Genomic DNA, 57,671 nt, shown 5'->3' with positions numbered 1-57,671 from the left:
TCCCCGGCCGCTCGCATGGCTCGAGGTGACGTGGGACGCGGAGGACGACCCGGCCGCCGTCGACCCGGGCGTGGACCACCGACCGGGCGAGCCGACCGCGGGAGGCGGGGCACCGGCGTCGGGCACCGCTCCGGGCCAGGAGGCTCCCCGCTCCGCGCACCTGGCCATCCTCAGCGAGTTCGTCGAGGGCGCGCGCGACGGGTTCGACCTCGCGTGCTCCTACGCCGGGCAGGGCGCGTCGTTCGCCGACCTGGCGGCCGACCTGGGGCGCGTGCTCGCCGACCTCCACGCCGCGCTCCGGCGGGCGTTCGGCGTCGGGTCGCCGGTCGACGCGCGCTGGCTCGTCGCCGACCTGCGGCGGCGCGCGGACGAGGCCGTCGCGTCGTCGCGCGCGCTGGGGCGGCGCGCGGACGACGTCGCCGCCTTCTGGGACCGCACGTCCGCGCGCCTCGCGAACGTGACGCGCGTCCCCGACGCGCTCCCCCGGCTGCAGACCGTCCACGGCGACCTGCACCTCGGCCAGGTGCTGCACGCGCGCCGCTTCGGCTGGAAGGTGCTCGACTTCGAGGGCGAGCCCCTGCGCCCGGTCGCCGAGCGCACGCGCCCCGACCTCGCGCTGCGCGACGTCGCCGGGATCGTGCGCTCGTTCGACTACGCCGCCGCCGTCGGACGCGCGCCCGACGCCGCGTGGGCCGTCCAGGCGCGCACCGCGTTCCTCGATGCCTACGACCGGGCCGACACCGCCGGCGTCGACCGCGCGACGTCCGAGGCGCTCGTCCGGGCGCTCACGCTCGACAAGGCGCTGTACGAGGTCGTCTACGAGTCGCGCAACCGCCCCGACTGGGAGCCCATCCCCCTCGCCGCGGTGGACCGCCTGCTCGCGGGGAACGCCTGACCCGTCCACGAGGACGGCACCGCCCCGTGAGGTCGACGGCGGGTACGGCAAGGTGGAGGCGCGGCCGAGACCGCGCCTCCACCTCACCAAGCCGGTCTCCTAGCCTGCCGAGCAGTCGACGACCGGTGCCAGCACCGGAGCGTCGCCTCGGCCCGAGAAACCGTAGGTGATGGTCCCGCCGGCCGGCACGCGCGCGTTCCACGACTCGGCGGTGACCGTCGCGATCCCGTCGTCCACGGAGAGCGCACCGTGCCAGGTCTGCACGAGCTCGCTGCCCGCGGGCACGCGCCACGAGGTGGACCACGTCGAGACGGGCTCGCCGTCGAACTCCACCCGCACCTGACCCTGGTAGCCACCCGGCCACAGGTACTGGATCTCCAGCTCGGCCGAGCATCCGTCCGCGCGGCTCGCGAAGACCGATGCCTCGTGCGACGTCTCGGCGATGCCGTCCGGGCCGGAGATCAGGCGCTCGCCCCAGGGGGACGGAGCGGCCGGGTCGAAGCCCTGGACGAGGTCCAGGTCCTCCACGCCACCGCTGTTGCCGCTCCAGGACCACCCGAACCAGCCGAGGCCGAGGCGCCGCGACTCGGCGAGGATGGTGTCCTCGTCGACGTCGTTACCGTAGTGCGCCGGGCCGAACTCGCCGACGATCAGCGGCAGTCCGGCGTCGACGAAGTGCTCCAGGTAGTCCGTGACCACCGCGCCGTCGCCGTACACCTCGTACATGTGGACGGAGAACACGACGTTCGCGTCGGGGTCGGCGTCGAACACCTGCCGCGCCTGGGAGTACATCGTCCGCGACCAGTCCTGGCCCCAGTTCGGGGCGTCGACGACGATCGTGTGCTCGTACCCGATGTCCCGCAGGCGCTGGACCGCGGCCGACGTCCGCGCCGCCCACTCGTCGGCGACCGGACCGTTGCCGATCGGCTCGTTGCCGATGTTGACGAGGACCCTGTCCTCCGTTCCGGCGAGCGTCGGGTACAGGTCCTCCCAGTAGTCGACAGCGCGGTCGAGCGACACCGCGGCGGGCGCGTACTCGTCCCCGTAGCCCGTCGTGTCGTGCACCTCCAGGGCGCACACCAGACGGTTCACGTCGCACTCGCGGACGACGCGCGCGACGTCCGCCGGGTCGTTGCGGGTCCATTGGTCGCCGCTGGACAGGACGACGCGCACCGCGTTGGCGCCCGTGCCCTTGATGTCCTCGAACGCCTGGAACTCGTGGGTGTACCAGGTGTGCGCGTGGTTGATCCCGCGGAGGACGAGGTCGCTCCCGTCCGCCTCGACGAGCCGACCGTCGACGACGTGCAGACCGTCCGCGGTCGCCTCGTCGGCACCCGCCGGGGCGGCAAGCGCAAGCGCTCCCGACCCGGCGAGGGCGAGCGCAGCGACGTACGCCGGGACCGACGTCGCCCGGGTACGGAGCTGTCGTGTGCTGTTCCTACTCATCGAACTCCTTCGTTCTGCGCTCGCGCACGAGCGCGCTCTCCATCCGCTTTCAGATGGACTCCCAGATGAACCGCTTCATGCGCGTGACGCGGTGCGGCGGACCGGTTCAGCGGTCGGCGGACGAGCCGCGCACGACGCACGAGGCGCTGTTCTCCCAGCCCCACCCGTCCCCGTCCGGGTCCGACGACGCGCTCGCGCAGTACGGGTACCCGTTCGCTGCCGTGCTCCCGCTCCCGGAGCCACCGCCGGAACCCGTGTCCGCGGAGGAGCCGCGCACCACGCACGACGCGCTGCTCTCCCAGCCCCACCCGTCCCCGTCCGGGTCCGACGACGCGCTCGCGCAGTACGGGTACCCGTTGGGTGCCGTACCGGTTCCGCCGTCTCCACCACCGCCGTCGCCCCCGTACACCGACGCCACGGGCGCGTTGCGGGCCTTGAGACCGTCGGCGCCGTGGACGAACCGCTGCCCCCACGGCGTGAGCGAGCTCGCGGAGAACCCGTTCACCATGTCCAGGTACTCGACGCCGCTCCCGTTGCCGGACCACGACCAGCCGAGCATCCCGATCCCCTGGGACCGCGTGTAGCTCATGATCGTGGCCTCGTCCGGGTTCCCGTCCGAGTGGTTGTCACCGAACTCGCCGACCATGATCGGCAGCCCTCGGCTCGTGAAGGAGTCGAGGTACGCGCGCACCTCCGCCCCCGTGTCGAAGACGCCGTACATGTGGACGGAGAAGACCACGTTCCCGTCTGCGGCCGCGACCGTCGGGGCGTTGTCGCGCATAGTGAACGACCAGTCCTGCCCCCAGTTCGGGGCGTCCACGACGAGCGTGTGGTCGAGGCCCGCCGCGCGCAGGGTCCGGATCGCCGCGATCGTTTCCGTCGTCCAGCTCTGGAAGCCGGAGTTGCCGAAGGGCTCGTTCCCGATGTTGATCATCACGTACCGCTCCTGGCCGCGCAGGACCGACGCGACGCTGGTCCAGTACTGCGCCGCGCTCGCGAGCGACCGGGCGCTGCCGTCCTCGCCGTAGCCCGTCGTGTCGTGGTTCTCGAGGATGCACACGAGCTGGTTCTGCTTGCAGCGCTCGACGACGGCGCTCACGTCGGCCGCCGAGCTCGTCCCGTACCGGCCGCCCGACAGCACGACGCGGGCGGTGTTCGCGCCGGCGGCGCGGATGTCAGCAAAGGACTGCGTCTGCGACGGGTACCAGGCGTGCGCGTGGTTGACGCCGACCGGCACGAAGCGGTTGCCGTTCGCGTCGTAGATCTTCCCGTCCTGGACGGAGAACCCGTCGCTCGCGGCGCTCGCCCCCTGCGCAAGCGCCGGCACGGCGAGCAGGGCGAGCAACGCGCCCAGGGCGATGGCGAACAGTCGTCTCATCGATCTTCCTCCCGAACCGGGCGTCGTCGCCCGGTCTGCTCGGTGGACGTCGTCGTCGGGTTCGTCCGCGAACCCTCATCCGGCCCGTCATGGCCCGATGACACCGTTGCGCTTAAGCGCTTCATGTCGAAGGTAGTGCATCCCCGGAGAGAATTCCAGGGTGTCTCGCGGCCGCATCGGCGCCCTCCACGACGCACTGCCACGGCCCGCGGGCCGCGCGAGAGCAGGGCGGGGCGTCGGAAGGACGCCCCGCCCCGCTCTCCCGCCGGAGTCGGGGAGCTCAGTCGCGCGAGCGCGTCCGCAGCTCCTCGTAGGCGCGCCGGACGACCTCGGCGCCCGGCTTGCCGTACATGCAGTAGTCGTCGTTCGCCGCGGCCTCGGACTCCGCGTACAGCGGCGACGGCCAGTCCCAGAGGAAGTACCCGGAGACCCAGGGCCGACGGGCGCAGGCGGCGAACATCTCGGCGAGCCAGTCCGCCTGCGCCGCACCCGACGGCGACCCCGCGAGGTTCCAGTCGTTCGGGCGCGCCGGGGAGCCCTCGCGGCTCGGGCAGCCCGCCTCCAGGAAGACGAACGGCTTGTCCTCGCGCGCGACGACGGCCTCGATCCGGTCGAGGTGGTGCTCCCACGTCCCGGCCGGGTAGTAGCCCGAGCTCCCGATCACGTCGACCGCGTCCCACCAGGTGACGCGGTCCTCCTGGTACTTGTCGCAGTTGTAGGTCACCAGGCCGCCGTAGACCTCGCGCACGGCAGCGACGAGCGCCCGCCACTGTGCGTCGCGCCCGTCGGCCCGCACCATCTCGCACCCGACGCAGAACATCTCCGCGCCCTCCTCCGCGGCGATGCGCGCGTGGTGCACGACGAACTCCGTGTACGACGCGAACCACTCGTCCCACGACGGCTCGCCCGGCACGTCCTCGTCGAAGAAGCCGATGAACGCTCGCCATGTCCCGTCCGCGGAGTCGACCACCGGCTTGAGGCACACCTTCCAGCCTCGCGCCTTCGCCGCGCGTATCGCGGCGCGCACCTCGTCGTCGGTCACCGTCGGCTCGTCGCCGTAACGGACCACGGTCGACTGCGGCGTGTCCTGCTTCGCGGAGAACGTCACGGCCACCCAGTCCACGCCGAGGCCCTGGAGCGCGTCCATGGAACGTTCGGCGCCCGGACCGGTCCAGGTCCCGCGTACGCCCGTCCACCCCCAGGTCATGCCCGTCACGGGCGCCCCGGCGAACGGCGCGGGCCGCACAGGGCCCTCGACCGCGCGCAGCTCGGCCCGCGTCGGCGGGTTCGCCCCTGCACGGGACACCGTGACCGACGCGGCGACCGCCGCGGACCGTGCCGCGGTCCGCACCGCCGCGTCCGACAGTCGGCGCAGAACGTCCGCACCTCCCGGGCCGCGCACCCCGCGCGCCGCGAGCGCGTCGAGCAGCGCCCCCGTGAACGTGTCGCCCGCGCCGACGGTGTCGACGACGTCGACCGCACGGCCCGGGACCTCGACGAGACGGCCGTCATGGCGGACGAGCGTCGCGCCGTCGCCCCCACGCGTCACGACGACGAGGGCCGCGCCCCACGCCGACCAGCGGCGCGCGACGTCAAGCGGGTCGGTCCCCGGGGCGAACCACGCGAGGTCCTCGTCGCTCACCTTGACGACGTCGGCGAGCGCGACGAGCTCCTCGACGCGGGCCCGGGCCGCCGCGGCGTCGTCGACGAGAGCGGGGCGCACGTTGGGGTCGTACGAGACGACGGCGGAGGAACGCGCCCGGCGGACGACGTCCCGGACCACGTCGGCGCCCGGAGACAGCACCGCCGCGACGGACCCGACGTGAACGACCTCCGCGTCGCCGAGCTCCACCTGCCCGAGCTCCCACGCGAGGTCGAAGGCGTACGTCGCCTGTCCCCGGGCGTCCAGAGACACCGTCGCCGCCGACGTCCGTCCCGTCGACGGCACGTGCGCGTCCACCTCCACGTCGCTCGCGGCGAGCCAGTCACGGACCAGGGCGCCGCGCTCGTCGGGGGCGAGCGCCGTGGCGAGCACCACCTCACGACCGAGCCGGCCGAGCGTGAGCGCGACGTTCGCGGGGCTTCCGCCGGGCAGGTCTCGGGTGGCTCCCGGACCGTCGGAGACGATGTCGACGAGAGCCTCGCCGACCACGAGGAAGCGCGTCACGAGGCCACCTGCCCGTCGCGGACGGCGCGCGCGATCGACGGGCCGAGCGGGAGCCGCGGCAGGAGCGTCGCCTGGACCGCATGGTAGAGGTCGGGCTTGCCCGGCCATGTGGCCCCCGCAGGGCGGTTCGACGGGTCGAGCTCGTGGTGCCACGATCCCCCGTCGTGGTCCACCACGAAGGTCACCGCGTAGTCCCACCAGGTCGCGTACAGGTCGGCGTAGCGGGCGTCACCCGTCCGTCGGTGCAAGGCGTCCGCGGCGGCGATCGCCTCGGCGACGACCCAGTGCATGCGCTCGCGCACGACGGGCGCACCGGACCAGTCGGTCGTGTAGACGAACCCGTCCGCGCCGTCCACGGCCCAGCCGTCGGCCACGGCGCGGTCGAACAGCACGGTCGCCGTCGGGCGTAGGTCGGACGGCGCGAGCGTGCCCAGCGCGACCTCGAGGTGCAGGAGCAGCCGGGACCACTCGAGGCCGTGCCCGACGGTCGCCCCGTAGGGCTTGAACGGGTCGGCGGGCCGGTCGGCGTTGAGCTCCAGGTCCGGCGTCCACGTGACGTCGAAGTGCTCGGGCAGCCGCCCGTCGTGATCCCCGGCGAGCCGCACCACGAGCCGGGACACGCGCGCGGCGCGGTCGCGCCACGCGACGTCCCCGGTGGCGTCGGCGACGGCGAGCATCGCCTCGACCGCGTGCATGTTCGCGTTGAGGCCCCGGTACGGGTCGAGGACGGTGAACGACGCGTCCCACGTGTCGACCACGAGCCCGGTCGCGTCGTCCCAGAAGCGCTCGAGGAACACGGAGCACGCGTCGGTGAGCAGGGCCCGCGCACCCGGCAGGCCGGCCAGGGTCGCGCTCGACGCGGCGAGCAGGACGAACGCGTGGTCGTAGGCGGACTTGCCTGCGCCGAGGTCGGGCGCGCCCAGCGCGTCGAGGGCGTGGAACCACCCGCCGTGCTCGGCGTCGTGCAGCGGTCCCAGCAGGCCGTCGAGCGCCCCGCGCGCGATCGGCTCGCACCCGGGCACGCCCAGCATCGCACCGAGCGCGTAGACGTGGACGGTCCGGCACGTGATCCACGTCTGGACGCCTGCCTCCGGGTCGGGGGCCCCGGACCCGTCGAGGTAGGCCGCCCCTCCTCCCGGGGCGACGACGCGACGTCCGAACCCGAGCAGCGACCGCGTGTGCGCGTCGAGCCACGCCAGGTGCGTCTCGCGCTCGGTCCAGGCGAGCTCGTCGCGCACACCGCCACGCGGTCGGCGGTCGATCGTCGGCGCCGTCATGCCGACACCGCCGGCCGGCGCGACACCAGCTGGTTGACGCTGCGCAGCACCCGCGGGTCGGCGAGCGCGGACCTGTCCAGCGTGGTCGGAGCCGTCACGTGGAAGGTCACGCTCTCGCCCGCCAGCAGGTCGACGAGCGCGTCGTCGACCACGGCGTCCGGGTGGACCTTGTCAGCGAGCAGCGACAGTCCCCGCACGACGGTGTCGGTCGTGACGCGTACCCGCGCCCCATCCTCCGTCGAGGTCACCTCGACGTGGAGCGCGGGGCTGCGCAGCGCGCTGTCGCGAGGCTCGGCGTAGAACCACGTCGCGCTCTCGTGCCCGAGGGAGGCCACCAGGAGCTCGCCCGCCGCGTCCTGCGCCCGGGCGACGTCCGCCGGCACGGGGATCGTCGTCGTGGTGCGCGGCGCGAGGTCGACCGGGACCTTGACCGCCTCGATCTCGACGCCGTCGTACCGGGTCCGCCGCAGGACGAGGTCGCCCCGCCAGCCCTCCGCGCTGTCGTTCACGAGGGCGACCACGAGCTCGCCCGCCTCGCCCCGCGGCTGCACGGTGAGCAGCCGGTCGGCGAAGGCGTGCCGCAGCGCGACCAGGAGCGGCTTCTCGCGGCCGTCACCGTCGACCGCGGCCCACGAGGTCACCGGCCAGCAGTCGTTGAGCTGCCACACGACCGCCCCCATGCACCGCGGGGACCACGAGCGGTAGTGCTCGATCGCGGTCCGGACCGCGATCGCCTGGTTCCAGGACATCGCCCAGTGCCAGTCCTCCATCGCGTCGGGCAGCGGGACGTGCGCGACGAGCCCGTCGGTGAGCTTGTCGTTGCCCTGCATCGCCTTCTGGTGGACGAGCATCCCGGGTGACTCAGGGGTGAGCGGGTCGTCGCTGATCGCCCGGGTGAGGGTCGACCACGCCGGCGGACCCTGCCACCCGAACTCCGCCATGAAGCGTGGCACCGTGTCCCGGTAGTGCGGCCAGTCCTGCCGGTTCCACAGCTCCCACTCGTGCATCGAGCCGTGTCGCGGGTCGTTCGGGTGCACCTCCAGGCTGCCGGACCACGGGCTCGACGGCGTGTACGCGCAGTCGGGATCGAGCTCCGCGACGACGCGCGGGAGCAGCTCCGTGTAGTACCCCAGCCCCCACGTGCGCCCGTCGAGGCGCTGTCGCCAGCTCCAGTCGTGGAAGCCCCAGATGTTCTCGTTGCTGCCGTTCCAGAGCACGAGCGACGCGTGGTGCCCGAGACGGGCGACGTTGTCACGCACCTCCGCCTCGACCTCCGACCGCAGCGGGTCCTCCTCCGCGTAGGCCGCGCAGGCGAAGAGGAAGTCCTGCCACGTGAGGACGCCACGCTCGTCGCACAGATCGTAGAAGTCGTCCGACTCGTAGATCCCGCCGCCCCACACGCGCAACAGGTTCAGGTTCGCCGAGACTGCCTGGTCGATGCGCGCCGCGTACCGCTCGCGTGTCACGCGGTGCGGGAAGGCGTCGTCCGGGATCCAGTTCGCGCCACGCACCCAGACGGGGACGCCGTTGACCACGAAGCGGAACGAGGTCCCGTCGTCGTCGGGCTCGATCTCGAGCGCGGCCGTCCGGAAGCCGACACGGCGCGCCGAGGTGTCGAGCACGTCCGCACCCGCACGCAGCTCGACGTCGACGGCGTACAGCGGCTGGTCCCCGTGGGTCCGGGGCCACCACAGATCGACCTCGGGCACGACGACGTCGACCTCCGCCCGGTCGCCGTCCGTCGGGACCTGGGCCCGGACGCCCGCGACGGTCGCCGCCAGCGTCAGCCCCGTGCCTCCCGAGCCGGAGCGCTCGACCTCGGCCACGACGCGCACCCGGCCAGGGGCGGCCTCGGCACCGTTCGTCGAGGCGGGCTCGGCGACGGAGGCGTGCACGCGCACCTGCGCGAGCCGCGCGACGGACCACGACTCGAGTCGGACGGGACGCCAGATTCCGGACGTCGCGGTGTCGGGACCCCAGTCCCACCCGAAGCTGCACGCCATCTTGCGCATCGCGTTGAAGGGGTGCTGGTTGACCTGGGGACGGTAGCCGAGGAGAAGGCTCTGCCGGTCCGCGTACGGGACGGGCGCGGCGAACCGCACCACGAGCTCGTTCTCGCCCTCGACGAGCAGCGGACCGACGTCGAACCGGTAGGTGCGGTGCATGTTCGCCGTCGAGCCCACCACCGTCCCGTTGAGCCGGACCTCCGCGACGGTGTCGAGGCCGTCGAAGACGAGGTCGTGCCGCTCGTGCCCGTCCGGCGCCCACGCGAAGCGGGTGGTGTACACCCAGTCGGTCCGGCCGATCCACGCGAGCAGCCGCTCGTGGTCGTCGAGGTACGGGTCGACGATCAGGCCCGCGGCGAGCAGATCGGTGTGCACGCTCCCCGGGACCGTCGCCGGGACGTCGGACACGACCGTCCCCGCGGGGACGGGCCCCGCGACGGCGCTCACCGTCCAGCCGTCGTGCAGCTCGCGACGGGTCGTCGTGGGGACGGGAGTGGCGGTACGTGTCACTTGGTGGCTCCTGCGGTCAGGCCGTTGTAGATGTGTCGCTGGAGGAGAAGGAAGGCGATCAGGGTCGGGACGATCACGAGGATCGTGCCGGCCGCGATGACCTCCCACTCCGACCCCGTCGGCCCCTTGAACCGGAACAGGGTCGTCGAGATCACGCCGAGCTTGCTCGACGGCATGTAGAGGAAGGGGATGTAGAACTCGTTGTAGATCGCGATGCCCTTGATGATGACGACGGTCGCGATCGCCGGCTTGAGCAGCGGGAAGATGATCCGGGCGTAGATGGTGACGCGGTTGGCGCCGTCGAGCATCGCGGCCTCGTCGAGCGAGCGCGGGATCGAACGCATGAACTGCAGGAAGATGTAGATCGCGATGATGTCCGTGCCCATGAAGAGCACGATCGCGGCCCAGCGGGTGTTGAAGAGCCCCAACCCGTTGATGATCTGGAACGTCGCGACCTGCGTGGTGACCGCCGGGACGAGCGTCGCCAGCAGGAACCCTGCCATGACGACCTTCTTGCCACGGAAGTCGAACCGGTCGACGGCGTACGCGGTCATGGTGCCGATGAGGATCGTCCCGGCGAGTGCGACGACAAGGATGATCATGGTGTTCACGAAGCCCGCGAGCATGTCGCTGTCGGTGAAGGCCCTCGTGAAGTTCGAGAAGTTGAACCAGTTCTGGGGAAGGTCGAGCGGACCTGTCGTCACGTACTCCTCGCGGGACTTGAAGGCCGCGAAGAAGATCGTGAGGATCGGGACGACGGCTGCCGCGCACGCGACGACGAGACTGATGTACTTCGCCGTCGTGGCCAGCGGCCCCGCGACGGGCGCGACGCCCCTCGAGAACCGAGCGGCTGCCCCGCGCATCTTGTCCGCTGCGGTGATCCGGGTCGGCGCAGGTGCGGTGGGGGCGCTCATACCAGGTCTCCCTTCTCGTCCGGGAAGAACTTTCGTTGGATCGCGCTGATCACGAGGACGATGATCAGCAGCACGACGGCCATCGCGGAGGCGAGACCGACCTTGGAGTACCGGAACGCCGTGTCGACGGTCTGGATGACGAACGTCTCGGAACCGTTCGCTCCCTTCGTCATGATGAAGGGGATCTCGAAGACCGAGAGCGCACCCGAGACGGCGAGGATCAGGGACAGACCGACGATCTGCTTGATACCCGGAAAGATGATGTAGCGGAACTTCTGCCACGACGTCGCGCCGTCGAGGTCCGCGGCCTCGTACACGTCGCCCGGGATCGCCTGGATGGCGCCGAGGAACAGCACGAAGTTCAGGCCCATGTAGCGCCATACGGACGTGCCCGCGAGCGAGTAGTTGACGATCGACGGGTCTCCGAGCCAGTGCGGCGTCTCCTGCACGCCCACGATCCCCAGCAGAGCGTCCAACGTCCCGTCCGGGCGGAAGAAGTAGAGGAAGACGAGGCCGATCGCCACGCCGTTCAGGAGGTAGGGGAAGAAGATGACGCCCTTGAAGAAGTTACGGAACCGCGTGCTGAAGCTGAGGATCGTCGCGAAGTAGAGCGCCAGCGCGAGCTGGACGAGAGCGCCGACCAGGTAGTAGAGGCTGACGAAGAAGACCCGGAACAGCTCGGGTCGCGTGAAGATGTCGACGTAGTTCGTGAACCCGACGCCTTCCTTCACCGCATCGAGGCCGTCCCACGACGTGAAGCTGTACCAGATCATGTTCGCCACCGGCAGGTAGGTGAACACGAGCAGCAGCCCGAGCGGGACGACGAGGAACAGCCACGGGGTGAGCGACCCGGACCTCGGCGGTCGGGACGTAGCACTCCGCTTGCGCGGCTCGGTCGGAGTCGCCACGGTCGGACTGGTCACAGCCATGTCATGCTCATTTCGGTCGGACGGGCGTGAGGCCCCCGGCGGGGCGGCCGGGGGCCTCACGCGAACCAGGGCTCCTGCGTCAGCCGACGACGTTCGCGCGCGCGGCCGCCCAGCGGGAGTTGAGGTCGGCGAAGAAGGACTCCTTGTCGCCGTCGGCGGCGCCGCGGGCGACGTCGACCAGCTGCTTGCGGTACTTGTCGCCCCAGAGGTCGATCTCCGCCCCGTTGCTGATGTCGTTGTCCCACGTCTCCTCACCGGCAGGGGCCGGGGAGAGCTCGATCTGGTTGACGCCCAGGGCGTCGAACGTGGCCAGGCTGTCCGGTGCCGCCGCACCGACGACCGGCGAGATGCCGCCCTGCTCGGCGGCGAACGTCGACTCGTTCAGGAACCAGTCGACCCAGGCGCGTGCAGCCTCCTTGTTCTCGGAGTGCTTCGAGATCGCGAGCTTGTAGTCGCCCGAGACGGTCGAGGAGAACGTGCCTTCGGTCTGCCACGGCATCGGCCAGAAGTCGATGTCGTCCGCGGACCCCCCGGCGGCCTCGGCCGCGTCCTTCATCTGCGGCACGGCCCACGAGCCGAGCACCATGGCGCCGATCTTGCCGGTGCCGAGGAGGGTCTTGGACTCCTCCCAGTTGGTCGTCGTAGGGTCCTCCTCCGTGACGCCTGCGGCGACGACGTCGTACAGCAGGCCGTCGATCGCGTACTGCTCGTTGCCGTCGGACCACGGAGCGTCCTGCGACGTACGGATGCTCACGGCGTCGGTCCCCGCGATCGTCCCCTGGTTGTTCTGCCACTGGGTGAGGGGCCAGCCGTCGGTGTAGTTCGTGTAGTACGGGACGGCGTCGGTCTTCTCGCCGATCTGCTCGAGCGCGTCGACGAACGCCTCGGGCGTCGTCGGCGGCTCCGTGATCCCGGCCGCCTCCCAGACCTTCGTGTTCACGACGTACCCCATCGCGGTGCCGAACGTCGCGATCCCGTAGACGTCGCCGTCGTAGGCCTGCTCGTTGATGAAGCGATACTCCTGCCCGAGCTCCTCCACCGTGCCGAGGGGCTCGAAGAACTGCGGGAGCTGGTCCTTGCTCACCGAGTTCGGGACGAGCAGCACGTCGCCGTAGTCCTGCGTGTTGAGACGGATCGAGACGTCGCCCTCGTAGTCGGTGATCGCCTCGAACTCGACCGTCACGCCCGGGTTCTTCGCCTGGAACAGGTCCGCGTAGTCCTGCAGCGCGGTGTCGACGATGTCCGTGCGGTTCGTCAGGACGGTGATGGTGCCCGACAGCTCGCCATCCTCGCTGCCGCCCTCGTTCGAGCTCGAGCACGCACCGAGCGTCAGCGTCAGCGCTGTCACAGTCAGCACGGCCGCGATCTGCTTCCTTGCCATGGGGTTCCACTCCTTGGTCGTCGTTGACGTCGCCCGCTACGGGCTCCTCTTGCCCGGGCGATCACTGGCGACACGACTAGTGAAGCGCTTAAGTTTCCGTAAGTCCAACCCGGTGTGTAACGAACCGATATCAAGACACAGCCTCGCGCGACGAGACTCTGAAGCGCATCAGGACGCTGGACGTCCGGTCGTCCCCCGCGGGCGCAGCGTCGGAGTCGAGTCGAGGAAGCTCCCCCCGACCTCACCTGCGATCCGGTCGAACAGACGGCGAGCGACGTGTGCGCCGTAGCGCGTGACGTCGTGGCTCAGCGCCGAGAGACGCGGGAACGTCGCCTCGCACAGCGGCGAGTCGTCCCACGCGATCATCGACACCTCCTGCGGCACGCGGACACCGATCTCGCTCGCGACCCCCAGTCCCGCGACCGCCATGACGTCGTTGTCGTAGATGATCCCCGTCGGCCGGTCCACGCTCGTGAGGAGCGTCCGCGTCACCGCCGCCCCTTGGACGGCCGAATAGTCCGTCCGCACGACCACTCCCTCCGCGCCCAGCGCCGCGATCTCGTCGCGGAATGCCGCGTCGCGGATCCCCGTGTGCCCGAAACCCTCCAGGCCCGCGACTCGGGCTATCCGGCGGTGCCCGACGGCGTGCAGGTAGCGCACCGACTCACGCATCGCCGCAGCGTCGTCCGTCCACACGCTCGGCAGACCACCCGCGAGCGCCGGGTCCCCCACCACCACGGCTGGGAGCGCCTCGGGCTCGGAGAACATCGCGATCCGGGGGTCGTCGATGCTCGGGTCGACGAGGATCACCCCGTCGACCCGACGTGCCGCGCGCCACGCGCGGTAGGCCCGCAGCTCGGTCTCCTGGTCCGGGACCACCTGGAGGAGCAGCGCGTACGACCGCTTCGACAGTTCGGACTCGATGCCCGCGAGGAACTGCATGTAGAACGACTCGACCCCGAGCATCCCGGGGTCGCGCGCCAGGACCAGTCCGACAGTCTCGGTCCGTGCCCCGGAGAGAGAACGCGCGGCCGAGCTCGGCGCCCAGCCCAGGTCGGCCGCGATCCCCAGGATCCGGGCTCGGGTCGCCTCCGACACGCCGGGCCGGTTGTTCAGCGCGTACGACACCGCGCCCGTCGAGACCCCGGCCTCCCGCGCGATGTCCGCGATGGTGATCCTTGCCACGGCCCTCCTTCCTCCAGGTCGCGAGCCTACTGCGACCACCCGGCGAGCCCGTCGCGTCCCGGTGCCGCAGACGTGGAAAGGTTGGCCCATGACCGGGTCCGCCGCATCCCCCGCCCCGCAGCCCGTCGTCGTGCCCGCGGAGGAGCTCGCCGCCGCGGCCGCGGGCCGCACGTTCGACCCGCACGCCGTGCTCGGCCCGCACCTCGCGCCCGACGCCGACGACGCGCGCGCCGTCGTCCGGGTCCTGCGTCCGCTCGCCGACGAGGTCGTCGTCGTCACGACCGACGGCGAGCACGCGGCGGCGCACGAGCAGGACGGCGTGTGGGCCGCCGTCGTCCCGGTGCACCAGGACGCCGACGGCACCCGGCACGCCCCCGACTACCGCGTCCGGGCGCGCTACGGCCACGAGGCCACGACCGCCGACGACCCCTACCGGTTCCTGCCCACGCTCGGCGAGGTGGACCTGCACCTCCTCCGGGAGGGGCGGCACGAGGAGCTGTGGCGCGTGCTGGGGGCCAACCTGCGCACGTACCCCAGCGCGCTCGGCGACACGACCGGCACCGCGTTCGCCGTGTGGGCGCCCAACGCGCGCGCGGTCCGCGTCATCGGCGACTTCAACGGCTGGGGCGCGACGCACCCGATGCGCTCGCTCGGCTCGAGCGGCGTCTGGGAGCTGTTCGTCCCGGGCGTCGGCGCGGGCGCGCGGTACAAGTACGAGATCCTCGGTCCCGACGGCTCGTGGCGGCAGAAGGCCGACCCCCTCGCCAAGGGCGCGGAGGTGCCGCCCGCGACGGCGAGCATCGTGGTCGACTCGCAGTTCGCGTGGACCGACGACGCGTGGCTCGCCGAGCGCGCCGCCCGCGACCCGCACACGCAACCCCTCAGCATCTACGAGGTCCACCTCGGGTCGTGGCGCCAGGGGCTATCGTACCGGGACCTCGCCGAGCAGCTCACCGCGTACGTCGTGGAGCAGGGCTTCACGCACGTCGAGCTCCTGCCCGTCGCCGAGCACCCGTTCGGCGGGTCGTGGGGCTACCAGGTCACGGGCTACTACGCGCCCACCTCACGGTTCGGCCACCCCGACGACTTCCGGTACCTCGTCGACCGCCTGCACGCGGCCGGCGTCGGGGTCGTCGTCGACTGGGTCCCCGCGCACTTCCCGCGCGACGAGTGGGCGCTGGCCCGGTTCGACGGCACGCCCTGCTACGAGCACGCCGACCCGCTGCGCGGCGAGCAGCCCGACTGGGGCACGTTCGTCTTCGACTTCGGGCGCAACGAGGTCCGCAACTTCCTCGTCGCCAACGCGACGTACTGGCTCGAGGAGTTCCACGTCGACGCGCTCCGTGTCGACGCCGTCGCGTCGATGCTCTACCTCGACTACTCGCGCGGCCCCGGCCAGTGGCACCCCAACGTGCACGGCGGGCGCGAGAACCTCGAGGCCATCGCGTTCCTCCAGGAGGCCAACGCGACCGCCTACCGGCGCACGCCCGGCGTCATGATGATCGCCGAGGAGTCCACCGCCTGGCCTGGCGTCACCCGCCCGACGTCGTCCGGCGGCCTCGGGTTCGGGCTCAAGTGGAACATGGGCTGGATGAACGACTCCCTGCGCTACGTCGCCGAGGAGCCCATCAACCGGCGCTACCACCACCACGAGATCACGTTCTCGATGGTCTACGCCTACTCCGAGCAGTTCGTGCTGCCGATCAGCCACGACGAGGTCGTGCACGGCAAGGGCTCGCTCTACGGGAAGATGCCCGGCGACGACTGGCAGAAGCGCGCCGGCGTGCGCGCGTTCCTCGCCTACCAGTGGTCGCACCCCGGCAAGCAGCTCCTCTTCATGGGCAGCGAGATCGGCCAGCACTCCGAGTGGAACGAGGGCCGCTCCCTCGACTGGGACGGCCTCGCGGCCGACCCGGGCCGACAGGGCGTGCAGCGCGCCGTGCGCGACCTCAACGCGCTGTACCGCGCGACCCCGGCCCTGTGGGAGCTCGACCACGACCCCGCCGGCTTCGAGTGGCTCGACGCCGACGACGCCGACCACAACGTCCTCGCCTACGTCCGCCGCGGCCGCGACGGCAGCGAGGTCGCCGTCGTCGTGAACTTCGCCGGCACGCCGCACGAGGGCTACCGCGTCGCGCTGCCGTCGGGCGGCGCGTGGCGCGAGGTGCTCAACACCGACGCCGAGGTCTACGGCGGGTCCGGCGTCGGCAACCTCGGCGAGGTGGAGGCGGAGGCCGTCCCGTGGAAGGGTCGCGCGCACTCCGCGACCCTGCGCCTGCCCCCGCTCGGCGCGCTGTACCTCGTCCCGGCGCCGAGGTAGAGATCTGGTCTGCTGACGTAGAGGTCTGGTCACCCTGGGTGGTGGGTGGGGTGGTGGCGCCGGGTCTACCATCCGCCGCTCGTTCCTCGCGGCTCCCGCCAGGCCCGCCACGACCCGGTGCCACCACCCCACCCACCCGGCTTCGTCTCACCTGGAGCACGGTCTCGCCAGCACGACGGCGGCCGATCACCGTAGGGTGACCGGCCGCCGTCGAGAAGGGTGCGTACGCCGCGCTCGTGTCTCAGTAGAGGCTGATCGCGAGGCGCTGGCGTGCCTTGCCGACGCGGGGGTCGGTGGGGCCGACGACCTCGAAGTAGTCGAGGAGGCGGACGCGGAGCTTCTCCTTGGCGTCGGCGTCCGCGCCGGGGAGGAGGTCGAGCAGGCGACCGAGCGCGTCGTCGACGTGACCGCCGAGGAGGTCGAGGTCGGCGATGGCGAGCTGGGCGTCGACGTCCTGCGGGGCGGCGGCCGCGGCGGCGCGGACCGTCGCGAGGTCGGCGTCGCGCGTGCGCTGGAGGAGGCGGACCTGTGCGAGGCCGGCGACGGCGAGCGCGTCGCGCGGGTCCTGCTTGATCGCCTTCTCGTAGGCCGCGACGGCGGCGTCGAGGTCGTCGCGCTCGATCGCGTCGTACGCCTCCTGGTGCAGCGGCGGGAGCTCGGGCTCCGGCTCGGGGGCCGGCTCGGCGGGCACCGGCTCGCCGTCGCCGCCCTGGGACGGCGCCCGGCCGGTGACGCCGTTCGCCTCGGCGGCCTGGAGCACCTGCTCGATCACCGAGCGCACCTGCTCGGCGGGCGCGGCGCCCTGGAACAGCGGCACCGGCTGGCCCTGGAGGACGGCGACGACGGTCGGGACGCCCTGCACCTGGAACGCCGCCGTGATCTGCGGGTACGCCTGGGCGTCGACGCGGGCCAGCAGGAAGCGGCCCGCGTACTCGTCGGCGAGCGCGCCGAGGTCGGTGCCGAGCTGGGCGTTCGCCTGGTCGGTCGGGATCCAGAGCAGGACGACGACCGGGTACTGCGTCGAGTCCTGGACGAGCTGGCCGAACGTCTCGTCCGTGACGTCGACGACGTAGCCACCGGCCGCGGGCGCGCCGCCCTCCTCCCCCGGCGGCGGGGACTGCGGCCGGGTCAGCGCGGACAGGTCGACCGCTCCGCGCACGTCGAACGCGGGCTGGGTAGGTTCGCTCATGGTCGCAATCCTACGGAGCGTCAGGACGCCGCAACCGATGTCGCGATGTGCTCGTTGCCCACGACGCGGATCTTCTCCTCTGACCCGGCCGGCGGCACGTAGAGCGCGACGACGTCCTGGTAACCGACCTTGAGCACGTTCGTCGGGGTCGTCGTCCCGTACAGGGCCTTGATCGTCTCCGTGTCGGGCGGGACCTGCGCGCCCTCCTCGGCCGTCATCGACTCCTGCGACGTCATGGCGCCCACGACGAGCGCGCCGCCGTCCGCGGTGCGGACCGCGCGGACCTGCTCGTCCGGGTTCGGCGTGAAGGTCAGCGCGTACGCACCGGCGGCCGGCTCGAGCGCCGTGGTCCAGGCCTGGGCGCGCTCGGCGAGCAGCGTGCGGAACGAGTCGTCCTCGAACGCCCCGGCGAAGCCGGAGCCGGTCCCGAGGTTGAGCACGTCGGCGTACTGCGCGACGGCGTCCGTGGGCGTGACGAGGAGGCTCGAGTCGTCGGGTGCGACGGCCTCGCTCCCGATGCTCGGGTCGGCGAAGCTCGGCATGGTCACGCCGGGCAGGAGCCGGACCCAGGCCCACAGCTGGTAGGCATCCCGTGCGCCGGCCTGCTCGAGGACGGACAGGCGCGGAGTCTGCAGGCTCTCGGGCTGGACGCTCACGGCGTAGGACGTGCGGGGCCAGGTCTGCGTCGTCGGGATGACGACCTGCTGGGCCTCGGTCGGCAGCTCCGTCACGAGGTCCGCGTTGCCGCGCGCGGCGGCGACGGCGAGCTGGCTCGTGCGGATCGCGAGCGCCGGTCCGGTGACGCGCGCGTCGAGCTGCGCCGGGTCGTTCGCCTCGCTCGCCGCGGCGAGCGCCGAGGCGACCGCGTCCAGCACCACGGTCTCCTGCGCCTCGGAGAGGACGGGAGGCGGCGGGTCCTGGGTGGGGTCAGGCTGCGGCGTCGGCAGGGGCGCGGTGCAGGCGGCGAGGAGGAGCGCGCCGACCAGACCGCCGGCCACCCCGGCGAGGTGACGGCGGGCGCGGTGGGCGCGGGCCGTGTCGCGGGCGGTGCTGGTCATCGGGTGCTGTCCTTCGTCTCGTCCGTGTCGCGCTGCGGGTCGGCGGCCTCGCCCGCCCCGGTGCCGGGGGTGAATCCCCACGCCCGGCGCCAGGCGTCGGCACGTGTCGCCGCGCTGTCCTGCGTGGTCGGGTGCCCGTCCGCCGCGTCGACGGTCGGCTGCGCCGCGGTCTTGGGCCGCCGTTCGCCGCGCGCGACGATCGGGATCTGGCCGGTGAGCCAGGCACGACGCGGCTTCTGCGCGCGCGCCTGCTGCTGGGCGAGGCGGTCCGCCTCCTCCCGCTCGCGCAGCTCGCGCCGCGTGAGCATGCGCACCTGCGCGGTGTCGGTGGGCGCCTCGCCGTCCGACGTGCCGCCGTCGCCCTCGCCCGACGGCGCGGTCGGCGCTGCCGCCGGTGCGACGGCCGGGGTGGCCGACGTCGCGGTGCCGCGTCCCGACGGCCCCCGGCGCCGGGGGCGCAGGCTCGCCGCGCCGATGCCGAGCCCCAGGAGGATGACGACCGCACCGCCGACCACGCCGGGCCACAGGAACGGCGTCTCGACCTGGCGCGGCCAGGACAGCTCGAGCGTCGGGGCGACGGCACCCTCCCCCACGCCGGCCACGAGAAGCTGCCAGCGGCCGGGCTGGTCGGACCAGCGCAGGGTCGCCGAGCCGGCGCCCGTCGACTCCTCGAACCACATGTCCGACCCGGCGGGGTCGACGCCGACGGCCGGCGTCTCGCCGTCGGCAGGGGTCTCTCCGTCGGCAGGGGTCTCGCCCTCCGCGGGGGCCTCGCCGTCGGCGGGCGTCTCCTCCGCCGACTCCTCCCCCTCGGCCGGAGACTCGCCGTCGGCCGGGGTCTCGCCCTCGGCGGGCGTCTCCTCCGCGGCGGACGGCTCGACGGCGCGCGTCGCGAGCGCGTCCCAGTCGCTGAGCCCGGTGACCACGCCGTGCGCGTCCTCCCCGACCCAGCCCGTCACGTCGACCTCGCGGCCGATCGCGAGGGTCACCTGCTGCTCGCCCGGCGCCGTGGCACGGATCGTCACGTCCTCGGCGACGAGGTCCAGGACCCCGGGCTCGGTGACGAGCATCGTGCCGTCCCCCGTGTACGCCGTGGTCGCCACGACCGTGTCGCTGTCCCGCCACACCGTGGCGGACGCGACGCCGAGGCCGACGGCGACGAGCCCTCCCACGAGCAGGAGGGCAGCGATGATTCGTTGGAGCACCGAGGTTCCCTTCGTCGATCGACGTTCCAGAATAGGTGCGAAACCCCTCGTCGATCGACCTCGGGGAATCGTGCGCGGATCCTCACGATCCGTTCACGAGCCCCTCTCCCCTCGGTCCCACGCTCGTCAGCCGGGATTCAGGAAGAGTGCGCGCGACGCCGTCGGACGACCTGCGGCCTCCCCCGTGCCCTCCGTCCCGCAGCACTGCGACCATCGTCTCACCTGTTCCAATCCGGGTATTCAGGACAGCCCGATCCCCGTATCCTGGTCGGAGCACGGCGGGGCCGTGGCACGACCGCCGCGCCCTCCCTCCTCGCGAGGGGACGCCGCCCGGCGGCGGACGCCGCGACGAACCAGCACCGGAGGTCATCGACGTGTCCGACGAGCGCACGCTCTTCCCCATCACGATGCGCGGGTACGACCGCGTCCAGGTCGAGGCACAGCTCGCGAAGCTGGAGAAGGCCGTGGAGGACGCGCGCTCGCGCGTCGAGGCCGCGGACGCCCGCGCCATGCAGCTCACGAGCGAGCTCTCCGACGCGCAGCGTCAGCTCCGCGAGGCGGAGCGCCCCTCGTACGCCGGCCTCGGCTCCCGCATCGAGCAGCTCATGCGCTCGGCGGAGGAGCAGTCCGCCGACATCCTCTCCCAGGCCAACGCCCAGGCCGCCGACATCATGGCGCGCGCGAAGCTCTCGGCCGGCCAGGTGCGGTCCCGCGCCGAGAACGAGGTCGCCGAGCTCCTCAACAGCGCGCGCCTCGAGTCGGAGGAGATCCGGGCCACGAGCGCGTCGGAGGTCGAGGGCACGTTCCTCAGCGCCCAGCGCCGCGCCGAGGAGCTCGTCGGCTCCGCCGAGCGCGAGGCGGCCCGCATCCAGAGCGCGATCGCCACCGAGGAGAGCGAGCGCCGCGCGTCGCTCGAGCGCGAGCTCGGCACGCTGCGTGCGACGGCGGAGCGCGAGACGACGGAGCTGCGCGTGACGACCGAGCGCGAGGCCGCCGAGCTCCGTGCCCGCGTCGCGGCGGAGACCGCCGCCCAGCGCGAGGCCGCCGAGCGCGAGGCCGCCGAGCTCCTGGAGAACGCGCGCCGCGAGGCGCAGCGCCAGGTCGACGAGGCGCAGCGGAAGGCCACCGAGGCGGCCAACGCGGTCACGTCGGAGATGGAGGAGCTGCGCGACAAGGCCCGCACCGCGCTCGCCGACGCGGAGCTCGAGGTCGTGCGCCGCCGCGAGGAGGCGGAGCGCGAGAACGCCGAGCGGCACGCCGCTGCCAAGGCCGAGACGGAGAAGCTCGTCTCGACCGCGGAGGAGCACGCGACCGAGGCGGAGAAGCGCGTCGCACTCGCGCTGGAGCAGGCCGAGAAGGTCCGCCGGGAGTCCGACGCCTACGTCAAGGACCTCATGTCGACGGCCCGTCGCAACGCCGACCAGATCGTGGCCGAGGCGCGGTCGTTCGCGGACCAGACCGTGAGCGACGCCAAGGCGGAGGCGGAGCAGCAGCGCAACGTCGCCCAGCGCCAGCTCGAGGACCTCACGCGCCAGCACGACTCGATCAACACCTACCTCGACGAGCTGCGCGGGCTCCTCGGCGGCGAGCCCGAGGCCGCGAAGGCTCCCGCGAAGAAGTCGGCGGTCCCCGCGGGCACGCCCGCGCAGCAGGCGCGCGCGGCGACGCTCATGACGGCGGAGTTCCCGGTCGTCGCCGACGAGTCGGACCAGCAGGGCGGGCCCGCCGCCTCGACGAAGCGCCGCCCCGCCGGCCAGGTGGACGCCGAGGCCGAGACCGACGCCCCCGCCTCGGCCTGACCGGTGTCCTCCGCGGACCCCACGGGCCGCTCCGGGTCCGCTGCCGACGACTGGCGTCGGCAGCGGACCGAGGCCGCGGCGCACCAGCAGCGCGAGCTCGACCGCCAGCGCGCGCGGGAGAGCGCCGCGGCCCGGGCGCTCCTCGCCGAGTTCGTGGTGCGTGCCCGTGAGCGCGGCCTCGCGCCCGAGCCGCTGCGTGCCCGCTCGTTCGACGGCGCGACCACCTACCGGACCCCGCTCAAGGGCTGGTACCTGCGCCGCAACCGCAGCGTCGCCGTCGGCGAGGACGGCGAGTTCTACGTGCTCGGTGTGCCCGGCAGCGTGCTGGGGCGCCTGCGCGGCGTGACCGTGGAGCCGTCGGACCCGCCGCTCGTGCTCGGCAAGGGCGGACGGGACGGCGAGTCGATCGACCTCGCGGACGCGCTCGCGCTCGTGCTCGACGGCCGCTGATCGGCCAGGGCGGCCCGCCGACCCGTCGTGCCGCGGTCGACCGGGCTCACGCCGAGGCGCGGGCCAGCAGGTCGGCGAGTGCGTCCGCGACGGCCGCCGGGTCCTCGACCGCGCTCATGTGCCCGGCGCCCGGGACCTGGACCAGCTGCGCCGTGGGCGCGGCGTCCGCCATGTGCTCGGCCTCCGCCGTCGGCGTGAGCGCGTCCTCCTCCCCCACGACCACGGCCACCGGTCCGGCGAACTCCGCGAGGACCTGGGTGCGGTCCGGCCGGGCCGCCATGGCCCGCTGCGACCACGCGACGCCGTCGGGCCGCTGCCCGCGGATCCACTCCTCGAGCCGTGCCGTGAGGTGCTTGCGCGCGGCCTTGCTCGTCTCCCCGAGCATCACCCCCGGCATGCCGAGGACGGCGTCGACGGTCTGGGACCGCGCGGCCTCGTCCGCGATGCGCAGCCGGTTGGCGCGCGCCTCGTCGGTGTCGGTGGTCGACTTGGTGTCCACGAGCCCGAGGCCGGCGACCAGGTCGGGGTGCCGCTCCGCGAGCGCGAGCGCGACGTAGCCGCCCATCGACAGCCCCGCGACGACCGCGCGCGTGATCCCCGCCACGGTGAGCGCGGTGGCGGTGGCGTCGGCCGCGGTGTCGATCGACGCCGGCTCGTCCGCCAGCGGGCTCGCCCCCAGACCCGGGAGGTCGACCGCGACGACGGTGGGCTCTCCCGGCAGCGCGGCCGCGACGTCGGCCCACATGCGGTGGTCCAGCGGGAAGCCGTGCAGCAGCACGAGCGGTGTGCCGTACCCCTCGCGCAGCGTGAAGGTCTCGAGCGGGGCCGTCGTCACGTCGTCCTCCTCAGGTCGTGCGTCCGTCGTCAGGTCTCGTCCCACCGTGCCACGGCCACGACCGTCCTGCCGGGGCGTCAGTCGTCGATGCCGTCCGACCGGCTCGCGTCGTAGCTCGCCTGGTCGGAGTCCGCGGTGTCACGGTCGGCCGTCACGGCCGCGGTCGCGTCGCCGGACCACTCGGTCGGCAGGGGCAGCGGGAACCCGGGGCGGACGTGGCCGACGATCTCGTCGAGCACGCGCCGCACGGACGACTCCCCCACCCACAGGTGCTTGGCGCCGTCGACGCCGATCACCTCGGCGTCGCGCACGCGCGCGAACCGTCGGCGCGCCTCGTCGGGGCGCAGGTAGTCGTCGAGCTCGGGGACGAGCACGACGAGCGGCTTGCCGAACGCGTCCCACCGGTCGAGGTCCTCGTCCGTCGCGCGGTGCAGCGGCGGCGACAGGAGGATCGCGCCCTCCACCGCCGGGTCGGTCCCGTGCTTGAGCGCGAGCTCGGTCCCGAACGACCACCCGACGAGCCAGGGGTGCGGCAGGTCGTGGAACTCGGCGAGCTCGATGGCCGCGGCGACGTCGTAGCGCTCCGCCTCGCCGCCGTCGAACGAGCCCTCGCTCGTGCCGCGCGGCGACGACGTCCCGCGCGTGTTGAACCGCAGCACCGCGAGGTCGGCGAGCGCGGGCAGGCGCCACGCCGCCTTCCGGTACACGTGCGAGTCCATGTAGCCGCCGTGCGTCGGCAGCGGGTGCAGGGTGACGAGGGTCGCGACGGGGTCGCGGTCCGCGGGGAGCGCGAGCTCGCCGACGAGCGTCAGCCCGTCCGCGGTGTGCAGCTCGACGTCCTCGCGCCGCGCGGGCAGGACCGTCAGGGACCGGATGGGGGTAGGACCGGCCGGGACGTCGGCCCCGGTGGGCTCGGGTGCGGTGCTCATCGTGGTCGAGCCTAGTTCGTCCGCCGCGGACCTCTACCGGGGCCGACGGCGCCCGCGCGCCTGCCAGCACGACGTGTGCCAGTGCCGGCGGTGGTCGAGCGCCGTCTCGGCGCCGAAGAACGAGTCCTCCTGCCAGGCCACGACGTGCCCCGTCCCGGGCGGGATCTCCTGGTTGCACCCCGGGCACAGGTACGTCTTGGACCCGCCGCGCACCGTGCGGACCTGCCACTCGCCGTCGGACCCGGACTCGCGACGCGCGCCGCCGAGGGCACGGTCCAGGTCGAGGGGCGCGGGCTCCGCTCCCCACGGTCGCTTGCGGGACGGTCGACGGGACGGCATGCACCCATTCTCCCCCGGGCACACGGCGGGGGCGGCTCCCAGCGGGAGTCCAGGCAGGACCGCTAGAGTGTCCGCGCCGGTGCTGCACCCGGCACGCGGACGCGAGGCGACCCCGACCCGGGACGCCGACGACCGCCGTCGTGCGGGTGCGGCCCAGACCCGACGGCCCCGCGTCGTCCCACCGACCGAAGGACCCCCTCTCGTGAAGCACCGCACCCTGCGCGGCGTCGCCGCGCTCACCCTGGGCGCCGCCCTCGTCCTCTCCGGCTGCGCCTCGGAGGGCGGCGGCTCCGGCGACGAGACGTCGTCGAGCCCGTCCGCGACCGACGGCGCCAGCGACGCCGCGACGTCGTCGCCCGAGGACGTCGCGGCGCTCGAGGCCGTGACGGTCACCGGCGACCCGGGCGCCGAGCCCACCGTGGAGTTCGACCAGCCGTTCGAGGTCTCCGCCGCGGCCGCCATCTCGCTGAACGACGGCGAGGGCGACGAGATCGCCAAGGGCCAGCAGATCACCATGCACACGGCCGCGTTCTCCGGTACGGACGGCTCCAAGATGGGGTCGACGTGGGAGACGGGCTCCCCCGAGCAGCTCCTCATCGACGACTCGATCTTCCCGCAGCTCCTCGACGTCGTCGTCGGCAAGAAGGTCGGCACCCGCTTCCTGTTCGCCAACCCGACGACGGACCAGACGACCGGCGAGCCGATCACCTACCTCACCATCGGTGAGGTCACCGACGTGAAGACCATCCCGTCGCGTGCCGAGGGTGAGGCGGTCACGCCCGCCGAGGGCCTGCCGACCGTGACGCTCGACGACACCGGCAAGCCGACCATCGAGATCCCCGAGGGCTACGAGGCCCCGACCGAGCTCGTCGCGCAGACGCTCATCAAGGGCAGCGGCCCGGTCGTGACCGAGGACCAGACCGTCACCGCCCACTACACGGGCATGCTGCTCGACGGCACCGTCTTCGACTCGTCGTGGGACCGCGGCGCCCCCACGAGCTTCTCGCTCCAGCAGGTGATCCCGGGCTGGACGCAGGGCCTCGCCGGGCAGACCGTGGGCAGCCAGGTGCTGCTCGTCATCCCGTCGGAGCTGGGCTACGGCTCGCAGGGCAGCGGCACGATCCCCGCCGACTCCCCGCTCGTCTTCGTCGTGGACATCCTCGACGCGCAGTGACCCCCGCCTGACCCGACCAGGGCCGCACCCCGCCACGGGGTGCGGCCCTCGCCGCGTCCGGGACGGGTCGTGGGTCCGGGCCGAGGGTCCCGGCCCGTCGGGACCGGGACGGGCGGGCCCCGCGCGTCGCGCGACGTACTCTCGATGCATGACGGACGCCTCCACGACCCCGGTCCCCGCCGCGCCCGACGACGTGTCGTCGCCGCACCCCGCCGTGCCGCCCGAGCGCGAGGTGCTCACGTGGGAGACGTTCGGCGTCGCCGCGCGCGAGCTCGCCGAGCAGGTCGTGGCGAGCGGGTTCCGGCCCGAGGTCGTCGTCGCCGTCGCGCGCGGCGGGCTCCTGCCGGGCGGCGCGGTCGCGTACGCGCTCGGGACCAAGGGCGTCGGGACGCTCAACGTCGAGTTCTACACCGACATCGGCCAGACCCTCACCGACCCGCGCGTGCTGCCACCTCTCATGGACACGTCCGACCTGCCGGGCGCGCACGTGCTCGTGGTCGACGACGTCGCGGACTCCGGCCGCACGCTCGCCCTCGTCATGGAGATGCTGAGCACCCACGGCGCCGAGGCGCGGTCCGCGGTGCTGTACACCAAGCCGCGCACGATCATCCAGCCGGACTACTCGTGGAAGGACACCGACCTCTGGATCACGTTCCCGTGGTCGGCCGACCCGCCCGTCGAGGGCGCGCAGCCGCGACCGAACGACTGAGCCCGCAGACGACGGACCGTCGCCGCCCGGGCGAGGCGAACGGGTCGTGCTCGCGACCGCAAGCGAGCACGACCTCGTCCAGCCCTACCGCCCGGCCCCGGACAGCGCCAACCCCGTGCTCGCGTCGAAGAGGTGCGCACGGTCCAGGTCGACGGTCACCGACAGGCGCTCCCCGGGTCGGCTCGCGACCGTCGGCCGCGCCTTGACCGTGAGCATCTCCGTGCCCACCTTGACGTCGACCAGCGTGTGGTCGCCCAGCGGCTCGAGCCCGAAGACCTCCCCCTCGACCGTCGCCTCTCCCCGTCGCTCGACCGACACGTCCTCGGCGCGCAGGCCGAGGAGCAGCGGACGGCCGCGCTCCGCCGCGGCTCCCCGGGGGCGCGGCAGGGTCCAGCCCTGAGACCCGACCAGCCGGTCGTCGTCGACGTGGCACTCGAGCAGGCTGATCCGCGGGCTCCCGACGAAGCTCGCGACCCACCGGTCGACCGGCTGCTCGTACACCTCCGCCGGCGTCCCGACCTGCTGCACCGCGCCGTCCCTGAGCACGGCGACCTGGTCGGCCATGGACATCGCCTCGACCTGGTCGTTCGTCACGTAGACGAACGTCCCTCCCAGACGCCGGTGGATGCGGGTGAGCTCGGTCCGCATCTCGACGCGCAGCTTGAGGTCGAGGTTGGTGAGCGGTTCGTCCATGAGGAACGCGTGCGGGCGACGGACCAGCGCACGGGCCAGCGCGACGCGCTGCATCTCGCCGCCGGACAGCTGTGCCGGTCGACGCTGCAGGAGGCGTTCGATGTGCAGGAGGCGCGCGACGTCGTCCACGGCGGCGGCGATCTCGCTCGCGGAGGCACGGCGCGCGCGCAGCGGCGAGGCGATGTTCTCGAGCACCGTGTACCGGGGGTAGAGCGCGTAGCTCTGGAAGACCATGGCCAGGTCCCGCGCGCCGGGGGACTCCCCGGTCACGTCCCGGCCGCCCAGGTGCACCGACCCGGCGTCGAGCCTGTCGAGCCCGGCGATCGCGCGCAGGGTCGTCGTCTTGCCCGCCCCCGAGGGCCCGAGGACGACGAAGAACGAGCCGTCCGGCACCTGCAGGTCGACCCCGTCGAGGGCCTGGACCTCCCCGAACGCCTTCCTGATCCCGTAGGTCGCGACGGTTCCCATCAGGCCACCAACCTCTCCGAGTCGCGGTCGTAGACGGGCGGCGGCCCGCCGACGTGCCGCACGCCGACGGGCGTGTCCGCAGCGAACCGTGCGGTCGGGGGCATCCGGACCCGGACGTCGTGCTCCCCCTCGCACTCGACGACGTAGATGGTCTCGTCGCCCAGCGCCTCCGCCGAGACCACGCGGCCGCGGACCGCACCGTCCGCTCCCGGCGCGGTGACCTCCAACGCCTCGGGCCGCACGCCGGCGACCAGCCGACGACCGTCCGGCAGCCCGGACGGCACCGGCAGCGCGAGCCCGCCCCCGCCCCGCAGGGCCCCGTCGGCGACCTCGACGTCGACGAGGTTCACCGGCGGCGAGCCGATGAACGCGGCGCAGAACAGGCTCGCGGGCCGGTCGTAGACCTCCATGGGCGTGCCGACCTGCTCCACGCGGCCCTTGTTGAGGATCGCGATCCGATGGCCGAGCGACATCGCCTCGACCTGGTCGTGGGTGACGTAGACCATCGTCGCCCCCACCTCTCGCTGCAGGTGCTTGATCTGCGACCGCATGTCCGCGCGCTGCTCGGCGTCGAGGTTCGTGAGCGGCTCGTCCATGAGGAAGGCGCGCGGCCGCCGCACCAGGGCGCGGGCCAGCGCGACCCGCTGCTGCTCCCCGCCCGACAGCCGCGTGGGCCGCCGGTCCAGCAGCGGACCGAGCTGCAGCATGCGAGCGGCCTCGTCGACTCGACGACGCACCTCCGGCTCCGGGACGCCCTCGGCGCGGAGCGGGAAGGCCACGTTGTCACGGGCCTTCAGGTGCGGGTACAGCGCGTAGAACTGGAACACCATGGCGATGTCGCGGCCGCCGGGAGGCAGGTCGTCGACGCGCGTGTCGCCGATGTGGATGGTGCCCGACGTCTGGCGCTCCAGGCCCGCCACCGCGCGCAGCGTGGTGGTCTTTCCGCAGCCGGAGGGACCGAGCATGACGAACAGCTCGCCGTCGCCGATGGACAGGTCCACCTCCTCCACGGCGACGGTCCCGTCCGGGTAGCGCTTGTGCAGGGACGCGATCTCGATGCCCGCCATCAGCGTCGCACCGCCCCGAGCGTGACGCCGGCGACGAGGTGCTTGCGCACCAGGTAGGCGAAGACGAGCACCGGGATCGCGAACACGCAGGCGGAGGCAGCCACGAGCCCCCAGTCCACGGTGGTGCCGCCGATGAGGCCGGCGATGGCCGGCGGTGCGGTGCGCACCTCTTGGCTGGAGGTCAGGAAGATGGCGTACACGAACTCGTTCCAGGAGAAGATGAGGGCGAAGACGGCGGTGGCGGCGATCCCGGGCACGAGCAACGGCAGGGTGATGCGCCGGAACGCCTGGAGGCGCGTGTGACCGTCGAGCATCGCCGCGTCCTCGTACTCCGGTGGCACCTCGTCGACGAAGCCCTTCATCATCCAGATCGTGAAGGGCACGTTGAAGGCCGTGTAGATGAGGATCAGGCCGAGCTGGGTGTCGATGAGCCCGAGCGTGCGGTACATGAGGAAGATCGGGATCACGACGACGACGGGCGGCATGAACCGCGTGGACAGGATGAAGAACATCTGGTCCTTCTTCGCCCTCAGCGTGAAGCGCGAGTACGCCCACGCCGCCGGGACCCCGAGCACGGTGGCCAGGATCGTGGACGTCCCGGCGACCACGACGGAGTTGAGCAGCGCGGTGGAGAGGTCCGACGCACCGCCGCCCGAGGCGACGAACACGTCTCGGTAGTGGTCCAGGGTCATGTCGAAGCCGAAGAACTTCGCCGGGACGGCGTAGACGTCCCGGTTCTCCTTGACGGACGTCTCGAGCATCCAGAGCACCGGGAAGAGCATGGCGGCCGCCAGCACGGCCAGGAGCGCGACCTCGACCGACTTGCGGACCCGGCCGCGGGGGCTGCGTGCGGGCCGTACGCGAACGGCCAGGTCAGCAGAGCGTGCCATCAGCCCTCCTTGAGCTTGTTCAGGTAGCGCAGGTAGAGCTGCGCGAGGACGATGACGACGACCACCATGAGGATCCCGTAGGCCGACGCGGTCCCCGTGTTGAACCCGAGGAACGCGACCTTGTAGACGTGGAACGACAAGGTCTCGGTCGAGACGCCGGGTCCTCCGTTGGTGAGGATGTAGACGAGGTCGAACATCCGGAACGCCTCGATCGCACGGAACATCACGGCGATGAGGAGCAGCGGCCACACCAGCGGCAGGGTGATGTTGCGGAACCGGAACCACTCCGACGCCCGGTCGATGGAGGCCGCCTCGTACAGGTACCTGGGGACCGCGGTCAGGCCCGCGAGCGCGATGAGCATGATGAACGGCGTCCACTGCCAGGTGTCGACGACGACCAGGGAGAGCATCGCCGTCTGGCGGCGGGTGAGCCACTCCACCGGCTCGATCCCGAGCGAGCCGAGCACGCTGTTGACGACGCCGAACTGCGCGTCGAGCATGAAGCGCCAGAACAGCCCGACGACGACGGGCGACAGCATCATCGGTACGAGGAACAGCGTGGTGAGAAGCCCACGACCACGCGTCCGCCGGGAGATGAGGTAGGCGATGCCGAAGCCCAGCACCGTCTGCAGGGTGACGGCACACACGACGTACACCAAGGTCGTCAGGGCCCGCTGCCGGACCTCCGGCGAGGTCAGGACGTCGACGTAGTTCGCGAACCCGACGAACTCCGCGGGTGCGGAGCCCGTCGCCGAGTAGTCGGTGAAGGAGAGGAACAGCGCCCACAGCAGCGGGAAGACCGACATGGCCAGCAGGAGCAGCATCGCCGGGGAGATGAACGCCACGGCGAGCCCACGGTCGCCGAGCCGAGGGGCCCGGACCGGTGCGGGCGGCGCCGACGTCCCGTCCCGCACCGGGGAGTTCTTCGTCAGGACCATGGGTTCACAGCCCGCCGCTGCCGCCGGAGTCCAGGACCTCCTGCTGCTCGACGGCGATGCTGTCGAGAGCCTCCTGCGGGTCCATGGCGCCGTTGAGGGCCGCGTTCACGCTCGTGTTCTCGATGTCGACGAGACGGGCGTACTCGGGCACGTTCCACATGTCGCGCATGCGCTCCACGGAGTCGGCGTACACCTGGTTGAACGGTCCGGCCTCGAGGAACTCCGGCGACTGCAGCGCGTCGGTGCGGGCCGGCACGCCGCCCGCCGCGGCCCACTTCTGCTGGGTGTCGGCCTGGAGGAACCACTTCATGAAGTTCAGCGCCTCCGCCTGCCGGTCCTCGGGCGCGTACGCCGAGATGTGCATCCCCATGCCGCCGAGAGGCACCAGGTCGGTCTCCTGCGTCGGCAGGGTCGCGAAGCCGAGCTTGTCGAGGATCTCCTCGCGCGTGGAACCCAGCGTCGACTGCGCGGGGTCGAGCAGGCCGCCGCTCGCGGCGATCCAGTTGAACGCGATGCAGGCCTTGCCCTGCGCGACCGCCGCGTTGACCTCGTCGATGAACCAGTTCCCGGAGCCCGTCGCGGTGAGCGGCTTCATCTCGTTGACCAGGACGTCCATCGCCTTCTGGCCGGCCTCGTCGTTGATGACGCCCTCGATCTGGCGCTCCTCGGCGTCCCACAGGTTCCCGCCGTACAGGCCGTTGACCGTGTTGTAGGTGACGGCCGCCGCGTCGGAGCCGTTGGCCTGGTGGAAGGCCAGCCCGCTCACGCCCGGGTTCTCGGCCTGGCACTGCGCCGCGACGGAGATCATCTCGTCCCACGTCGCCGGCGGCTCGTCGCCGATGAGGTCCTTCCGGTAGATCATCGTCCAGGTGTCGCCGAGCAGCGGCAGGCCGTACATGCTCGCGTCCTCGTCCCGCTGGCCCGTCTCGGCCTGGGGGTACTGGCCGTACGCGGCCAGGAGGTACGGGTCGAAGGCCTCGGTCTCGACGTTGCCCTCGATGAAGTCGGTGATGTCGAGGATGTTGCCGTTCGTCACCGCCTCGCCGATGTGCTGCGAGTCCAGGACCGCGATGTCGAAGTCGGTCTGACGTGCCGCGAACTGCGTGAACATCGCGTCGTGCCAGTTGGCGTTCGGCACGGTGTTGACCTCGACGGTCACGTTCGGCCGCTCCTTGGTGTACTCCGCGTTCGCGAAGTCCTCGAGTGCCTGGGCCGGGGGCCACTCGAACCAGATGAAGCTCAGGGTCAGCGGTTCGTCGGTCAGCTCCGGGACGGTCGCCGGCGCCTGGGCGCCACCGCCCGCCTCCTCGGTGCCGCCCCCTCCACCGCACGCGGCCGTGGCCGCCGCGGTGCTCATGGCCATCAGGACCGCGGCCGTCGCCAGCCGCCCCCGTCGGCGGGGAAGTGATCCGTGCCCCGCTCGCATCGTGCTCCTCATCGAGTCTCCTGCTTCCTGGGTCGGTGTTGCCGGACTGTTGCTGCTACTGCTCGTTCACCGTCACCAGGACGTGGCGACGTAGTGGGCCTCCATGAACTCGAGGAGACCTTCCGTGCTCCCCTCGCGGCCGAGCCCGCTCTGCTTGGTGCCGCCGAACGGCGCGGCCGGGTCGGAGACCAGTCCGCGGTTGAGCCCGACCATCCCGGACTCGAGCCGCTCCGAGAGCCGCAGGCCGCGGGCCAGGTCGCCGGTGTACAAGTAGCTGACGAGGCCGAACTCGGAGTCGTTCGCCAGGGCGAGCGCCTCCTCCTCGTCGTCGACGCGGACGACGGGGGCCACGGGGCCGAAGACCTCCTCGTGCAGGAGGCGTGCGTCCCGGGGGACGTCGACGAGCACCGTCGGCGGGTAGAAGCAGCCGGGCCCGTCGACGGGCTCCCCGCCCAGCACGGCACGCGCCCCGCGGTCGATCGCGTCGCGGACGAGCTCATCGACCTTGCGGACCGCGTCGGCGTTGATGAGCGGTCCGCACCCGGTGCTCTCGTCGACGCCGGGGCCGACCGTGACCTCCGCCATCCGGGCGACGAGTCCTTCGACGAAGACGTCGTGCACGGCGTCGGCCACGAGGAACCGGTTGGCGGCCGTGCACGCCTGGCCGCCGTTGCGCATCTTGGCGACCATGGCGCCGTCGACCGCCGCGTCCACGTCGGCGTCGTCGAGGACGACGAACGGGGCGTTCCCCCCGAGCTCCATCCCGCACTTGAGGACGCGGTCCGCGGCGACGCGCAGCAGCCGTCGACCCACCTCGGTCGAGCCGGTGAACGACAGCATGCGCGTGCGCGGGTCGGACAGCATCGCCTCGACGACGGGGCCCGCGGTCGAGGTCGTGACGACGTTGAGCACCCCTGGGGGCATCCCCGCCTGCTCCAGCAGCGCCGCCACGGCGTACGCCGTCAGGGGCGTCTCCGTCGCCGGCTTGAGCACCGCGGTGCATCCCGCTGCCAGGGCCGGTGCGATCTTGCGGGTCGCCATCGCCGCGGGGAAGTTCCACGGCGTGACGAGGACGCTGACCCCGACGGGCTGGTACGTCACCACCATCCGGTTCGCGCCGCTCGGGGAGCGGCCCAGCTGACCGCGCAGGCGCACGCCCTCCTCGGCGTACCAACGGAAGAACTCGGCGGCGTACGCCACCTCGGACCGCGCGTCCGGCAGCGCCTTGCCGTTCTCGAGCGCGATCAGGCGGGCGAGGTCCTCGCTCCGCTCGGTCATCAGCTCGAACGCTCGCACGAGGATCTCCGCACGGTGGCGGGGAGAGGTCGCCGCCCACGCGGCGGCCGCGTCGGCGGCCGCGCCCACCGCCGCCCGGGCGTCGTCGAGGTCGGCGTCGGCCACGGTCGCGAGGACCTCGCCCGTCGCAGGGTCGCGCACGTCGATGCGCCGCCCGCTGCCCGACGCGCGCCGCTCCCCCGCCACCAGCAGGTCGGTGGGCACGTCGAGCCCGTCGAGAACCGGACGCATCGTCTCGTGGAGAACCGTCATCGCACACCTGCCGTCGTGGTCGTGGCCGCCTGGGGCCGGGCTTCTTCTCGCAGCGAGCGCCGGTCGCCGGAGTACGCGGCACGCACGATGCGTTCCAGGGCGTCGACGTCGAGCGGGCGGGGGTTGTTCTCGACCAGCCTCGTGGCCTGGAACGCCTGCTCGGCGGTCCAGCGCAGCCGGTCGGACGGCAGGCCGATCTCCGCGAGGGTCGACGGGATCCCCACGGACCGCAGCAGCGCGGCGCTCCGCTCGATCGCCTCGTCGGCCAGGACCTCGGAAGACTCGCCGGGGTTCGCACCCATCGCCACGGCGACCGCGGCCAGCTCGGGGACGCGGGCGGGTCGGTTGTACTCCATCACGTACGGCAGGAGGGCGCCGACGCCGACCCCGTGCGGGGTGTGGGTGAGCGCCCCGACCGGGTACTGGAGCGCGTGCGCCGCGGCGGTGCCGGCGCTGCCGAGGGCGAAGCCTCCCGCGGTCGCCCCGAGCATCATCGCCTCGCGGGCCTCGGCGTCGCCCGGGGCCTCCACGGCGCGCCGCAGGTTCTCCGCGACCAGGCGCACCCCCAGGAGCGCGTACGTGTCGGTGAGCGCGTTCTTGCCGACGAAGACACGCTCGGTGGCGAGCTCCGGGGTCGCCGTCCGACGAACCGCGGTGAACGACTCGACCGCGTGCGAGAACGCGTCGGCCCCCGCGCTCGCGGTGAGCGACGGGGGGCACCCGAGCGTGAGCTCCGGGTCGCACACGGCCATGTGCGGGACGAGGTGCGGGCTGGAGATGCCGACCTTGCTGACGCGCCCGGGGTCGGTCAGCACCGCCACCGGCGTCACCTCCGACCCGGTGCCCGCCGTGGTGGGCAGGGCGACCACGGGGACCACCGGGCCCGGGACGCGGAGCTCGCCGTAGTAGTCGGAGGCCTGCCCGCCATGGGCGATCACCACGGCCACCGCCTTCGCGAGGTCGAGGCAGCTGCCTCCACCCATGCCGACGACGACGTCGGGCCGCACGCGGTGCGCGAGCGCGGCGCACTCGGCCACCTGGTGCACCGGGACGTCGGGCAGCACCTCCGCGAACACGGTCACGTGGACGCCGGCGCCCTCGATCAGCCGGACCAGTTCCGCGAACTCGTCCGTCCCCCCGAAGCGAGCGTCGGTGCAGACGAGGGCTCGGGACCCGAGGGACGCGGTCACCGTCCCGAGGGCGTACCGCTGCCCTGGGCCGAACAAGACCTCTCGCGGCCCGCGCAGAAAACCGAGGATGCCCATGGGAAACTCCGGGAGATAGAGGGTGGAGTGAGAACTGCGGTCGATTCGCGACCGCCCTTGGTCACGACAGGTGCACTCGTTCCGATACGATCGGATCGGATCCGATCCAGATCATGGAGCAGTCGAACAGCCGGTGTCAACAGGTTCTTCTGCCCGGCGCACGAAAGGAGCCCGCACGAGGTGGACACGCTAGCGACCGACGAGCGCGACGAGCGGACCGACGAGGACCGGCGCGAGCCGATGGCGAAGAAGGCTCGCAGGCGGCCCGCCGACCAGGTCTACGACACGCTGCTCACCCAGCTGATGTCGCAGCGGATCGAGCCCGGTTCCCGCGTCACCGTCGACGCCCTGGCGCGCGAGCTGGGGGTCTCGCAGACACCGATCCGGGACGCGCTGAACCGCCTGGAAGCGGACGACCTCGTCGTCCGCGTCCCCAACGCCGGCTACCGGATCCCCCCGCAGATCACGCGCGACCGGTTCGAGGACATGCTCGAGGCGCGCCTGCTGCTCGAGCCGGCAGCGGCGCGGATGGCGGCGGAGCGCGCCTCGACGAAGCAGCTGGCCAGGCTCCGCGCGGTGCTGGACGAGATGGCGACGCTCTCCGACGGGCACACCGCGTACGGCGAGTTCGGGCTGCTCGACGCCGCCTTCCACGACGTCGTCGCCAGGAGCGGCGGGAACCGCGTGATCCACGAGGCCCTCGCCCGGATGCACGCGCACGTGCACCTCTTCCGGCTGGTCTACGACGCCCAGGTCACCGACCTCGCCACGAGCGAGCACGAGGAGGTCCTCGCCGCGGTCGCCGCGCGGGACCCCGACGCCGCCGCCTACGCGATGCGCCGGCACATCCTGCTGTCCGGCGAGCGGATCCGCCGGCTCTTCGACGAGGAACCGGGTGGTGACGACGCGTCGAGGGGTTGACGGATCGCGCGGCCCGGTGAATCCTGTGCAGATCCGATCGGATCGGATCATCCCATTCGACGACGAGTGCGAGGAGAAGCAGGTGCCCAGAGCTCTGCTCCTGACCGGCGACGCTGCCGAGGAGCTCGACACGATGTATCCGTACTACCGCGTGCAGGAGGGCGGCTGGGACGTCGACGTGTCGTCGCGGACGACGCGCGACGTCCAGCTCGTCATCCACGAGTTCGACCCCGGCTCCGACGCCTACGTCGAGAAGAACGGGCGCAAGCTGCCGGTCGACGTGCCGTGGGCCGAGGTCGACGTCGAGCGGTACGACGCCCTCATCATCCCCGGCGGCCGCGCACCGGAGTGGATCCGCGTCGACGCCCACGTCCGCCGCATCACGGAGCACTTCTTCGCCCGCGACCTGCCCATCGCGCTGGTGTGCCACGGCGCCCAGGTCCCCGCGGTCTACGGGCTCCTCAAGGGCCGACGGACGGCCTGCTTCCCTCCCATCACGGGAGACATGGAGAACGCCGGGGCCACGGTCGTCGACGCACCCGACGTCGTCGACGGCAACCTCGTGTCGTGCCGTGGCTGGCCGGACATGCCGCAGTTCGGCCGCGTGATGATGGAGGTCTTCGACAAGTCGGTCGGCGCGGACGCATGAGCGCGGGTCACAGGTTCCGGTGACGACGCGTCGGACCGTCGCCGTCGCGGGCTCACCCGTCCACGTGGTCGAGGACGGAGAGGGGCCGGCGGTCCTGTTGCTGCACGGCTCGGGCCCCGGCACCACCGGGTCCGGGGCCTGGGCAGCGACCGCCGAGTCGCTGCGCTCTTCCTGGCGCGTCGTCGCTCCGGACCACGCGGGCTTCGGGAGGACGCCGCTCCCACCGGGCTCGCGGGGCGGGCTGCGCGTGTGGACCGACCAGGCCGCGGGTCTCATGGACGCCCTCGGCCTCGAGTCCTACGCCGTGGTGGGGCACTCGATGGGTGGTGCCGTGGCTCTGGCGCTGGCGGCCGCACGCCCCCGGAACGTCACGTCCGTCGTGGGTGTCTCGGCGATGGGCGCACCGGGGGCGCCCCTGTCGGCGGACCTCGACGCCGTCTGGGCCGCCTCCCCCGACCGAGCCGGGGCGCGGGAGATGCTGAGCCGGCTGTTCCTCGACCCGGCGCACGTCACCGGGTCGGCCGTCGACGCACGGGCGGCCGCGATGCGCGCCGGGGCGGAGGCGTTCGCGTCGATGTTCCCGCCGCCCCGGGCGCGGTGGTCGGAGGACCTGACCCTGTCGACGCGTCAGCTCTCCGCGGTCCGCGCGCCCGTCCTGCTCGTCCACGGCGCGCAGGACCGCGTCACCCCCTTGAGGACCACGGCGCTGCCGCTCCTCGATCACCTGAGCGACGTCCGCCTGCACGTGCTCGGGCGATGCGGGCACGTGCCGGCGGTGGAGCACGCTCCGGAGTTCGTCCGCCTGCTGAGGGACTTCCTGGCGAGGTCGGCGCTCGAACCGTCCGGTGCCGGACGGTGAGCGAGGGGCCCGGAGCCGCAGCGTCCTGCGGCTCCGGGCCCCTTCGACGTGCTCCGGCCTGCTGCTCCTGAGAGCGGCTCAGAAGTCCCAGTCGTCGTCCTCGGTGTTCACGGCCTTGCCGATGACGTACGACGAGCCCGACCCGGAGAAGAAGTCGTGGTTCTCGTCCGCGTTCGGCGACAGGGCCGAGAGGATCGCCGGGTTGACGTCGGTCTCGTCCTTGGGGAAGAGCGCCTCGTAGCCGAGGTTCATGAGCGCCTTGTTCGCGTTGTACCGCAGGAACTTCTTGACGTCCTCGGTCAGCCCGACGCCGTCGTACAGGTCCTCCGTGTACTGCACCTCGTTGTCGTAGAGCTCGAAGAGCAGCTCGAACGTGTACGCCTTGAGCTCGTCCCGCTCCTCGGGGCTGAGCTTCTCGAGGCCCTTCTGGAACTTGTAGCCGATGTAGTACCCGTGCACGGCCTCGTCCCGGATGATGAGGCGGATGAGGTCGGCCGTGTTCGTCAGCTTGGCGCGCGACGACCAGTACATCGGCAGGTAGAAGCCGGAGTAGAAGAGGAACGACTCGAGCAGCGTGCTCGCGACCTTGCGCTTGAGCGGCGAGTCGCCCTTGTAGTACTCCATGACGATCTCGGCCTTGCGCTGGAGGTTCGGGTTCTCCTCCGACCAGCGGAACGCGTCGTCGATCTCGCGCGTCGAGCACAGCGTCGAGAAGATCGACGAGTAGCTCTTGGCGTGCACCGACTCCATGAACGCGATGTTGGTGTACACCGCCTCCTCGTGCGGCGTGATCGCGTCCGGGATGAGCGACACCGCGCCGACCGTGCCCTGGATCGTGTCGAGCAGCGTCAGACCGGTGAACACCCGCATCGTGAGCTGCTGCTCCTCCGCGGTGAGCGTGTTCCACGACTGGATGTCGTTCGACACCGGCACCTTCTCGGGCAGCCAGAAGTTCCCGACGAGGCGGTCCCACACCTCGAGGTCCTTCTCGTCCTCGAGACGGTTCCAGTTGATCGCGCTCACGCGATCGATGAGCTTGAGCTTCCCCGTGGGCGACATCTGCCTTCTTCTCTCCTGCTGACCCCGGACCGACCGGGACGACTTCGTGGGACCGGACCCTGCGCCGTCGGCCACTCCTCCGCAGGAGGGTGGCCGACGACGTCGGGCTTCGAGACAACCGATAGTTGCCTCAGGCGACTACAGCATGCAGCTGACGCAACCCTCGACCTCCGTGCCCTCCAGGGCCATCTGGCGGAGACGGATGTAGTAGAGCGTCTTGATGCCCTTGCGCCACGCGTAGATCTGCGCGCGGTTGACGTCGCGCGTCGTGACCGTGTCCTTGAAGAACAGCGTGAGGCTCAGGCCCTGGTCGACGTGCTGCGTCGCGGCGGCGTACGTGTCGATGATCTTCTCGTAGCCGATCTCGTACGCGTCCTCGTAGTACTCGAGGTTGTCGTTCGTCAGGTAGGGCGCCGGGTAGTAGACGCGCCCGATCTTGCCCTCCTTGCGGATCTCGATCTTCGACGGCACCGGGTGGATCGAGGACGTCGAGTTGTTGATGTAGGAGATCGAGCCGGTCGGCGGGACGGCCTGGAGGTTCTGGTTGTAGATCCCGTGCTCCATGACCGAGGCCTTGAGCGCCGTCCAGTCCTCCTGCGTCGGGATGTGCACGCCGGCCTCCGCGAAGAGCTGGCGCACGCGGTCGGTCGCGGGCTCCCAGACCTGGTCGGTGTACTTGTCGAAGTACTCCCCCGTCGCGTACTTCGAGTCCTCGAAGCCGCCGAACGCGCGACCGCGCTCGATCGCGAGGCGGTTCGACGCCGCGATCGCGTGGTAGGCGACCGTGTAGAAGTAGATGTTCGTGAAGTCGATGCCCTCCTCGGACCCGTAGTGGATCCGCTCGCGCGCGAGGTAGCCGTGGAGGTTCATCTGGCCGAGGCCGATCGCGTGGCCCGACTCGTTCGCGCGCTTGACCGACGGCACCGACTCGATGCTCGTCTGGTCCGAGACGGCGGTGAGCGCGCGGATCGCGGTGTCGATCGTCTTCGCGAAGTCCGGCGAGTCCATCGTCTTGGCGATGTTCAGCGAGCCGAGGTTGCAGGAGATGTCGCGGCCGACGTGGTCGTACGAGAGGTCCTCGTTGAACGTCGAGGGCGTCGAGACCTGGAGGATCTCCGAGCACAGGTTCGAGTGGGTGATGCGGCCCTTGATCGGGTTCGCCTTGTTCACCGTGTCCTCGAACATGATGTACGGGTAGCCGGACTCGAACTGGAGCTCGGCGATCGTCTGGAAGAAGTCGCGCGCCTTGATCTTCGTCTTGCGGATGCGCGAGTCGTCCACCATCTCGTCGTACTTCTCGGTGACCGAGACGTCGGCGAACGGCTTGCCGTAGACGCGCTCGACGTCGTACGGCGAGAAGAGGTACATGTCCTCGTTCTTCTTGGCCAGCTCGAACGTGATGTCCGGGATCACGACGCCGAGCGACAGCGTCTTGATGCGGATCTTCTCGTCCGCGTTCTCGCGCTTGGTGTCGAGGAACCGCAGGATGTCCGGGTGGTGCGCGTGCAGGTACACCGCACCGGCGCCCTGGCGCGCGCCGAGCTGGTTCGCGTAGGAGAACGAGTCCTCGAGCAGCTTCATCACGGGGATGACGCCGGACGACTGGTTCTCGATGTGCTTGATCGGCGCGCCGTGCTCGCGGATGTTCGACAGGAGCAGGGCGACGCCGCCACCACGCTTGGAGAGCTGCAGCGCGGAGTTGATGCCGCGCGCGATGGACTCCATGTTGTCCTCGATGCGCAGCAGGAAGCAGGACACGGGCTCGCCGCGCTGCGCCTTGCCGACGTTGAGGAACGTGGGGGTCGCGGGCTGGAAGCGGCCCGAGATGACCTCCTCGACGATGTCGAGCGCGGCCTGCTCGTTCCCGTCCGCGAGGCCGAGCGCGACCATGCAGACGCGGTCCTCGAAGCGCTCGAGGTACCGCTTCCCGTCGAACGTCTTGAGCGTGTACGACGTGTAGTACTTGAAGGCGCCGAGGAACGTCTCGAAGCGGAACTTCTTGGCGTACGCGAACTCGAACAGCGACTTCACGAACGCGCGGTCGTACTTCGCCAGCACGGCCGGGTCGTAGTACTTGTTCTCGACGAGGTAGTCGAGCTTCTCCTGCAGGTCGTGGAAGAAGACCGTGTTCTGGTTGACGTGCTGGAGGAAGTACGCGCGCGCCGCCTCGCGGTCCTTGTCGAACTGGATCTCGCCGTTCGGGCCGTAGAGGTTCAGCATCGCGTTGAGCGCGTGGTAGTCGAGCTGCGCGCTCGCCAGGGGCACCTCGGTGACCGTGCCACCGCCTGCCACGCTCACGCCGGAATCCGTGACTGTCGTTGCCAAAATCGTCCCAATCCGTCGCGGACGCGCGCGGCGTCCTCGGCTGTTCCCAGGAGTTCGAAGGCGTACAGGTAGGGCACCTGGCACTTCGCGGAGATGATGTCGCCGGCGATGCAGTAGGCGTCGCCGAAGTTGGTGTTGCCCGCGGCGATGACGCCGCGGATCAACGACCGGTTGTGCACGTCGTTGAGGAACTTCACGACCTGACGCGGGACGGCACCGCCCTCGTTGCCGCCCCCGTAGGTCGGGACCATGAGCACGTACGGCTCCTCGACGCGCAGGAAGCCCTCGGTGGGACGCAGCGGGATGCGCTGCACGTCCATGCCGAGGGCCGGCAGGTCGAGCCGCTGGACGAACCGGTGCGTGTTCTCGCTGACGCTGGAGAAGTACACGAGCGACCCCACGGGGACGCACCTCCGTCCTGCCCTGCTCCGCCTGCTTCCGTACGAGTTCCGGGGCACCTCACGGTGCCCCGGGGAGGCCGGTCAGGCGACGACCGGCGAGACCTTCTGCGCGAGGGCGTTGATCTGGTCGGGACGGAACCCGGACCAGTGCTCGTCCCCGGCGACGACCACGGGCGCCTGCAGGTAGCCGAGCCCGCGCACGAGCTCGAGCGCCTCGGCGTCCTGGCTGATGTCCACGACGGAGTACTCGATGCCCTTCTTGTCGAGAGCGCGGTACGTCGCGTCGCACTGAACGCAAGCCGGCTTGCTGTAGACCGTGACGCTCATGGGGTGACTCCTCGTCTCTCGCGCTCTGTCCGGGATCGGTCCTCGGGGAGGGAGATACGTCTCTGACCTCGAAGGACACCGGTGGAACTACGTCTGTGTGATTCGCCAGAAGGCCTCCGGCCCCCTGGGTGTGCAACCACTATACCTAGTGGTCGACACCGCGCCACCGCACTAGATGTCGTGGTCGAACTTCACCCCTCCGCGTGTGCTAGGAGCCATGAGTCCATGGTCCCACCACCCTCTGACACGCCTCCGAGGCCCCTCGTCCACAGCCCGTCGTCCACCGCTCGGAAGCACCACGAACGGCGTCCTCTCGCGGACCGCGGGGCATCGTCCACAGGGTGGGGACGACGTCGATCCACACCCTGTGAGGTCCGGTGAGGCGGCCCCGCGGGGCCACCTCCGCCGTCGTGCGGCCCCGCGCCGGCGGCCGACGAAACACCCCAATCCGGGCACGACGAACGTCCGACTCGTCGGCGTGTCGCGTTCCTTCGGCGTGTCGCGCGGCGAGTGCGCGGCATGCGAGAAAGGTCACCCCGCTCGCGCCGATCATCGACCACCGCGCTCCCTCGGCCGACCAGGGCTCCACCTCCGCGCACCAGGGCTCTACCTCGGCCCACCAGGGCTCTACCTCGGCACACCAGGGCGCGCGAGGGCCCGCCCGGTGCGACCGGGCGGGCCCAGCGACTGTCTGCTTCAGCGACGGGCGGTGCCGTCGACCGCGGTCAGGCGGTCTCGTCGACCGCGGGGAGCTCGTTCGACGTCGCGAGGCGGCGGTACCAGTGCGCGGAGTCCTTCCACGTGCGCTCGAGCGTGCCGTAGTCGACGCGGATGATGCCGAACCGGCGGTCGTAGCCGTAGCCCCACTCGAAGTTGTCGAGCAGGGACCACGCGAAGTACCCGCGCACGTCGGCGCCCGCGTCGATCGCGGCGCCCACGGCGTCGACGTGGTCGTGCAGGTAGGCGACGCGGCGGTCGTCGTGCACGCGGGGGGTGCCGTCGGCGTCGACCGTGACCTCGTCGGCGAACGCGGCGCCGTTCTCGGTGACCATCATCGGCTGGTGCGGGTACGTCGTCGCCACGGACACGAGCAGCTCGGTCATGCCGGCGGGCTCGATGTTCCAGCCCATGGCGGTGTACGGGCCGGGCTGCTGGACGAACTCCACGTCGTCGACGCCGATCCACGGGCTGTGGCTCGACGCGCCGTGGCCGTCGTTCTCGGACCGCTCGCCCTCGCCGGAGAAGTGGCGCACGCGCACGGTCGAGTAGTAGTTGACGCCGAGGATCGACAGCGGCTGGCGCACCGTCTCGAGGTCGCCCTCCCGCACGAACGACCAGTCGCTCACGTGCGCGGTGTCGGCGAGCAGGTCGGCAGGGTACTCGCCGTCGAGCATGGGCGCGAGGAACGCGCGGTTGGCGAGCGCGTCGATCTTCCGGACCGCGTCGAGGTCCGCGGCCGACGACGGGTCGTCGGGGCGGATGACGTGCAGGTTGAGCGTGACGGACGTCTTCGCGTCCTCGCCGAGCTCGTCGCGGATCGCCTGGACGGCGAGGCCGTGCGCGAGGTTGAGGTGGTGCACGGCCGCGAGCGCCGCGGCGGGCTCGGTGCGGCCGGGCGCGTGCACGCCGGAGCCGTAGCCGAGGTAGGCGGAGCACCACGGTTCGTTGAGGGTCGTCCAGGTGTCGACCCGGTCGCCGAGCTCGCGCGCCATGTGGCGGGCGTACTCGGCGAACGCGTACGCGGTGTCGCGGTTGGCCCAGCCCCCGGCGTCCTCCAGCTCCTGCGGGAGGTCCCAGTGGTAGAGCGTGACGACGGGCTTGACGCCCTTCTCGAGGAGCGCGTCGACGAGGCGCGAGTAGAACGCGACGCCCTCGGGGTTGAGCGGGCCGGTGCCGCCCGGCTGGACGCGCGACCACGAGATGGAGAACCGGTACGCCCCGAGGCCGAGGTCCGCGATGTGCTGCACGTCCTCCTGCCACCGGTGGTAGTGGTCGTCCGCGACGTCGCCCGTGTCGCCGTTGAGCGTGCGGCCCGGGGTGTGGGAGTAGGTGTCCCAGATGGACGGCGTGCGGCCGCCCTCGGCGGCGGCGCCCTCGATCTGGTAGGCGGCGGTGGCGGAGCCCCAGAGGAAGTCGGTGGGGAACGTGCGGCGGCCCGACGACGCGGGCGCGGCCTGCGCGTCGACGGCGACGGGGGCGGTGGTGTCGGTGGTCACGAGGGTCCTCGCTGGTCGGTCGTCGGACGACGCGGTCCGCGACGGGTGGTCGGTGGGTGCGCGTGCGTCTCGGTGGGTGCGAGCGCGGCACGCGCGGGAAGTGCAGGGCGAGCATGCCATGGGAGCGCTTCCATGACATGCTCGCCCAGGATACGTCCTCAGCCGAGGTCGATCGTCACGCTCGTCGCGCCGTGCGCCTCGGCCGCCGCGGAGCCGGCCCGGACGGACCAGGCCGCACGGGCGTCGTCGGACGAGACGGTGAGCGTCGCGCCCGACCGGCGGACGCGGAACGTGGCCCCGGGCGCGCCGTCCGACGGCGGGACGACCACGAGCTCGTCGTACCCGTCGGGCAGCTCGAACGCGTGCAGCGTGACGCCGTCGGCCCAGGCGTAGTCCGGCCGGTCCGTGCGGGCGCCGACCGGCAGGACGGTGCCCGGGCGCACGAGCACCGGGAGCGAGTCGAACCCGTGGGTCTCGGTGACCCAGCGCGGGCCCGTCACGGTCTCGCTCAGGGCGGGGCCGTCGTCGGGCTGCACGAGACGCGTCCACGTGCCCTCCGGCACGTAGTACTCCACGCGGCCGTCCGCGCGGAACACCGGCGCGACGAGGAGCGCGTCGCCCAGCAGGTACTGCGTGTCCGCGGTGTACCCGGCGCGGTCGTGCGGGAGCTCGAGCACGAGCGGCCGCATCATCGGCACGCCGTCGGTGTGCGCCTCCTCGGCCACCCGCCCGAGGTACGGCATGAGCGAAAGCTTGAGGTGCGTGAACTTGCGCGTGACGTCGACGGCCTCGTCGTCGAACGCCCACGGGACCCGCACCGAGCCCGAGCCGTGCAGGCGCGAGTGCGACGAGAGGAGGCCGAACGCCGTCCAGCGCTTGAACACGCCCGGGTCCGGCGTGCCCTCGAAGCCGCCCATGTCGTGGCTCCAGTAGCCGAACCCCGACATCGACATCGAGAGGCCGCCGCGCAGCGACTCGGCCATCGACGCGTACGTCGAGTCGCAGTCGCCGCCCCAGTGCACGGGGAACTGCTGGCCGCCCGCCGTCGCGGACCGCGCGAACAGGACCGCCTCGCCCTCGCCGCGCGTGCGCTCGAGCAGCCGGAAGACCGCCTCGTTGTAGAGCTGGGCGTAGTAGTTGTGCATCTTGCGCGGGTCGGAGCCGTCGTGCCACGCGATCCCGTCGACGGGGATCCGCTCGCCGAAGTCGGTCTTGAAGCAGTCGACGCCCTGGTCGAGCAGGCCCTCGAGCTTGCCGACGTACCACGCGGTCGCGTCGGGGTTGGTGAAGTCCACCAGCCCCATGCCCGCCTGCCACAGGTCCCACTGCCAGACCGACCCGTCCTCGCGCTTCACGAGGAAGCCCTGCTCCGCGGCCTCCGCGAAGAGCGGCGAGCGCTGCGCGACGTAGGGGTTGATCCACACGCACACCTTGAGCCCGCGGTCGTGCAGGCGGCGCAGCATGCCCTCGGGGTCGGGGAACGTGCGCGGGTCCCACTCGAAGTCGACCCACTGGTACTCGCGCATCCAGAAGCAGTCGAAGTGGAACACCGACAGCGGCAGGTCGCGCTCGGCCATGCCGTCGATGAACCCGTTCACCGTCTGCTCGTCGTAGCTCGTCGTGAACGACGTCGTGAGCCACAGGCCGAACGACCACGCCGGCACGCGCGCGGGGCGGCCCGTCAGCGCCGTGTACCGGCGCAGCACGTCCTTGGGCGTCGGGCCCTGGATGACCAGGTACTCGAGCGACTGCCCCTCGACGGAGAACTGGACGCGCGTGTTCACCTCGGAGGCGACCTCGAACGACACCTTCTCCGGGTGCTCGACGAACACCCCGTAGCCCTTGGTCGTGAGGTAGAGCGGCACGGACTTGTACGCCTGCTCGCTCGACGTCCCGCCGTCCTCGTTCCAGATGTCCACGACCTGGCCGTTCTTGACGAACGGGCCGAACCGCTCCCCTAGGCCGTAGACGAGCTCGCCGGGCTCGAGCGCGAGCTGCTCGTGCGTCCAGGCGCGGCCGTCGTCGGCCGTGACGTGCCCGACGGACTTCGGCAGCGAGGAGGTCAGCACCTCGCCGTCCGCCTCGAAGTCGACGCGCCAGCGGTCGCCCCGGTGCACGCGCACCGCGAGGTCCTTGGACCGCAGGACCGCGACGTCGTCGTGCACCTCGACCTCGGGCCGGAACCCGGGCTCGCCGGTCACCTCGAACGCCGGGCCCCGGCGCACCGCACCCTGGTGGTGCTCCACGCGCACCCGGATCACGCCGGGTGCGGGCGAGGAGTACGTCGTCGTGAGCATCGGGCGGTTGAGAGTGTCGCCGCGGCCGCGGATCTTCGCCGTCGGCGCGTACACGGTGAGCGTGCCGGCCGCCTCGTCCGCGCGGACGTCGTCGACCTCGACCGCGTAGAGCGGGTGCATGCCGGGCCGGACCTGCCAGTACCCGTCGGTGAACTTCATGGGTGGTGCTTCCTTCGTCGGTGCGTTCAGGTGTCTCGGGGGCCGCCCCGGGGCGGCTCGGCATCACACGGGGAGCGTCACTTCACGGCGCCCGCCGTGACGCCCCGGGTGAGGGTCCGCTGGAAGATGAGGAAGAAGACCAGCGCGGGGATCAGCGACACGAGCGCGCCCGCGTTGGTCGTCGGGGCGTCCATCATCCGGTCGCCCTGGAGCGACGCGAGCGCGATGGGGATCGTCTGGGTGTCGTTGGTCGTCAGCATGACCAGCGGGATGAAGAACTCGTTCCACGTCCAGATGAAGAAGAAGATCATGAGGACGCCGAGCGTGGGCTTGACGATCGGGTAGACGACCTGCCACAGGATGCGCCAGCGTCCGGCGCCGTCGAGCTGGGCCGCCTCGAGCAGCGCGGGCGGGAACGTCCCGAGCACGGACGCGAGCAGGTACGTGCCGAACGCCGCCTGGATGACCGTGAAGATGATGATGATCGACCACTGCGAGTTCGACAGGCCGACCTTCTGAGCCATGTCGAACAGCGGGTAGATGAGCGCCTCCTGCGGCAGCATGTTCGCCACGAGGAACAGCGTGACGATCCAGAGGCGGCCCTTGATGCGGCCGACGCCGATCGCGTACGCGCTGAGCAGCGACAGGAGCGTGCCGAACACGGCGACGAGCGCCGAGATGAAGACGGAGTTCCAGAGCTTCTGCGGGAAGTTCGTCCGCGTCCAGAAGTTCTGCACGCCGTCGAGGTAGAGCTCCTTCGGGATGCTCAGCGGGCCGTCCTGGGAGTACTCGGCCGGCGACTTGAACGCGTTGAGCACCATGATGACGAACGGCGACAGCATGAGCAGGGCGACGAGGATCGCGGCGGCGAGCACGAACCAGCGGCCGACGCCGCGGCGGTAGCGCTCGTCCTGCCGCGTGGCGCGCAGGGCGCGGCGGGGGCTGGACGCGTCGGCGCCCGGCGCCACGGCGTCCGCGGGGGTGGTGGTGACGGTGGACATCAGCGGCCCTCCTGCTCACGACGCTCGGCGCGGCTCTGCAGCGCGAGGATCACGACGGCGACGACGATGATGACGAGGGTCAGCACGGTCGCCACCGCGGCGCCGTAGCCGACCTTCGACTTGTCGAAGAAGTTGAGGTACGAGTAGTAGCTCGGGACGAGCGTCGAGCTCTCCGGCCCGCCGCGCGTGAGCACGTAGATGGGACCGAACACCTTGAGCGCGGCGACCGTGCACGTGAGCGTGACGACGAACGTCTCGGGACGGATCTGCGGGATCGTGATGGCCCCGAAGCGGCGCCACCAGCCCGCGCCGTCGAGCTCGGCTGCCTCGTACAGCTCGGGGTCCACGCGCTGGAGCGCGGACATGAAGATGACGACGGGGTAGCCGATCTGCACCCAGATGAGCACGAGCATGACGCTCGGCAGCGCGGTCGTCGTGTCGCCGAGCCAGTTCGGCGGGTTCTCGATGCCGATCCCGCGCAGGATCACGTTGAGCGCACCGGTCTGGGCGTTGAGGATCCAGTTCCACAGCACGCCGGCGACGGCGACGGGCAGGATCTGCGGCAGGTAGTACGTAGCGCGCAGGAAGGCCGCGACGCGCGGGCCGAAGCGCCGGCCGAGGTAGTCGAACAGCACGGCCGCAAGGACGAGGCCGATGAGGGTCGGCACGACGACCATCGCGAGGATCATCGCGATCGAGTTCTGGAACGAGGTCCAGAACGCCGAGTCGTGCAGGAGGTCGGCGTAGTTGCCCAGCCCGTACCAGCGCATCGGCGCCATGCCGCCGCGCCACTTGAACAGGCTGTAGTAGACGTTCATCACGAACGGGTAGCCGATCACGACGACGAACGCCACCGCGCCGGGCAGGAGGTAGGGCAGGTACGGGAGCCAGGCGGGCCGGCGACGACGGCGGCGTGCCGCGGTCGCGCGCGACGCCTCGCGCGCGGGGCCGGGCCCGGCGTCGGGCACGGTGTCGGTGCGGGTGGTCATGACGGTCTCTTTCGCGGGAGGTCCTCGGGTGGGGGTGCCGGGCCGGCCGGGGCGATCGTGGGATCGGCCCCGGCCGGCCGGGCGCGTGCGTCCGCTCAGCTGTCGAGCAGGTCCGCCTTGCCGTCCACGTACGCGGACTCGAGGCCGTCGAGCACCTCGGTCGGCGACTTCGACTGGTTGATGAGCGACTGGAGCTCGCTGACGATCACGTCGTAGTAGCCGGGCACGGGCCAGTCGGGGTAGAACGCGAGGCCGTCGTCGTCGAGGATCGCCTGGAAGTTCTCGGTGAGCTGCTGCGTGCGCTCGTCCGTGATGACCGACGCGTCACCGGCGACGGGCAGGCCGCCCTTCTCCGCGAGGATGTTCTGCACCTCGGGGCGCAGCGTGATGTCGATGAACTCCTCGGCGAGGTCGGGCGAGTCCGCGTTCGCCGGGACGACCCAGAGGTTGCCGGACGAGCCGACCTGGAGCGTGTTGCCGGGGAAGTTGAACTGGCCCCAGTCGGCGTCCATCTCCTCGACGATGCGGCCGAACCACCACGAGCCGGAGACCATCATCGGGTACGTGCCGTTGATGAACGACACGCCCATGTCCTCGGCGGTCAGCGCGGCGGAGTCGGACGCGACGTAGCCGTCCTTGATCCAGGAGTCGAGCTTCTCGGTGGCCTGCGTCATCTCGGGACCGTGGAAGTCGGGGTCGCCGTCGAAGAGCTGGTACTGGTCGACGAAGTCGCGCTCGGAGTTCGCGAGCACGAGCTCGTACCAGAGCTGGCCCATCGGGTACTCGGCGCCGGCCTCGGCGAGCGGCGTCACGCCCTGGTCCTTGAAGGCCTGCATGACGCTCTCGAGCTCGTCGAGCGTCGTCGGCACCTCGAGCCCGTACTGGGCGAACATGTCCTTGTTGTAGTAGACCTGCACGAACTCGCCGTAGTTCGGGACGCCGTACCACTCGCCCGAGCCCATGAGGCCCTGGTCGTCGTAGGTCGCGGTCGTCTGGAGCGAGCCGCTGAGCTTCTCGTCCCAGCCGCGCTCGGTCGCCGCGTCGGTGAGCGGGGTCAGCAGGCCCTGCGCCGCGAGCTGGCCGGCGGTCGCGTTGCCCTTGTTGTACTCCATGACGTCGGGCACGTCGTCGCCGGTGAGGACGATCTTGGCGTTCTTCTGGATCTGCTCGAACGTCTGCTTCTCGACGACGACGTCGACGTCCGGGTTCTCCTCCTCGAAGATCTCGATCGCCTTGGCCCAGGCCTGGCCCATGGCCGAGTCCTCGTTCTCGTAGTGCCAGATCGTCAGGGTCTGGTCGTCGGACCCGCCGCTGCCGCCGGAGCCCCCGCACGCCGCGAGGGCGAGTGGGAGCGCTACCACGGCAGCGACGAGCGAGATCTTCCGGGATCGCAGCATGTGCGTGTCCTCCTCATCGAGTTCCGGCGCTGGAGCCGGAGGGTGACCGGGCCCGTGGCCCGGCCGGTCGGTTCAGCGAGCCTGGGGCTCGCGGTCGTCGTCGTCCGGCGCCCGGCGGGCCGCGGGGGCGACGCTGCTGCCGGGTTCGAGGACGCACGGGATGAGCACGTTCGGCGTGCTCGGACGGGAGCCGTCCACGAGGGACAGCAGCTTCTGCACGCCCAGGCGGCCGAGCTCGGCCCCGGGCGCGTGCATCGTGGTCAGCGGCGGGTTGCTCATCTCCCCGACGCCGGGCGACGTGACGATCGACAGGATCGACATGTCGCCGGGGATCGCGACGCCGCGCTGCTGCAGCTCGGCGACGACGCCGAACGTCGCGATCTCGTTCATGGTGACGAAGGCCGTCAGGCGGGGCTCGCGCCCCAGGAGCGTCGCGACCGCGTCGCGGCCCGCGCGCGGGGACTCGTCGACGCGCAGCGAGACCGGCTCGAGCCCGCGCCGACGCATCGCCGCCTCGAAGCCCTCCTCGGCCCGGAACGTGGGCGCGTAACCGTCGTCCGCCGTCGCCTGCGAGTGGTTCACGAGGGCGACGTGCCGGTGCCCGAGGTCCACGAGGTGCTGGACCGCGTCGTCCGTCGTGCGCTCGAAGTCGATGTCCACGGACGGCCGGTCCGTGACGTCGCGCGTGCGGCCGATCATCGTGTACGGCACCCCGGCCTCGTCGAGCACGTCGACGCGGGCGTCGTCGAGCGCGACCTCCATGAGCAGGACGCCGTCTGCCATCCCCTGGCGCACGAGGTCGCGGACCTCCGGGGCCTGGGTCGTGCGGAAGGGCCAGAGGACGAGGTGGTACCCGTTCTCGCGCGCCGTCTCCGCGGCGGACGAGACGAACTCGGCGACGGTGCCGCCCAGCCCCTTCTCCATCGCGGGGTAGATGAGCGCGAGCACGTGGCTGCGGCGCGACGCGAGCCCGCGGGCCATCGCGTTGGGCTGGTAGCCGAGCTCGGCCATGGCGTCCTCGATGCGGCGCCGTGTGGCGTCGGAGACGGGACGGGTCCCGGACAGCGCGTAGGAGACCGTGCTCAGCGAGACCTGCGCGCGTCGCGCCACGTCCTGCATCGTCGCCATCGTCACCACTCCCCTGTGGTCCGGTTCCGCGCCTCGGCCGTCGAAGCGCTTCGTCGAAACGCATCGTCGAAGCGCTTCGCTGTTACGAGTATTCGATGAACAAATGACGAGAGTCAAGCCCGAGGAGCAAGAACGCGCTCTCCGATTCCGGACGCACTCCCGACCTGCGACGACGCCGCACCCGATCTGCACGCCGACGACGCGCCGAACCCGGGGTCGCTCCTCACCGGACGGGCTGGGTGAGGAGCGACCCCGGGTTCGGCGGTGCAGTCGGGCGCGCGACGGCCGCGCAGGGGGTCAGAGTGCGAGGTCGACCGGGGCGGCGGCGCGCAGGACCTCGCGGACGCGCAGGTCGGCGTCCGTGACGACGACGTCGGCGCGGCGGCCCGCGACGAGGCCGCCGCGGTCGTCGAGGCCGAGCACGCCGGCCGGGGTCCAGGAGGCGGCGCGGACCGCGTCGACGAGCGGCACCCCGGCCTCGACCGTCTCGCGCACGACGTCGAGCAGGTGGTACGTGCCGCCCGCGATGGACCCGCCCTCGGTGAGCCGCGCGACGCCGTGCGCGACGGTCACGCGCATGGGTCCGAGCTCGTACGCGCCGTCGGCCATGCCCGCCGCGGCCATCGCGTCGGTGACGAGCGCGACGGCGTCCGGCCCCGCGACGGCGCCGTCGGCACCGACGTGCGACCCGACCAGCTCGACGACGCTGCGGATCGTGCCGTGCGCGAGGTGCGTGCCGTCGGCCACGAGCTCGACGACCAGCTCGCCCCGCGCGGCCGCCGCGAGGCACGCCGCGATGGGGCCGGGCTCACGGTGGTGCAGGGGGCGCATGCCGTTGAACAGGTGGGTCGCGGTCAGGCGCGCGCCGGGCCGCCCGGCGGCCGCGAGCGCCGCGACGCCGGCCGCGATCGCCGCCTCGGTCTGCTCGGTGCTCGCGTCGGTGTGCCCGATCGACGGGAGCGCCCCGACCTCGACGAGGGTCTCGATCACGCCCCCGGCGCCGACGACGCCCGGCACCTCGGGCGCGACCGTCATGGTGCGCAGGTAGCCGCGTGCGGCCGCGGCGATCGCCCGCACGAGCTCCGGGTCGCCCTCGAGCATGTCGTGCGGGTTCTGCGCGCCGCACCGCACCTCGGAGAGGAACGGGCCCTCGAGGTGGATGCCGACGATCTCGCCCGCGTCGGCGAGGTCCGCGAGGTTCGCCGTGCGCTCGAGCAGCACGTCGCGCGGCGCGGTGACGAGCGAGGCGACGAGGCTCGTCGTGCCGTGGCGCAGGTGCTCGCGCGCCGCGACGCGCGCCTCGTCGACGCTCGTCGCGTCCGGGAAGCTCGACCCGCCGCCGCCGTGGTCGTGCACGTCGACGAGGCCCGGGAGCAGCGTCGCGCCGTCGCCCGCGGGCAGGTTCGCGTACCCGGCGTCGGCGGCCTGCGCGCGGGTCCCGACCCACGCGACGCGCCCGTCCTCCAGGGCCACGACACCGTCCTCGAGCACCCCCGTCGGGGTGACGACGCGGCCCACGAGGACTCGTGCGGTGCCGGGCTGCTGGTCGGGACGAGGGCTGCGGGCGTCGGTCATGGCCCCATTCTGGCGCACTTCGTACACCCGGCGTGCAAACCCGCGCGGCCGTGGACGCGCGCGGGTCGTGAGGCGAGACGTCAGCGGTCGCGCGCGGCGAGCAGCCGCCGTGCGCCGCGTCCGAGGTGCAGGGCGAAGAGCCGCTGGAACGTGGGCACGGCGAACGCGAGCGGGCGCACCCACCACAGCACCGGGCGGCTGAACACGTCGATGCTCCACCACAGGTCGCCCGCGTCGTCGCGCTCGACGGCGAAGCGCTCCTCCCCCACGAACGCGTGCCCGGGCAGGGTGCCGTACCCGAACGCGACCCGGCGCGCGGACCGCTCGACCCACACGACCTCGCACGGTTCGTGCAGCCGCAGCCGCCCGACGCCGAGCAGCGTCGTCACGCGAGCACCGGGCACGGCGACGGGCGCCGCGGTCTCGAGGCGCACGCGCGCCGCGGCGTGCACGCGCCACGTGAGGAGCTGCTCGCCGAGCCACGCGAGGTCGTCGGGCGTGCGCGGCCGGTCGGTGAGCCGACGGCGCACGTGCAGGTAGCGGTACCCCGCGGGCCGGTCGCCGGTCCGGGTCGCGCCGACCTCCGGGTACGTGAACGTCATGCCGCACTCCCCTCCCGGGCCCGCCCGGGCCCACGTGTCGTGTCCTGCCCTGCGTCGCGGTGCTCCTCGTCCGCGCCCTCCGCCCCGCGCGGGAGCGCCGGCCGGGCCGCGAGGACCCGCAGCCCGAGGAGGGTGCAGAGCACGAACCCGAGCGCGTTCGCGACGCCGTGCGTCGCCGCCATGACGTCGAGGCTCGGGTGCGCGAACCCGAGCGCCTCGCCCGCGGCCCACCAGAGCGCGAGCAGCATCGACAGCCCGACGACGACCGCACCCGCGCCGAGCAGCGCGCGGGCGCCCGCGGCGCTCCCCGCGCTCACGGAGCCGGTGGAGCGCGCACCGTCGGTCCGGTGCGCGTCGTCCGGGCCGACGCCGCCGACCTGGCCGGCCGGACCGGCGGTCCGCGCGAGCGAGCGGACCGCCGCGACCGCGGTCGCCCACAGGGCGAGCGTGAGGACGCCCGCGCCGACGAGCTCGGCCGCGTCGCCGACGAGGTAGCCGACGAGCACGAGCGCCGTCCCGAGCGGTACGCCCCACGCGCCGACGACCGCGAGCCGGTCGGTGACCGCGAGACGCGCGACCGTGCCCGCGACGAGTGCCGCGCCGAACCCGGCGTAGAGCATGTGCGGGACCGTGAGCGCGAGATACGTCCCGGAGAACCCGAGGAGCCCCCACCCGGCGCGCTCGGCGACCAGCGCGCTCGCGCCGACCGCCGGCATGACCAGCGCGGTCGCGGTCGCCGCGCGCGAGGCGAGACCTGCCGCGGCGACCCGCCCGTCGCGCACGTCGCGCGCCGTGCGCACCGCCAGACGCCCGCCGGCGCCGGCGAGCACGACGGTCGCCGTCGCGAGGACGAGCGCGAGGAGCACGGACGCGGTGCCGTGCGGCAGCACGAGGCTCACCGACCCGGCGACTCCCGCGAGCGGCCACGCCACGCTGCGCGGCGCCGGGACGACGTCGGGCCCCAGGAGCCGGAGGCCGAGCGGCAGGACCACGACCATGCCGAGGATCACCAGGCCCGAGACGAGGGCTGCGCCGGCGGGGCTCACGCGCCCGCCTCCGGCCCGTCCGCGCGCTCGCGGGCCGCATCGGCCGCAGCGGACGCCCCGGGCACTCCCGGGTGGACCGCACGCACGAGGCGCAGGACGTCGTCGACCACCCCGCGCGCGACGGGCAGCCGCGCGAGCCGGACGAGGCTGCCGACGAACGCCGCCCCGCCGTCGACGAGCCGGCGCGTGCGCGCGAACCCGGGCGAGGTGTCGTGGACCCAGAACAGGGTGATGCCGAGCTGGGCCAACCACAGCAGCTCGGGCAGCTGGGCGCGCAGCCGCTCGGGGACGCGCGTCGACGCCCCGGCGACGACCCGCTCGAACAGGTCGCGCGAGAGGTCGCGCGAGGCGGCGGAGGCCGCGGAGAAGGGGCTCGCGTCCGAGCCCGGGCGGATCGCGACGGACACGAACTCGCCGCCGAACGCGTGGAAGGGGGCGAACGCGTCGACCGACGCTCCCCAGACGCCGCGCAGCCGCTCGGCGAGCGAGCCGCCCGCGGCGAGCACGGGCGCGGCGCGCTCGGCGTGCTCGCGCTGCACCTCGAGGTAGAGCTCCTGGACGAGCGCGTCCTTGGACGGGAAGTGGTAGTAGGCGTTCCCGGTGCTCACCCCCGCCGCGGCGGCGACGGCGCGCATGGTCGTGCGCTCGTACCCGACGTCGCGCAGCATCCGGACCGCGACGTCGCGCAGGTGGGCGCGCGTCCGCTCGGACTTCGGCGTCGCGCTCATGCGACGAGGCCACTTTTGAACATGTTCAAAAACTACCACGCGGGACATCCGGCCGGCGCGAGGGGTCAGCACCGGCGGGGGCTGTTGTTTTCTGTTCGCTCTTGTGGGAATCTGTGGCCGACAGCGCAGTCACGTCCCCGTGCCCTGGAGCGCGCGGGACCCGCTCTTCGACGACGAAGGACACGCATGCGACGACCACGCTCGACGGGCGCCCTGGCGCTCGCCTCCGGCCTCCTGGCCCTGGCCCTCGCGGCCCCGGCGGTCGCGGCGACGCCGCCGGTCCCCGCGTCAGCCCCGCCCACGTCCCCGGGCGCCACGACCGACGACCCGACCACGCCCCTCGACCGGCCCGAGGTCGGGCCGGGGACCTCGTTCGTCGACGTCCGCGAGAAGCTCGACGGCTACGCCGACCCCGACTGGTACGCAGCCAACGTCCCCGTCGTGGACCTCCCCGACGCGGACGCCGAGGCGGTCTACTACTACCGCTGGCGCGTGCTCAAGGAGCACCTGCGCTACACCGAGCCCGGCACGGGCTGGGTGCTCACGGAGTTCCTCGACTGCTGCGGCTACGCCGCGCCGTACCAGGCCATCAACGCCGCGGCGGGCCACCAGCTCGCCGAGGGCCGGTGGCTGCGCGACCAGCGCTACCTGGACGACTACGAGGACTACTGGCTCACCGGCCCCGGGCAGATCGAGCCCGCGCAGAACCCCGAGGCGGCCGACTGGGCGCACCAGTACTCGTTCTGGGCCGTGACCGCGATCGTCGAGCGCGCGAAGGTCACCGGGAACCTCGACCGCCTGCGCGCGCTCCAGCCCGAGCTGGAGACCTTCGTCGAGGACTGGGGGAACCAGTTCGACGCCGACCTCGGTCTCTACTGGCAGACGCCCGAGTACGACGCCAAGGAGAGCTCGCCCGCGTCGTACGCGACCGACCGCGACTACGCGGGTCGCCACACGTTCCGGCCGTCGATCAACGCCTACCTCTACGGCGACATGCTCGCGCTCGCCGAGGTCGCGACGCTCAACGGCGACGAGGCGACCGCGACCGAGTACCGCGACCGCGCCGCCGCGCTGCGCGAGGCCGTGGACACCTACCTCTGGGACGACGAGCGCGCGTTCTTCTACGACGTCGTGGACTGGGAGAACCCGGACCACGAGCGGCTGCGCGACCGGCTCGACGTCGGGTTCGTCCCGTGGAAGTTCGGCCTCGCCTCGCCCGAGCAGGCCGTCGCCCTCGACCAGCTCCTCGACCCGCAGGGGTTCGCGGCGCCGTACGGCCCGACGGTGACCGAGCGCCGCTCGCCCGACTTCTGGCGCTCGGCCGACCAGGGCTGCTGCAAGTGGGACGGGCCGTCGTGGCCGTTCTCGACGTCGCTCACGCTCGACGGCGTCGCGACCGCGCTGCGCGACGACGCCGCGGGCGACCTCACGCGCGCGGACTACCTCGACCTGTTCGACACCTACGTGCGCACGCAGTTCCGCGACGGCGAGCCGTACGTCGCCGAGGCGCACCACCCCGACGAGGACCGCTGGATCTACGACGGGAGCAACCACTCCGAGGACTACCTGCACTCCAGCTACGTGGACCTCGTGCTCCAGGACCTCCTCGGCCTCCAGCCGCAGTCCGACGACTCGCTCGTGCTCGACCCGCTCGTGCCGGCCGACTGGGACTGGTTCGCCGCGGAGAACGTGCCGTACCACGGGCGGAACGTCACGGTCCTGTTCGACCGCGACGGCTCGCGCTACGGGGCGGGCTCCGGCCTGCGCGTCTACGTGGACGGCGAGCAGGTGCTGCGCGCCGACGCCGACGCGCTCTCCGAGGGCGCCGACCCGGTCGAGGTGCCGGTGCCGAGCGGCGAGCCGCAGCGTCTCCCCCACGCCGTCAACACGTCGGCGAACCCGCTCCGGAACGCCTACCCGCGCCCCGTCGCGTCGTACACGTGGCGGTACGACGACGCGTGGCGGGTCCTCGACGGCAAGGTCTGGTACGACGAGGTGCCGCAGAACACGCGCTGGTCCAACTACTCCTCGCCGAACGCCCGCGACTGGGTGGGCGTCGAGTTCGCCGAGCCGACGACGATCGGCGACGTCCGTTTCCACGGCTACCAGGACGCCGACGCCGTCCAGCCCGCCGTCGGCTACGAGCTCGAGTACTGGGACGGCGCGGCCTGGCAGGTCGTCCCCGACCAGACGCGCGTGCCCGAGCAGCCCGTCGGCAACGGCCTGAACCGCATCACGTTCCCGCCGCTCGAGACGACGAGCTACCGCGTCACGTTCGACGCCGCGCCCGGGAAGTCCGTCGGGGTGACCGAGCTCGAGTCGTGGAGCCCCGTGTCACGGGCCGTCTCCGCGCGCGTCGAGGCCGCGGAGCCCGCCGTCGGGCGCGCCTCGCGCGTGGACGTGACCGTGTCGACGCGCGCGGACGCCGTCGCCGACGTCGAGGTCGCGCCCGACCTCCCGGCCGGCTGGACGGCCGTCGCCGTGGGCGAGGCAGGCCCGGTCGACCTCGGGGCGTGGGACCGCGCGACCCGGTCGTGGGACGTCACGCCCGGGTCCGACGCCGTCCCCGGCAGCGAGGCGCGGGTCGGCGCCGTCCTGCGCTGGGGCGGGTCGAGCGCTCCCGAGGAGGCGCGCGCGACCACGACCACCCGGCTCGCGTTCGACCCGGCCTGGTACGACGACGTCGTGCTGCACGACGACTTCGACGCCGACACCACGGCGGACTACGCGACCCTGCAGCCCTCCGGCGAGGCGCTGCCCGCCGTCGCGACCGGGGACGGGGTGCTCGCCGCGACCGGCGACGCGCGCTACTGGGGGCTGTACGGCCACCGCACGGCCCGCGCGACGCCGTCGTCCGTGGTGGTCGCCGAGATCGGCGCGTTCTCCGGCGCGGGGACGCAGGAGGACTCGCTGTTCCTCGGTCTCGCCGCCGCGGACCGCACCTACGCGCTCGCCTGGTTCAACCACACGAACGTCGCGTCCGGCCTCGACTACGTCGGGGGCGCGGACGGGTCGTCGCCGTACTTCGGCATCCGGGGATACGGCCCCGGCGACCGGATCGCGCTCCAGGTGAACGGCGCGCGCGTCGACGTGTTCGCCGAGGAGGACGGCGAGTGGGCCTGGTACGGCGGCACGACGACCGGCGGCGCGCTCGACACGTCCGACCCCGACGTGCTCGCCGGGCTCCTGCCGACGATCGGCTTCCGGGCCGACCGCGGGACGGTGAGCATCGCGTCGTTCGAGGTGCGCTCCCGGTCCGCCGCGACGCCCGCGCCCGAGGTCGACGTCACCGCCGTCCCGCGCTGCCTCGCCGGCACGGCCTACGTCGCGGTCCGGGCGGCGTACGTCGGCACGGGCGGCGCCGGGGCGGGCGACCCGGTGGACGTCGAGCTCGTCACGCCGTTCGGGACGCGCACGGTCACGGGCGTCGCGCCGGGTGCCAACGCCTACCAGTCGTTCTCGGCGCGCGCCGCGTCGCTCGCGGCGGGCACGGCGACGGTCCGCGTGACCGACGCCGCAGGGACGGTCACCGAGCACACGGCGCCGTTCGCGGCCGTCACCTGCTGACCGCAGGGCCGATCCCACGGCCCTGACTCGTCGAC

General features: G+C 72.3%; 46 protein-coding genes (1 of these 46 running past the window's edge). 10 read left to right on the top strand and 36 right to left on the bottom strand.

The window, feature by feature from the left end; translation table 11 throughout:
* On the top strand, positions 1 to 895 hold the 3' portion of the coding sequence (locus tag ABWU78_RS05180) for an aminoglycoside phosphotransferase (protein ID WP_439157751.1). It extends 671 nt beyond the left edge of the window; 895 of the gene's 1,566 nt are visible here — the last part of the coding sequence; the start codon falls outside the window, past its left edge; it ends in the stop codon at positions 893 to 895.
* A gap of 99 nt (positions 896 to 994) precedes the next feature.
* Here ABWU78_RS05180 and ABWU78_RS05175 read toward each other — a convergent pair whose 3' ends face one another.
* The 9 genes from ABWU78_RS05175 to ABWU78_RS05135 form a co-directional block, all read right to left on the bottom strand.
* Complete coding sequence (locus ABWU78_RS05175) at positions 995 to 2,341, bottom strand: cellulase family glycosylhydrolase (RefSeq protein WP_439157750.1); 1,347 nt, start codon at positions 2,339 to 2,341, stop codon at positions 995 to 997.
* 106 nt (positions 2,342 to 2,447) lie between these two features.
* The gene (locus tag ABWU78_RS05170; RefSeq protein ID WP_439157749.1) at positions 2,448 to 3,719 is read right to left on the bottom strand and encodes a cellulase family glycosylhydrolase; all 1,272 of its coding nucleotides are present in this window, start codon (positions 3,717 to 3,719) and stop codon (positions 2,448 to 2,450) included.
* Positions 3,720 to 3,999: 280 nt separating this feature from the next.
* Entirely contained in the window at positions 4,000 to 5,886 is a 1,887-nt protein-coding gene (locus ABWU78_RS05165; protein ID WP_353708773.1) for a PfkB family carbohydrate kinase, read from the bottom strand.
* Entirely contained in the window at positions 5,883 to 7,163 is a 1,281-nt protein-coding gene (locus ABWU78_RS05160) for an AGE family epimerase/isomerase (RefSeq protein ID WP_353708772.1), read from the bottom strand. Before ABWU78_RS05160 ends, ABWU78_RS05165 begins: the two co-directional genes overlap by 4 nt.
* Entirely contained in the window at positions 7,160 to 9,679 is a 2,520-nt protein-coding gene (locus ABWU78_RS05155) for a glycoside hydrolase family 2 protein (protein WP_439157748.1), read from the bottom strand. The genes ABWU78_RS05160 and ABWU78_RS05155 overlap by 4 nt, the downstream gene beginning before the upstream one ends.
* Positions 9,676 to 10,542 carry a carbohydrate ABC transporter permease gene (locus tag ABWU78_RS05150; RefSeq protein ID WP_374615086.1) on the bottom strand — a complete coding sequence of 289 codons (867 nt, stop codon included), beginning with the start codon at positions 10,540 to 10,542 and terminating at the stop codon, positions 9,676 to 9,678. Before ABWU78_RS05150 ends, ABWU78_RS05155 begins: the two co-directional genes overlap by 4 nt.
* A 47-nt stretch (positions 10,543 to 10,589) precedes the next feature.
* Positions 10,590 to 11,522, bottom strand: a complete 933-nt coding sequence (locus tag ABWU78_RS05145; RefSeq protein ID WP_439157747.1) for a carbohydrate ABC transporter permease — start codon at positions 11,520 to 11,522, stop codon at positions 10,590 to 10,592.
* 79 nt (positions 11,523 to 11,601) lie between these two features.
* On the bottom strand, positions 11,602 to 12,903 hold the full coding sequence (locus ABWU78_RS05140; RefSeq protein WP_253053436.1) for an ABC transporter substrate-binding protein: 1,302 nt from the start codon (positions 12,901 to 12,903) through the stop codon (positions 11,602 to 11,604).
* Positions 12,904 to 13,071: 168 nt separating this feature from the next.
* Positions 13,072 to 14,088, bottom strand: a complete 1,017-nt coding sequence (locus ABWU78_RS05135) for a LacI family DNA-binding transcriptional regulator (RefSeq protein WP_253053434.1) — start codon at positions 14,086 to 14,088, stop codon at positions 13,072 to 13,074.
* A gap of 88 nt (positions 14,089 to 14,176) precedes the next feature.
* On the opposite strand from ABWU78_RS05135, the gene glgB reads away from it, so the two are divergent.
* Positions 14,177 to 16,408 carry a 1,4-alpha-glucan branching protein GlgB gene (gene glgB, locus ABWU78_RS05130; RefSeq protein ID WP_439157746.1) on the top strand — a complete coding sequence of 744 codons (2,232 nt, stop codon included), beginning with the start codon at positions 14,177 to 14,179 and terminating at the stop codon, positions 16,406 to 16,408.
* Between the two features lie 241 nt (positions 16,409 to 16,649).
* On the opposite strand, the gene ABWU78_RS05125 is transcribed toward glgB, so the two are convergent.
* From ABWU78_RS05125 to ABWU78_RS05115, 3 genes are read right to left on the bottom strand one after another with little or no spacing between them, the layout of a single operon-like run.
* The gene (locus ABWU78_RS05125) at positions 16,650 to 17,597 is read right to left on the bottom strand and encodes a tetratricopeptide repeat protein (RefSeq protein ID WP_353708766.1); all 948 of its coding nucleotides are present in this window, start codon (positions 17,595 to 17,597) and stop codon (positions 16,650 to 16,652) included.
* Positions 17,598 to 17,617: 20 nt separating this feature from the next.
* Positions 17,618 to 18,655: a hypothetical protein gene (locus ABWU78_RS05120; RefSeq protein WP_253053428.1), complete on the bottom strand. Its 1,038-nt coding sequence runs from the start codon at positions 18,653 to 18,655 to the stop codon at positions 17,618 to 17,620.
* Positions 18,652 to 19,860: a hypothetical protein gene (locus ABWU78_RS05115; protein ID WP_439157745.1), complete on the bottom strand. Its 1,209-nt coding sequence runs from the start codon at positions 19,858 to 19,860 to the stop codon at positions 18,652 to 18,654. The genes ABWU78_RS05120 and ABWU78_RS05115 overlap by 4 nt, the downstream gene beginning before the upstream one ends.
* Positions 19,861 to 20,234: 374 nt before the next feature.
* Here ABWU78_RS05115 and ABWU78_RS05110 point away from each other — a divergent pair, with 374 nt between their 5' ends.
* Both ABWU78_RS05110 and ABWU78_RS05105 read left to right on the top strand, forming a co-directional pair.
* On the top strand, positions 20,235 to 21,659 hold the full coding sequence (locus ABWU78_RS05110) for a hypothetical protein (RefSeq protein WP_439157744.1): 1,425 nt from the start codon (positions 20,235 to 20,237) through the stop codon (positions 21,657 to 21,659).
* A gap of 3 nt (positions 21,660 to 21,662) precedes the next feature.
* Positions 21,663 to 22,109: a hypothetical protein gene (locus tag ABWU78_RS05105; protein WP_439157743.1), complete on the top strand. Its 447-nt coding sequence runs from the start codon at positions 21,663 to 21,665 to the stop codon at positions 22,107 to 22,109.
* A 46-nt stretch (positions 22,110 to 22,155) separates the two neighbouring features.
* On the opposite strand, the gene ABWU78_RS05100 is transcribed toward ABWU78_RS05105, so the two are convergent.
* The 3 genes from ABWU78_RS05100 to ABWU78_RS05090 all read right to left on the bottom strand — a co-directional run bounded on the left by ABWU78_RS05100 (position 22,156) and on the right by ABWU78_RS05090 (position 24,212).
* Complete coding sequence (locus ABWU78_RS05100; RefSeq protein WP_439157742.1) at positions 22,156 to 22,944, bottom strand: alpha/beta fold hydrolase; 789 nt, start codon at positions 22,942 to 22,944, stop codon at positions 22,156 to 22,158.
* A 77-nt stretch (positions 22,945 to 23,021) separates the two neighbouring features.
* Positions 23,022 to 23,873 (bottom strand): alpha/beta hydrolase, encoded by an 852-nt coding sequence (locus tag ABWU78_RS05095; RefSeq protein ID WP_439157741.1) that lies wholly within the window; start codon positions 23,871 to 23,873, stop codon positions 23,022 to 23,024.
* Positions 23,874 to 23,906: 33 nt separating this feature from the next.
* Positions 23,907 to 24,212, bottom strand: coding sequence for a hypothetical protein (locus ABWU78_RS05090; protein WP_439157740.1), 306 nt, complete (start codon positions 24,210 to 24,212; stop codon positions 23,907 to 23,909).
* Between the two features lie 202 nt (positions 24,213 to 24,414).
* Here ABWU78_RS05090 and ABWU78_RS05085 point away from each other — a divergent pair, with 202 nt between their 5' ends.
* The gene (locus ABWU78_RS05085; protein ID WP_308202321.1) at positions 24,415 to 25,386 is read left to right on the top strand and encodes an FKBP-type peptidyl-prolyl cis-trans isomerase; all 972 of its coding nucleotides are present in this window, start codon (positions 24,415 to 24,417) and stop codon (positions 25,384 to 25,386) included.
* Positions 25,387 to 25,534: 148 nt separating this feature from the next.
* On the top strand, positions 25,535 to 26,095 hold the full coding sequence (locus ABWU78_RS05080) for a phosphoribosyltransferase (RefSeq protein WP_439157739.1): 561 nt from the start codon (positions 25,535 to 25,537) through the stop codon (positions 26,093 to 26,095).
* An 84-nt stretch (positions 26,096 to 26,179) separates the two neighbouring features.
* On the opposite strand, the gene ABWU78_RS05075 is transcribed toward ABWU78_RS05080, so the two are convergent.
* From ABWU78_RS05075 to ABWU78_RS05045, 7 genes are all read right to left on the bottom strand, one after another.
* Positions 26,180 to 27,256, bottom strand: a complete 1,077-nt coding sequence (locus ABWU78_RS05075; protein WP_439157738.1) for an ABC transporter ATP-binding protein — start codon at positions 27,254 to 27,256, stop codon at positions 26,180 to 26,182.
* Positions 27,256 to 28,323, bottom strand: coding sequence for an ABC transporter ATP-binding protein (locus tag ABWU78_RS05070; protein ID WP_353708759.1), 1,068 nt, complete (start codon positions 28,321 to 28,323; stop codon positions 27,256 to 27,258). Before ABWU78_RS05070 ends, ABWU78_RS05075 begins: the two co-directional genes overlap by 1 nt.
* Positions 28,323 to 29,213: a carbohydrate ABC transporter permease gene (locus ABWU78_RS05065; protein WP_253053410.1), complete on the bottom strand. Its 891-nt coding sequence runs from the start codon at positions 29,211 to 29,213 to the stop codon at positions 28,323 to 28,325. The genes ABWU78_RS05070 and ABWU78_RS05065 overlap by 1 nt, the downstream gene beginning before the upstream one ends.
* A complete protein-coding gene (locus ABWU78_RS05060) occupies positions 29,213 to 30,151 on the bottom strand; it encodes a carbohydrate ABC transporter permease (RefSeq protein WP_439157737.1) in 939 nt (312 codons plus the stop codon). The genes ABWU78_RS05065 and ABWU78_RS05060 overlap by 1 nt, the downstream gene beginning before the upstream one ends.
* A gap of 4 nt (positions 30,152 to 30,155) precedes the next feature.
* Positions 30,156 to 31,508 carry an extracellular solute-binding protein gene (locus tag ABWU78_RS05055; RefSeq protein ID WP_439157736.1) on the bottom strand — a complete coding sequence of 451 codons (1,353 nt, stop codon included), beginning with the start codon at positions 31,506 to 31,508 and terminating at the stop codon, positions 30,156 to 30,158.
* Positions 31,509 to 31,649: 141 nt separating this feature from the next.
* On the bottom strand, positions 31,650 to 33,125 hold the full coding sequence (locus tag ABWU78_RS05050) for an NAD-dependent succinate-semialdehyde dehydrogenase (protein WP_353708757.1): 1,476 nt from the start codon (positions 33,123 to 33,125) through the stop codon (positions 31,650 to 31,652).
* Entirely contained in the window at positions 33,122 to 34,390 is a 1,269-nt protein-coding gene (locus ABWU78_RS05045; RefSeq protein WP_439157735.1) for an iron-containing alcohol dehydrogenase, read from the bottom strand. Before ABWU78_RS05045 ends, ABWU78_RS05050 begins: the two co-directional genes overlap by 4 nt.
* A gap of 180 nt (positions 34,391 to 34,570) precedes the next feature.
* On the opposite strand from ABWU78_RS05045, the gene ABWU78_RS05040 reads away from it, so the two are divergent.
* The 3 genes from ABWU78_RS05040 to ABWU78_RS05030 all read left to right on the top strand — a co-directional run bounded on the left by ABWU78_RS05040 (position 34,571) and on the right by ABWU78_RS05030 (position 36,819).
* A complete protein-coding gene (locus ABWU78_RS05040; protein ID WP_439157734.1) occupies positions 34,571 to 35,311 on the top strand; it encodes a GntR family transcriptional regulator in 741 nt (246 codons plus the stop codon).
* 82 nt (positions 35,312 to 35,393) lie between these two features.
* Complete coding sequence (locus tag ABWU78_RS05035) at positions 35,394 to 35,960, top strand: DJ-1/PfpI family protein (RefSeq protein ID WP_253053397.1); 567 nt, start codon at positions 35,394 to 35,396, stop codon at positions 35,958 to 35,960.
* Between the two features lie 19 nt (positions 35,961 to 35,979).
* Positions 35,980 to 36,819: an alpha/beta fold hydrolase gene (locus ABWU78_RS05030; protein ID WP_439157733.1), complete on the top strand. Its 840-nt coding sequence runs from the start codon at positions 35,980 to 35,982 to the stop codon at positions 36,817 to 36,819.
* Positions 36,820 to 36,897: 78 nt separating this feature from the next.
* Here ABWU78_RS05030 and nrdF read toward each other — a convergent pair whose 3' ends face one another.
* The 14 genes from nrdF to ABWU78_RS04960 form a co-directional block, all read right to left on the bottom strand.
* Positions 36,898 to 37,878 (bottom strand): class 1b ribonucleoside-diphosphate reductase subunit beta, encoded by a 981-nt coding sequence (nrdF, locus tag ABWU78_RS05025; protein WP_253053393.1) that lies wholly within the window; start codon positions 37,876 to 37,878, stop codon positions 36,898 to 36,900.
* A 138-nt stretch (positions 37,879 to 38,016) separates the two neighbouring features.
* Complete coding sequence (nrdE, locus tag ABWU78_RS05020; RefSeq protein WP_439157732.1) at positions 38,017 to 40,176, bottom strand: class 1b ribonucleoside-diphosphate reductase subunit alpha; 2,160 nt, start codon at positions 40,174 to 40,176, stop codon at positions 38,017 to 38,019.
* A complete protein-coding gene (gene nrdI / locus ABWU78_RS05015) occupies positions 40,173 to 40,604 on the bottom strand; it encodes a class Ib ribonucleoside-diphosphate reductase assembly flavoprotein NrdI (RefSeq protein WP_205205938.1) in 432 nt (143 codons plus the stop codon). The genes nrdE and nrdI overlap by 4 nt, the downstream gene beginning before the upstream one ends.
* 81 nt (positions 40,605 to 40,685) lie before the next feature.
* On the bottom strand, positions 40,686 to 40,931 hold the full coding sequence (nrdH, locus tag ABWU78_RS05010; RefSeq protein ID WP_047232913.1) for a glutaredoxin-like protein NrdH: 246 nt from the start codon (positions 40,929 to 40,931) through the stop codon (positions 40,686 to 40,688).
* Positions 40,932 to 41,656: 725 nt separating this feature from the next.
* A complete protein-coding gene (locus ABWU78_RS05005) occupies positions 41,657 to 43,147 on the bottom strand; it encodes a GH1 family beta-glucosidase (protein ID WP_439157731.1) in 1,491 nt (496 codons plus the stop codon).
* Positions 43,148 to 43,305: 158 nt separating this feature from the next.
* Complete coding sequence (gene yicI, locus ABWU78_RS05000; RefSeq protein WP_439157730.1) at positions 43,306 to 45,603, bottom strand: alpha-xylosidase; 2,298 nt, start codon at positions 45,601 to 45,603, stop codon at positions 43,306 to 43,308.
* A gap of 77 nt (positions 45,604 to 45,680) precedes the next feature.
* Complete coding sequence (locus ABWU78_RS04995) at positions 45,681 to 46,604, bottom strand: carbohydrate ABC transporter permease (RefSeq protein WP_253053387.1); 924 nt, start codon at positions 46,602 to 46,604, stop codon at positions 45,681 to 45,683.
* On the bottom strand, positions 46,604 to 47,593 hold the full coding sequence (locus ABWU78_RS04990; protein ID WP_439157729.1) for a carbohydrate ABC transporter permease: 990 nt from the start codon (positions 47,591 to 47,593) through the stop codon (positions 46,604 to 46,606). The genes ABWU78_RS04995 and ABWU78_RS04990 overlap by 1 nt, the downstream gene beginning before the upstream one ends.
* Positions 47,594 to 47,688: 95 nt before the next feature.
* On the bottom strand, positions 47,689 to 48,990 hold the full coding sequence (locus ABWU78_RS04985; RefSeq protein WP_439157728.1) for an ABC transporter substrate-binding protein: 1,302 nt from the start codon (positions 48,988 to 48,990) through the stop codon (positions 47,689 to 47,691).
* A gap of 72 nt (positions 48,991 to 49,062) precedes the next feature.
* The gene (locus ABWU78_RS04980) at positions 49,063 to 50,118 is read right to left on the bottom strand and encodes a LacI family DNA-binding transcriptional regulator (protein ID WP_253053381.1); all 1,056 of its coding nucleotides are present in this window, start codon (positions 50,116 to 50,118) and stop codon (positions 49,063 to 49,065) included.
* Positions 50,119 to 50,415: 297 nt separating this feature from the next.
* On the bottom strand, positions 50,416 to 51,693 hold the full coding sequence (locus ABWU78_RS04975) for an N-acetylglucosamine-6-phosphate deacetylase (protein WP_439157727.1): 1,278 nt from the start codon (positions 51,691 to 51,693) through the stop codon (positions 50,416 to 50,418).
* 80 nt (positions 51,694 to 51,773) lie between these two features.
* Positions 51,774 to 52,295, bottom strand: coding sequence for a DUF1990 family protein (locus ABWU78_RS04970; RefSeq protein WP_439157726.1), 522 nt, complete (start codon positions 52,293 to 52,295; stop codon positions 51,774 to 51,776).
* The gene (locus ABWU78_RS04965) at positions 52,292 to 53,341 is read right to left on the bottom strand and encodes a YndJ family transporter (RefSeq protein ID WP_439157725.1); all 1,050 of its coding nucleotides are present in this window, start codon (positions 53,339 to 53,341) and stop codon (positions 52,292 to 52,294) included. The genes ABWU78_RS04970 and ABWU78_RS04965 overlap by 4 nt, the downstream gene beginning before the upstream one ends.
* Complete coding sequence (locus ABWU78_RS04960; RefSeq protein WP_439157724.1) at positions 53,338 to 54,069, bottom strand: TetR family transcriptional regulator; 732 nt, start codon at positions 54,067 to 54,069, stop codon at positions 53,338 to 53,340. Before ABWU78_RS04960 ends, ABWU78_RS04965 begins: the two co-directional genes overlap by 4 nt.
* Before the next feature lie 186 nt (positions 54,070 to 54,255).
* Between ABWU78_RS04960 and ABWU78_RS04955 the strand changes: the two genes are divergently transcribed.
* Positions 54,256 to 57,636 carry an MGH1-like glycoside hydrolase domain-containing protein gene (locus ABWU78_RS04955; RefSeq protein WP_439157723.1) on the top strand — a complete coding sequence of 1,127 codons (3,381 nt, stop codon included), beginning with the start codon at positions 54,256 to 54,258 and terminating at the stop codon, positions 57,634 to 57,636.
* Positions 57,637 to 57,671: the final 35 nt, after the last annotated feature.

This window comes from Cellulosimicrobium sp. CpK407, assembly GCF_051844275.1.
GTDB classification, from domain to species: domain Bacteria; phylum Actinomycetota; class Actinomycetes; order Actinomycetales; family Cellulomonadaceae; genus Cellulosimicrobium; species Cellulosimicrobium cellulans_G.
This window is presented reverse-complemented; position numbering and strand designations above follow the sequence as displayed.

Coding starts and splice junctions, on each gene's coding strand:
- ABWU78_RS05175 (WP_439157750.1), bottom strand. CDS start 2,341: ATGAGTAGGAACAGCACACGACAGCTCCGTACCCGGGCGACGTCGGTC.
- ABWU78_RS05170 (WP_439157749.1), bottom strand. CDS start 3,719: ATGAGACGACTGTTCGCCATCGCCCTGGGCGCGTTGCTCGCCCTGCTC.
- ABWU78_RS05160 (WP_353708772.1), bottom strand. CDS start 7,163: ATGACGGCGCCGACGATCGACCGCCGACCGCGTGGCGGTGTGCGCGAC.
- ABWU78_RS05150 (WP_374615086.1), bottom strand. CDS start 10,542: ATGCGCGGGGCAGCCGCTCGGTTCTCGAGGGGCGTCGCGCCCGTCGCG.
- ABWU78_RS05145 (WP_439157747.1), bottom strand. CDS start 11,522: ATGGCTGTGACCAGTCCGACCGTGGCGACTCCGACCGAGCCGCGCAAG.
- ABWU78_RS05140 (WP_253053436.1), bottom strand. CDS start 12,903: ATGGCAAGGAAGCAGATCGCGGCCGTGCTGACTGTGACAGCGCTGACG.
- glgB (WP_439157746.1), top strand. CDS start 14,177: ATGACCGGGTCCGCCGCATCCCCCGCCCCGCAGCCCGTCGTCGTGCCC.
- ABWU78_RS05125 (WP_353708766.1), bottom strand. CDS start 17,597: ATGAGCGAACCTACCCAGCCCGCGTTCGACGTGCGCGGAGCGGTCGAC.
- ABWU78_RS05120 (WP_253053428.1), bottom strand. CDS start 18,655: ATGACCAGCACCGCCCGCGACACGGCCCGCGCCCACCGCGCCCGCCGT.
- ABWU78_RS05095 (WP_439157741.1), bottom strand. CDS start 23,873: ATGAGCACCGCACCCGAGCCCACCGGGGCCGACGTCCCGGCCGGTCCT.
- ABWU78_RS05090 (WP_439157740.1), bottom strand. CDS start 24,212: ATGCCGTCCCGTCGACCGTCCCGCAAGCGACCGTGGGGAGCGGAGCCC.
- ABWU78_RS05080 (WP_439157739.1), top strand. CDS start 25,535: ATGACGGACGCCTCCACGACCCCGGTCCCCGCCGCGCCCGACGACGTG.
- ABWU78_RS05075 (WP_439157738.1), bottom strand. CDS start 27,256: ATGGGAACCGTCGCGACCTACGGGATCAGGAAGGCGTTCGGGGAGGTC.
- ABWU78_RS05070 (WP_353708759.1), bottom strand. CDS start 28,323: ATGGCGGGCATCGAGATCGCGTCCCTGCACAAGCGCTACCCGGACGGG.
- ABWU78_RS05065 (WP_253053410.1), bottom strand. CDS start 29,213: ATGGCACGCTCTGCTGACCTGGCCGTTCGCGTACGGCCCGCACGCAGC.
- ABWU78_RS05060 (WP_439157737.1), bottom strand. CDS start 30,151: ATGGTCCTGACGAAGAACTCCCCGGTGCGGGACGGGACGTCGGCGCCG.
- ABWU78_RS05055 (WP_439157736.1), bottom strand. CDS start 31,508: ATGAGCACCGCGGCGGCCACGGCCGCGTGCGGTGGAGGGGGCGGCACC.
- ABWU78_RS05050 (WP_353708757.1), bottom strand. CDS start 33,125: ATGACGGTTCTCCACGAGACGATGCGTCCGGTTCTCGACGGGCTCGAC.
- ABWU78_RS05045 (WP_439157735.1), bottom strand. CDS start 34,390: ATGGGCATCCTCGGTTTTCTGCGCGGGCCGCGAGAGGTCTTGTTCGGC.
- nrdF (WP_253053393.1), bottom strand. CDS start 37,878: ATGTCGCCCACGGGGAAGCTCAAGCTCATCGATCGCGTGAGCGCGATC.
- nrdH (WP_047232913.1), bottom strand. CDS start 40,931: ATGAGCGTCACGGTCTACAGCAAGCCGGCTTGCGTTCAGTGCGACGCG.
- yicI (WP_439157730.1), bottom strand. CDS start 45,603: ATGAAGTTCACCGACGGGTACTGGCAGGTCCGGCCCGGCATGCACCCG.
- ABWU78_RS04995 (WP_253053387.1), bottom strand. CDS start 46,604: ATGTCCACCGTCACCACCACCCCCGCGGACGCCGTGGCGCCGGGCGCC.
- ABWU78_RS04990 (WP_439157729.1), bottom strand. CDS start 47,593: ATGACCACCCGCACCGACACCGTGCCCGACGCCGGGCCCGGCCCCGCG.
- ABWU78_RS04985 (WP_439157728.1), bottom strand. CDS start 48,990: ATGCTGCGATCCCGGAAGATCTCGCTCGTCGCTGCCGTGGTAGCGCTC.
- ABWU78_RS04980 (WP_253053381.1), bottom strand. CDS start 50,118: ATGGCGACGATGCAGGACGTGGCGCGACGCGCGCAGGTCTCGCTGAGC.
- ABWU78_RS04975 (WP_439157727.1), bottom strand. CDS start 51,693: ATGACCGACGCCCGCAGCCCTCGTCCCGACCAGCAGCCCGGCACCGCA.
- ABWU78_RS04970 (WP_439157726.1), bottom strand. CDS start 52,295: ATGACGTTCACGTACCCGGAGGTCGGCGCGACCCGGACCGGCGACCGG.
- ABWU78_RS04960 (WP_439157724.1), bottom strand. CDS start 54,069: ATGAGCGCGACGCCGAAGTCCGAGCGGACGCGCGCCCACCTGCGCGAC.
- ABWU78_RS04955 (WP_439157723.1), top strand. CDS start 54,256: ATGCGACGACCACGCTCGACGGGCGCCCTGGCGCTCGCCTCCGGCCTC.